General features: G+C 60.5%; 55 protein-coding genes and 1 tRNA gene (2 of these 56 only partly in view). 23 read left to right on the plus strand and 33 right to left on the minus strand.

Annotated features, from left to right (window positions below; genetic code table 11):
• On the minus strand, positions 1 to 156 hold the 5' portion of the coding sequence (locus J7U39_RS11630; RefSeq protein WP_210628333.1) for an extracellular solute-binding protein. Its footprint begins 1,182 nt before the window's first position; 156 of the gene's 1,338 nt are visible here — the first part of the coding sequence; its start codon is at positions 154 to 156; the stop codon falls past the left edge of the window.
• Between the two features lie 176 nt (positions 157 to 332).
• Here J7U39_RS11630 and J7U39_RS11635 point away from each other — a divergent pair, with 176 nt between their 5' ends.
• Positions 333 to 947 (plus strand): GNAT family N-acetyltransferase, encoded by a 615-nt coding sequence (locus J7U39_RS11635; protein ID WP_210631653.1) that lies wholly within the window; start codon positions 333 to 335, stop codon positions 945 to 947.
• Between the two features lie 20 nt (positions 948 to 967).
• Here the strand turns inward: J7U39_RS11635 and J7U39_RS11640 are convergent, their stop codons facing one another.
• Positions 968 to 2,725 (minus strand): glycogen debranching protein, encoded by a 1,758-nt coding sequence (locus J7U39_RS11640; RefSeq protein WP_210628334.1) that lies wholly within the window; start codon positions 2,723 to 2,725, stop codon positions 968 to 970.
• Positions 2,726 to 3,084: 359 nt separating this feature from the next.
• On the opposite strand from J7U39_RS11640, the gene J7U39_RS11645 reads away from it, so the two are divergent.
• Positions 3,085 to 4,266: an ROK family transcriptional regulator gene (locus J7U39_RS11645; RefSeq protein ID WP_210628335.1), complete on the plus strand. Its 1,182-nt coding sequence runs from the start codon at positions 3,085 to 3,087 to the stop codon at positions 4,264 to 4,266.
• A gap of 70 nt (positions 4,267 to 4,336) precedes the next feature.
• Complete coding sequence (locus J7U39_RS11650; protein ID WP_097598408.1) at positions 4,337 to 4,630, plus strand: helix-turn-helix domain-containing protein; 294 nt, start codon at positions 4,337 to 4,339, stop codon at positions 4,628 to 4,630.
• Between the two features lie 54 nt (positions 4,631 to 4,684).
• Here the strand turns inward: J7U39_RS11650 and J7U39_RS11655 are convergent, their stop codons facing one another.
• On the minus strand, positions 4,685 to 4,897 hold the full coding sequence (locus J7U39_RS11655) for a hypothetical protein (protein WP_210628336.1): 213 nt from the start codon (positions 4,895 to 4,897) through the stop codon (positions 4,685 to 4,687).
• A gap of 247 nt (positions 4,898 to 5,144) precedes the next feature.
• Entirely contained in the window at positions 5,145 to 5,366 is a 222-nt protein-coding gene (locus tag J7U39_RS11660; RefSeq protein WP_064806073.1) for a hypothetical protein, read from the minus strand.
• Between the two features lie 544 nt (positions 5,367 to 5,910).
• Here J7U39_RS11660 and J7U39_RS11665 point away from each other — a divergent pair.
• A complete protein-coding gene (locus J7U39_RS11665; protein ID WP_210628337.1) occupies positions 5,911 to 6,543 on the plus strand; it encodes a class I SAM-dependent methyltransferase in 633 nt (210 codons plus the stop codon).
• An 82-nt stretch (positions 6,544 to 6,625) separates the two neighbouring features.
• Here the strand turns inward: J7U39_RS11665 and J7U39_RS11670 are convergent.
• From J7U39_RS11670 to bcsN, 7 genes are all read right to left on the minus strand, one after another.
• Positions 6,626 to 6,702, minus strand: a tRNA-Pro gene (locus tag J7U39_RS11670).
• Positions 6,703 to 6,801: 99 nt separating this feature from the next.
• On the minus strand, positions 6,802 to 7,470 hold the full coding sequence (locus J7U39_RS11675; protein WP_210628338.1) for an HAD family hydrolase: 669 nt from the start codon (positions 7,468 to 7,470) through the stop codon (positions 6,802 to 6,804).
• A gap of 77 nt (positions 7,471 to 7,547) precedes the next feature.
• A complete protein-coding gene (locus tag J7U39_RS11680; protein WP_210628339.1) occupies positions 7,548 to 9,893 on the minus strand; it encodes a cellulose synthase in 2,346 nt (781 codons plus the stop codon).
• On the minus strand, positions 9,890 to 10,936 hold the full coding sequence (locus tag J7U39_RS11685) for a glycosyl hydrolase family 8 (RefSeq protein ID WP_210628340.1): 1,047 nt from the start codon (positions 10,934 to 10,936) through the stop codon (positions 9,890 to 9,892). The genes J7U39_RS11680 and J7U39_RS11685 overlap by 4 nt, the downstream gene beginning before the upstream one ends.
• On the minus strand, positions 10,933 to 13,365 hold the full coding sequence (locus tag J7U39_RS11690) for a cellulose biosynthesis cyclic di-GMP-binding regulatory protein BcsB (RefSeq protein WP_210628341.1): 2,433 nt from the start codon (positions 13,363 to 13,365) through the stop codon (positions 10,933 to 10,935). The genes J7U39_RS11685 and J7U39_RS11690 overlap by 4 nt, the downstream gene beginning before the upstream one ends.
• Positions 13,362 to 15,554, minus strand: a complete 2,193-nt coding sequence (gene bcsA, locus J7U39_RS11695) for a UDP-forming cellulose synthase catalytic subunit (protein ID WP_210628342.1) — start codon at positions 15,552 to 15,554, stop codon at positions 13,362 to 13,364. The genes J7U39_RS11690 and bcsA overlap by 4 nt, the downstream gene beginning before the upstream one ends.
• 54 nt (positions 15,555 to 15,608) lie before the next feature.
• A complete protein-coding gene (gene bcsN / locus J7U39_RS11700; protein ID WP_210631654.1) occupies positions 15,609 to 16,586 on the minus strand; it encodes a cellulose biosynthesis protein BcsN in 978 nt (325 codons plus the stop codon).
• 319 nt (positions 16,587 to 16,905) lie between these two features.
• Between bcsN and J7U39_RS11705 the strand changes: the two genes are divergently transcribed.
• On the plus strand, positions 16,906 to 17,220 hold the full coding sequence (locus J7U39_RS11705) for a DUF1236 domain-containing protein (protein ID WP_210628343.1): 315 nt from the start codon (positions 16,906 to 16,908) through the stop codon (positions 17,218 to 17,220).
• Between the two features lie 37 nt (positions 17,221 to 17,257).
• On the opposite strand, the gene J7U39_RS11710 is transcribed toward J7U39_RS11705, so the two are convergent.
• Positions 17,258 to 18,904 carry an ATP-binding protein gene (locus J7U39_RS11710; RefSeq protein WP_210628344.1) on the minus strand — a complete coding sequence of 549 codons (1,647 nt, stop codon included), beginning with the start codon at positions 18,902 to 18,904 and terminating at the stop codon, positions 17,258 to 17,260.
• A 271-nt stretch (positions 18,905 to 19,175) separates the two neighbouring features.
• Between J7U39_RS11710 and J7U39_RS11715 the strand changes: the two genes are divergently transcribed.
• Complete coding sequence (locus J7U39_RS11715; RefSeq protein WP_210628345.1) at positions 19,176 to 19,523, plus strand: response regulator; 348 nt, start codon at positions 19,176 to 19,178, stop codon at positions 19,521 to 19,523.
• 14 nt (positions 19,524 to 19,537) lie between these two features.
• On the opposite strand, the gene J7U39_RS11720 is transcribed toward J7U39_RS11715, so the two are convergent.
• From J7U39_RS11720 to J7U39_RS11750, 7 genes are all read right to left on the minus strand, one after another.
• Positions 19,538 to 20,476: an IS110 family transposase gene (locus tag J7U39_RS11720; RefSeq protein WP_210628346.1), complete on the minus strand. Its 939-nt coding sequence runs from the start codon at positions 20,474 to 20,476 to the stop codon at positions 19,538 to 19,540.
• Between the two features lie 488 nt (positions 20,477 to 20,964).
• Positions 20,965 to 21,507 (minus strand): MerR family transcriptional regulator, encoded by a 543-nt coding sequence (locus J7U39_RS11725; RefSeq protein WP_207608344.1) that lies wholly within the window; start codon positions 21,505 to 21,507, stop codon positions 20,965 to 20,967.
• A 150-nt stretch (positions 21,508 to 21,657) separates the two neighbouring features.
• A complete protein-coding gene (locus tag J7U39_RS11730) occupies positions 21,658 to 21,996 on the minus strand; it encodes an integration host factor subunit alpha (protein WP_047616420.1) in 339 nt (112 codons plus the stop codon).
• Between the two features lie 106 nt (positions 21,997 to 22,102).
• Positions 22,103 to 23,074, minus strand: a complete 972-nt coding sequence (locus tag J7U39_RS11735) for a beta-ketoacyl-ACP synthase III (RefSeq protein ID WP_210631655.1) — start codon at positions 23,072 to 23,074, stop codon at positions 22,103 to 22,105.
• Between the two features lie 20 nt (positions 23,075 to 23,094).
• A complete protein-coding gene (plsX, locus tag J7U39_RS11740; RefSeq protein WP_210628347.1) occupies positions 23,095 to 24,141 on the minus strand; it encodes a phosphate acyltransferase PlsX in 1,047 nt (348 codons plus the stop codon).
• A gap of 99 nt (positions 24,142 to 24,240) precedes the next feature.
• On the minus strand, positions 24,241 to 24,795 hold the full coding sequence (locus J7U39_RS11745) for a DUF177 domain-containing protein (protein ID WP_210628348.1): 555 nt from the start codon (positions 24,793 to 24,795) through the stop codon (positions 24,241 to 24,243).
• 11 nt (positions 24,796 to 24,806) lie between these two features.
• Entirely contained in the window at positions 24,807 to 25,397 is a 591-nt protein-coding gene (locus J7U39_RS11750; protein ID WP_210628349.1) for a ubiquinol-cytochrome C chaperone family protein, read from the minus strand.
• A gap of 187 nt (positions 25,398 to 25,584) precedes the next feature.
• On the opposite strand from J7U39_RS11750, the gene J7U39_RS11755 reads away from it, so the two are divergent.
• Positions 25,585 to 26,118 (plus strand): outer membrane protein assembly factor BamE, encoded by a 534-nt coding sequence (locus J7U39_RS11755; protein WP_210628350.1) that lies wholly within the window; start codon positions 25,585 to 25,587, stop codon positions 26,116 to 26,118.
• Between the two features lie 94 nt (positions 26,119 to 26,212).
• Here J7U39_RS11755 and J7U39_RS11760 read toward each other — a convergent pair whose 3' ends face one another.
• The 4 genes from J7U39_RS11760 to J7U39_RS11775 all read right to left on the minus strand — a co-directional run bounded on the left by J7U39_RS11760 (position 26,213) and on the right by J7U39_RS11775 (position 29,704).
• Positions 26,213 to 28,351: a sodium-translocating pyrophosphatase gene (locus J7U39_RS11760; protein ID WP_210628351.1), complete on the minus strand. Its 2,139-nt coding sequence runs from the start codon at positions 28,349 to 28,351 to the stop codon at positions 26,213 to 26,215.
• Positions 28,352 to 28,548: 197 nt separating this feature from the next.
• Complete coding sequence (nusB, locus tag J7U39_RS11765; RefSeq protein ID WP_064706868.1) at positions 28,549 to 29,031, minus strand: transcription antitermination factor NusB; 483 nt, start codon at positions 29,029 to 29,031, stop codon at positions 28,549 to 28,551.
• A gap of 3 nt (positions 29,032 to 29,034) precedes the next feature.
• Positions 29,035 to 29,490, minus strand: a complete 456-nt coding sequence (locus J7U39_RS11770; protein WP_011424856.1) for a 6,7-dimethyl-8-ribityllumazine synthase — start codon at positions 29,488 to 29,490, stop codon at positions 29,035 to 29,037.
• 46 nt (positions 29,491 to 29,536) lie between these two features.
• Entirely contained in the window at positions 29,537 to 29,704 is a 168-nt protein-coding gene (locus tag J7U39_RS11775; protein ID WP_210628352.1) for a hypothetical protein, read from the minus strand.
• Between the two features lie 131 nt (positions 29,705 to 29,835).
• Between J7U39_RS11775 and J7U39_RS11780 the strand changes: the two genes are divergently transcribed.
• The 7 genes from J7U39_RS11780 (at position 29,836) to J7U39_RS11810 (ending at position 37,655) form a co-directional block, all read left to right on the plus strand.
• Entirely contained in the window at positions 29,836 to 30,195 is a 360-nt protein-coding gene (locus J7U39_RS11780; RefSeq protein ID WP_210628353.1) for a hypothetical protein, read from the plus strand.
• A gap of 140 nt (positions 30,196 to 30,335) precedes the next feature.
• Positions 30,336 to 30,839, plus strand: a complete 504-nt coding sequence (locus J7U39_RS11785) for a cupin domain-containing protein (protein ID WP_210628354.1) — start codon at positions 30,336 to 30,338, stop codon at positions 30,837 to 30,839.
• A gap of 24 nt (positions 30,840 to 30,863) precedes the next feature.
• Positions 30,864 to 31,379 (plus strand): GNAT family N-acetyltransferase, encoded by a 516-nt coding sequence (locus J7U39_RS11790; protein ID WP_210628355.1) that lies wholly within the window; start codon positions 30,864 to 30,866, stop codon positions 31,377 to 31,379.
• Positions 31,380 to 31,671: 292 nt separating this feature from the next.
• Positions 31,672 to 32,568: a glycosyltransferase gene (locus J7U39_RS11795; protein ID WP_210628356.1), complete on the plus strand. Its 897-nt coding sequence runs from the start codon at positions 31,672 to 31,674 to the stop codon at positions 32,566 to 32,568.
• 137 nt (positions 32,569 to 32,705) lie between these two features.
• Positions 32,706 to 35,054, plus strand: coding sequence for a glycosyltransferase (locus J7U39_RS11800; RefSeq protein ID WP_247241664.1), 2,349 nt, complete (start codon positions 32,706 to 32,708; stop codon positions 35,052 to 35,054).
• A gap of 208 nt (positions 35,055 to 35,262) precedes the next feature.
• The gene (locus tag J7U39_RS11805) at positions 35,263 to 36,444 is read left to right on the plus strand and encodes an ATP-grasp domain-containing protein (protein ID WP_210628358.1); all 1,182 of its coding nucleotides are present in this window, start codon (positions 35,263 to 35,265) and stop codon (positions 36,442 to 36,444) included.
• Positions 36,441 to 37,655 carry a Gfo/Idh/MocA family oxidoreductase gene (locus J7U39_RS11810; RefSeq protein ID WP_210628359.1) on the plus strand — a complete coding sequence of 405 codons (1,215 nt, stop codon included), beginning with the start codon at positions 36,441 to 36,443 and terminating at the stop codon, positions 37,653 to 37,655. Before J7U39_RS11805 ends, J7U39_RS11810 begins: the two co-directional genes overlap by 4 nt.
• A gap of 216 nt (positions 37,656 to 37,871) precedes the next feature.
• On the opposite strand, the gene J7U39_RS11815 is transcribed toward J7U39_RS11810, so the two are convergent.
• Positions 37,872 to 38,981, minus strand: a complete 1,110-nt coding sequence (locus J7U39_RS11815; RefSeq protein WP_210628360.1) for a DegT/DnrJ/EryC1/StrS family aminotransferase — start codon at positions 38,979 to 38,981, stop codon at positions 37,872 to 37,874.
• A 191-nt stretch (positions 38,982 to 39,172) separates the two neighbouring features.
• Between J7U39_RS11815 and J7U39_RS11820 the strand changes: the two genes are divergently transcribed.
• From J7U39_RS11820 to rfbA, 5 genes are read left to right on the plus strand one after another with little or no spacing between them, the layout of a single operon-like run.
• Entirely contained in the window at positions 39,173 to 41,167 is a 1,995-nt protein-coding gene (locus J7U39_RS11820; RefSeq protein WP_210628361.1) for a glycosyltransferase family 1 protein, read from the plus strand.
• Positions 41,157 to 41,735, plus strand: coding sequence for a dTDP-4-dehydrorhamnose 3,5-epimerase (gene rfbC / locus J7U39_RS11825; RefSeq protein ID WP_210628362.1), 579 nt, complete (start codon positions 41,157 to 41,159; stop codon positions 41,733 to 41,735). The genes J7U39_RS11820 and rfbC overlap by 11 nt, the downstream gene beginning before the upstream one ends.
• Positions 41,736 to 41,741: 6 nt before the next feature.
• Positions 41,742 to 42,797 (plus strand): dTDP-glucose 4,6-dehydratase, encoded by a 1,056-nt coding sequence (rfbB, locus tag J7U39_RS11830; protein ID WP_210628363.1) that lies wholly within the window; start codon positions 41,742 to 41,744, stop codon positions 42,795 to 42,797.
• Positions 42,798 to 42,800: 3 nt separating this feature from the next.
• Positions 42,801 to 43,688, plus strand: a complete 888-nt coding sequence (gene rfbD / locus J7U39_RS11835) for a dTDP-4-dehydrorhamnose reductase (protein WP_210628364.1) — start codon at positions 42,801 to 42,803, stop codon at positions 43,686 to 43,688.
• A gap of 10 nt (positions 43,689 to 43,698) precedes the next feature.
• Positions 43,699 to 44,568, plus strand: a complete 870-nt coding sequence (gene rfbA, locus J7U39_RS11840; RefSeq protein ID WP_210628365.1) for a glucose-1-phosphate thymidylyltransferase RfbA — start codon at positions 43,699 to 43,701, stop codon at positions 44,566 to 44,568.
• Between the two features lie 92 nt (positions 44,569 to 44,660).
• Here rfbA and J7U39_RS11845 read toward each other — a convergent pair whose 3' ends face one another.
• The 7 genes from J7U39_RS11845 to J7U39_RS11875 form a co-directional block, all read right to left on the minus strand.
• Complete coding sequence (locus J7U39_RS11845; RefSeq protein ID WP_210628366.1) at positions 44,661 to 45,290, minus strand: riboflavin synthase; 630 nt, start codon at positions 45,288 to 45,290, stop codon at positions 44,661 to 44,663.
• The gene (ribD, locus tag J7U39_RS11850; RefSeq protein WP_210628367.1) at positions 45,290 to 46,420 is read right to left on the minus strand and encodes a bifunctional diaminohydroxyphosphoribosylaminopyrimidine deaminase/5-amino-6-(5-phosphoribosylamino)uracil reductase RibD; all 1,131 of its coding nucleotides are present in this window, start codon (positions 46,418 to 46,420) and stop codon (positions 45,290 to 45,292) included. Before ribD ends, J7U39_RS11845 begins: the two co-directional genes overlap by 1 nt.
• Before the next feature lie 3 nt (positions 46,421 to 46,423).
• Positions 46,424 to 46,900, minus strand: coding sequence for a transcriptional regulator NrdR (nrdR, locus tag J7U39_RS11855; RefSeq protein ID WP_003547190.1), 477 nt, complete (start codon positions 46,898 to 46,900; stop codon positions 46,424 to 46,426).
• 9 nt (positions 46,901 to 46,909) lie between these two features.
• The gene (glyA, locus tag J7U39_RS11860) at positions 46,910 to 48,208 is read right to left on the minus strand and encodes a serine hydroxymethyltransferase (protein WP_210628368.1); all 1,299 of its coding nucleotides are present in this window, start codon (positions 48,206 to 48,208) and stop codon (positions 46,910 to 46,912) included.
• A 218-nt stretch (positions 48,209 to 48,426) separates the two neighbouring features.
• A complete protein-coding gene (locus J7U39_RS11865) occupies positions 48,427 to 49,728 on the minus strand; it encodes a L,D-transpeptidase family protein (protein WP_210628369.1) in 1,302 nt (433 codons plus the stop codon).
• Between the two features lie 434 nt (positions 49,729 to 50,162).
• Positions 50,163 to 50,678 carry a MarR family winged helix-turn-helix transcriptional regulator gene (locus J7U39_RS11870; RefSeq protein WP_210628370.1) on the minus strand — a complete coding sequence of 172 codons (516 nt, stop codon included), beginning with the start codon at positions 50,676 to 50,678 and terminating at the stop codon, positions 50,163 to 50,165.
• A gap of 129 nt (positions 50,679 to 50,807) precedes the next feature.
• On the minus strand, positions 50,808 to 51,245 hold the full coding sequence (locus J7U39_RS11875; protein ID WP_210628371.1) for a DUF6163 family protein: 438 nt from the start codon (positions 51,243 to 51,245) through the stop codon (positions 50,808 to 50,810).
• Between the two features lie 131 nt (positions 51,246 to 51,376).
• Here J7U39_RS11875 and hemB point away from each other — a divergent pair, with 131 nt between their 5' ends.
• The 4 genes from hemB (at position 51,377) to J7U39_RS11895 (ending at position 55,130) form a co-directional block, all read left to right on the plus strand.
• The gene (gene hemB / locus J7U39_RS11880; protein WP_210628372.1) at positions 51,377 to 52,390 is read left to right on the plus strand and encodes a porphobilinogen synthase; all 1,014 of its coding nucleotides are present in this window, start codon (positions 51,377 to 51,379) and stop codon (positions 52,388 to 52,390) included.
• 74 nt (positions 52,391 to 52,464) lie between these two features.
• Positions 52,465 to 52,923, plus strand: a complete 459-nt coding sequence (locus tag J7U39_RS11885) for an RDD family protein (protein ID WP_210628373.1) — start codon at positions 52,465 to 52,467, stop codon at positions 52,921 to 52,923.
• Positions 52,924 to 53,118: 195 nt separating this feature from the next.
• Positions 53,119 to 53,895: an arginyltransferase gene (locus J7U39_RS11890; protein WP_011424835.1), complete on the plus strand. Its 777-nt coding sequence runs from the start codon at positions 53,119 to 53,121 to the stop codon at positions 53,893 to 53,895.
• A gap of 353 nt (positions 53,896 to 54,248) precedes the next feature.
• Positions 54,249 to 55,130, plus strand: coding sequence for a DMT family transporter (locus J7U39_RS11895; RefSeq protein ID WP_210628374.1), 882 nt, complete (start codon positions 54,249 to 54,251; stop codon positions 55,128 to 55,130).
• 81 nt (positions 55,131 to 55,211) lie between these two features.
• Here the strand turns inward: J7U39_RS11895 and J7U39_RS11900 are convergent, their stop codons facing one another.
• Together J7U39_RS11900 and parC are read right to left on the minus strand one after the other, a co-directional pair.
• Positions 55,212 to 55,670 carry an SRPBCC domain-containing protein gene (locus J7U39_RS11900; protein ID WP_184453111.1) on the minus strand — a complete coding sequence of 153 codons (459 nt, stop codon included), beginning with the start codon at positions 55,668 to 55,670 and terminating at the stop codon, positions 55,212 to 55,214.
• Between the two features lie 222 nt (positions 55,671 to 55,892).
• Positions 55,893 to 56,570, minus strand: the 3' end of a protein-coding gene (parC, locus tag J7U39_RS11905; RefSeq protein WP_210628375.1) for a DNA topoisomerase IV subunit A. 1,578 nt of this gene lie beyond the right edge of the window; only the last 678 of its 2,256 coding nucleotides appear in the window; its start codon lies beyond the right edge, outside the window; its stop codon occupies positions 55,893 to 55,895.

Consider the following 56,570-nt stretch of genomic DNA (forward strand, 5'->3'; position numbering starts at 1 on the left):
CTGACCTTCGTAGGTCTGGTCATCCCAAACAGCCAGATCGTCAGCCCTGACGGCTGCCGAAAGGCCAAGATTCATAAGCGCTGCACCAGCAAGCGCGACGGCCGTTTTCATTTGAAATGCCGGCAGCATGTTGATCGATTTCACGCTTCTTTTCATCTGCTCCACCTCACTTGGTTTATTCTCCACTCCCCGCTCGAGCCTTGCGCCAGGCGCCGCCGAACGTTTTCTTCCCCCAGAGCTTTGCCTGACCGGCGAATCTGAGGTAATCGTCAGTGCATCAGCTCCTCTCGCGACCCAAAACGACAAAGCGCCACGCAGGAGGTGGCAAAGTGATGGACACCGGTTGCTTCATCCGTCCCGCGACTGAAGCGGATATCGAAGCCTTTTTTGAAATCTGCCTGAAAACCGCGAATGGCGGTCACGATGCCAGCGCTCTCTATAGTGACCCGCGTCTGCCCGGTTACATCTGGTCGGTGCCATATCTCAAGTTCGCCAAAGACTTTGCCTTTGTTCTCGTCCAGCACGACCGACCGGCCGGCTATGTCGTGGCCGCACCCGACACCAGCCGGTTCGATCAGGACTTGGCGGCAAGCTGGTGGCCGCTGGTGCGCCGAGAGGTCGCCGGACTGGCGCCGACCCGTCCGCGCGACGCCGACGTCTTGGAACGAATCCAAAATCCGCGCAGTGGAACGGTCTGGCTTCAGCACCAGTACCCGGCGCATCTCCACATCAACGTCCTTCCCGGCCTTCAGGCAAGCGGCTGGGGACGAAAGATGATCGACACCGAGCTGCAGGCACTTCGAAATCATGGGGTCACGGCCGTGCATCTCGGGGTCGACCCTGCAAACGAACGCGCCAAAGGCTTCTACCGTCACCTTGGCTTTTCCGAATTCGAACGCGATGGCGCCGTCGCCTTTGCTATGCGGATCGATCAGGGATCCCGTTGAAACCGCCGGCGCCAAACCGCTCATGACATCGGCTCCGCATTTGCAGCGTGAAGCCCATATTTCAAAGCGACGGCCGCCGGCATGGCGCTCCAGCCCTGAAGCAGGGAGCCGCGTCCATAAGGCGGCGAGAAATATTCCACTGCGCCTATCCAGCCATTGTCGAGGCAGGTTTCCCACCAGCGTGTCAATGCGTAGCGGGCGCCTCCAAGCCCGTGGCGAAGGCGTTCTTCGGCATAAGCGCCATCCCAATAAGGCCAGTCCGAGCCGTTATGGTAGCGGTAGGGAAAAGCGGTCTTGGACCGCAAATCACTTTGCCGCTTGAATGGTGGATAGGCGCACATCACACCCCAGCTGCCATAGGGCTGTTCCTGATTGTTGCGCGTTTCAAGTCTGGTTTCGAACGCTCTCAGCAGGCCGACAGCCTTCTCCTCTGAAATAGCACTAAATCGCGATAAGGTCAGGCTGTCGAGAGCCAGATGATCCTCAACAAAAGAGCCAGGCGTTCCGTAGTCGAGATATCCTCCCGTTGCCGGGACGAAGAGCTTGGCTTCGATTTCCCGCCGAGCAAGAATTGCGGTCTTGCGCGCATGTTCGGCAAGGGTCGGATCATGCCCCTCGCCCAGTCTCGCCACCGCATCCATAGCGCCGACGAAGAGGCCGAGATCGTAGGAGACAAGGCCGTCACGGAAGACATTGTCGGCCCAATCTCGGTCGTTGCGCGGCTTCAGCGGCAGAACGCTGTCGGGACCGGCCAGACTGACATAGCGATCCATGATCGCCCTCACTGTCGGCCAATGAAGCTGCACCTCGGCCGCGTCTTTCGTCACGCCGAAATAGTCATCCAGAAAAAGAATGAAGAAAAGCGGACTGTCGAAGTGGTCGCTCCACCAATCCTGCGGACGGTTATGATACTCCGGAACGGCTCTTTTATGGCTTTTGGGATTAGCCTTGCAGTCGGCGACGAAGCGCTGCCAGGCATCCGATTGCGCCGGTCCCGTCAGGATAACTCCGCTCGGGGCCTCTCCGTCGGGCTGTATTCCCTTGGCGAGTAGTCGGATCTCGTCGCGCACCGCCTCCGGAGCAATCGTCAAAAGAGGCTGCGTCGTCCAATAGCCGTCGCGGTAATAGGTCCGCGCCGGAGCGCTATAGGCCTGTCCGGCGGCAAGGCCGGCGAAGGCGCCATTTTCGTCGCGCCTTATGCTGGAAAGGGCCGCATGGATCCCCTGGCTGACCATAGTGCGCATCAGCGGGTCGGCCTCAGGCATCATGTCGCAACGCGCCACATATTCCGCGGCTTGGGTCATAATGGCTTCACTGCTGAGATCGAGCGCTCTCTCGGCTTCGTCTCTCGAGGCGCCGCAGGCAATCCGCAGATCGGCATCTCGAGCTTCCACGATAAGGACGCCCCAGCCCATTTCGAAAATCTTCCGATGACCGCTGCGGAACACCTTCGCTTTCGCGTCTCGCCCATCCGGCTCGTGCCACCAGGCGCAACGGCGCGCTGGATAGACGCCCTGCAGGCTCACTCCATTGATCAGCATCACCGGCAGCGACTGCGCGACGAAAACGCCGCCCTGTTTCGAGACGAGTCGGTTCGGAGCGTAGCTATAGGGGCCGGCGATCGGAGAAAACCGCACACGCCCCAGGCTGCCGGCACCCCAAAGGGCAAGATCGGCATATCCGTCCGGATGAACATCCGCCTGGAGGCGTGGCGCCATTATAGGCAGCAAGACACCGGCGTCGGCTGAAAGCTGCCCGTTGGTCGAGGGCTTAATCATAGACAGGTCCCCGACAGCCGCATTGAGGAACCTGCAGAATGCGAAACGAAGAAACAGCTGAACCAGCCTGAGCCGGTTCCTCTTTGGGCGATCTTGGCGCGTACGCGCCGACCCAGACAATATGTACGGTGCATACTTGTCCTCGACCCTGTTTCAATCGCGCATTTGACAACGCGTTGATCCCAGCCTACAGGCGGCTCCTCTCTTGTCAAGGACGTAGACAAATTGTCGGCTTCCGTGTACTGAACTGGGCTACGGAGATGGGGATTGAGCACTAAACCCATCATTTCGCGATGGTTGAGAACCGGACCGACCTTACATTAGGGATACGCCTCGAACTAATTGGAACGCGCAGCCGGATGGCAACGACGTCGTCTATCGTACAGACTCCCATCGCACGAAAAATCTCGACCAATACGGTGATCCGGACCGTGTTAGCCAAGGGGAAGATCTCTCGCGCCGATATTGCCAAGCTGACAGGCTTGTCGAAACAGACGATTTCCGATGTCGTGCGCGATCTTGAGGATGATGGGTGGCTGAAAGCTGTCGGGCAGACCGATGGTCGTCCCGGCCGGAATGCGATCATCTATGAAATCAACGCAAGAGCGGGCCTGGCTGTCTCCATCGATCTCGGAGGCACCAAGATCGCTGCGGCTATCTGCGATCTGTTGGGTAACGTCGTTGCGGAAACCAAAGTGCCCACTGACCCACGCGGCGGACCGCATCTCGTCAACCAGTTCAGCGACCTGATCACTCAACTCGCGCTTGCGGCGGGGACGACTGCCGACAAGCTGCGTCTCGTCGTTCTCGGCAGTCCCGGCGTCCTCGATCCGGCTACCGGACATATCAACGTCGCGCCGAACATTCCCGGCGTGGACGCAATGGATCTGCGGCAAGCGTTCAGCGATAAGATGGGCATACCGGTGATCATTGAAAATGACGTCAACCTCGCCGCGCAAGGGGAGAGATGGCGGGGTCACGGCATCGAGGTCGGCAATTTCGCTTTCGTGGCGCTTGGGACGGGCGTTGGCATGGGCATTATCGCCAATGGCGCGCTGTTGCGCGGTGCCCGCGGCGCGGCCGGCGAAATCGCCTATCTTCCACTCGGCGGCGATGCTTTCGATCCAGGCGGTTTTACACTGGGAACCTTCGAGAGCGCGGTCGGCAGCGTCGCCATGCTGCGGCGCTATACCGGTTTCGGCGGGCGCAACGCCTCTACCGTGGCCGACCTCTTCGCTGCGTTCAATGCAGGCGAAACGAGCGCCATCGCCGCAATCGAAGAGACGGCGAGGCTGGTGGCGATCGCTATTGCCACCATCGGAGCAACTCTCGACCCGGAACTGGTGATCACCGGCGGCAGTATCGGTGCAAGGCCGGAGCTCGTAAACGCCATCCGCGCTTTTCTGCCGCGTTGCACCCCTTACCCGCCGCGCATCGAGATCAGCCGATTCGGCAACCGCGCCGCTCTCATGGGAGGCATGGGTATCGCCGTCGAGCGCATGCATGACGATCTGTTCGGTGTAAAATTGCAGGACGCTTGAAGATCGCAGCAGCTCGCAATCAGCCGCTGCGCCACTTGCGAAGCGCGGCAAATGCGCTAGATTTTGCGTCATGATCACAGCAACGCAGATACGCGGCGCGCGCGCCATGATCGGCATGAGCATCGAAGAGCTCGCCGCCGCAAGCGGCCTGCCGGTCGAGATCGTGACGGCTTTGGAAAAGGGCGAGTTTGAGGGTGAGCCGCATGCGTTGTTCGACGTGCGCAGCACTCTCGAAGCGCACGGCATCATATTCCTGTCGAGCGGCAACCAGGATGAAGGCGGCCCCGGCATCCGGTTGCGGGCACGCACATCAACCGATGACGGCATCCGGCCGGAAAATCTCAATGCCGCCAATGACGACTGACCAGATTGGTCCGTCGCGTCTCGCTGTCTGATCCTTTATCGCGGGAACCACGGGTCAGAGATAGGCCTTGGCAAGGTCAGCGAGTTTGCCGCCGTCTCTCACGCCCTGTCTGTAAAGCTGAATGATAACCGCACCGATCCTCTCGGCTTCCGGCGTCGTTCTGACCAGGCCGCGTTCGTCGCAGACCTTGTCGAGCACTTGCGAAAGCAGATCGAGATCTTCCGAAAAGAGCGGTAAATCATGCGGATGAATTGATGACCGTAACATCACGCCGCACTTCCCTCCGAGGGCAAACGCCTACACGCTTGCATCGCCGGCCGCCCTCCGCAACCGGCAATGAAGTTATTATGCGTGAGGGTCCGAACTTTAGCAACTGCGCAAACTCCTGCGGAATAAAATTTCTTCCGCGCGTCTGGCGCATTTTGCAGCAGGGATCCGAACCGGCTCAGGCGTGTTGCGATTTTTCAGATTCGCCGTTCGGCTTCATCCTGATCTGGCGTTACCGCAACATTCTTCAGCCGTTGCGGCGGCCTCCAGCGGCGATGAACGGCGGATCGATGAAGCCTTCCATGATCACCTTGGCGGTCAGCTCGATCACTCGTTCCTCGGCAAGTTCGGCAAGCGCGAGGGCAACGTCGCCCTCTGGCCAGCCGGCCTTGACCGCCTCGTCCGACAGAGCTTGGAAAGCATCGGCAAGGGCCTGCCTGCAAGTTAGGTTCTGGTTCATATCCGCCATGCGCTCGCACCAGGCCATCACTGAGAGGAACAATCCTAATCTACACATATTCGCAAAAATGCGAAGCACCAAAAGGTTCTCTGAAATTTAAAAGCAGACTATCCAGCGTAAAATTCTGTATATCCTTAACAAAATATACAAATATCAGTCCATATTATTGATGGACCCCCCAAAATGGACGAGAATAAATATTTTCCAAGCACTCCCGTTAAGAGAGTACTTCATTGTATAATTTACTTCAAATGGTCAAAATCGAATTCGATACACTGATCATTTTCTCTGCCCAATGGCATAGACCCGAAGTCCGGCCGTTTTCAGCATCTTCGCGCCACCCTGTCAATTAGCTTCGGGATATTCCCGGCGCGAGCATGACCCTCAATCGCGTCGTGGTGAAGAGGATATTAAAGCGGTTCGGCCGTTGGGCATCGGAGGATAGCGGCGAATGCCGACCGGCGTGATCACCTTATTGCCATAACGGCACCACACTGGCGTCAAAGTCCGCCGTACCATTGCCTCGGCGTGTTCAATTTTTTCAGGAGGTGAAATGTCTATTGAACTGGATGCTACTACCTATGTTCACGCTAAGCCGACGACCGCTCATTCCTATATCCTGCCGGCCGTTGTCGACGTTCTTGAAAATAGTTTCCACGAGGCAAACGAAACGGCGGTCTTTGATCTCGGCTGCGGCACCGGCGGCGCTGCCTCGGTGCTTGTGGAGAAAGGCTACGATGTCGTCGGCGTCGATCCGTCGGAGGACGGCATTGCGAAAGCGAAAGCGGTCCATCCCGGTCTTCCGCTGGAAATCGGTTCCGGCTACGACGATCTTTCCAGCCGCTACGGGACCTTCGATGCGGTGATCAGCATAGAGGTCGTGGAGCATGTTTACGACCCGAAGGCTTTCTCGGCGACCATGTTCGATCTGGTGAAACCGGGGGGCATCGCGGTCGTATCGACGCCTTTTCACGGTTACTGGAAAAACTTGGCTTTGGCGGTAAGCGGAAAGATGGATGATCATTTCATGCCGCTCAAGGAGCACGGCCACATCAAATTCTGGTCCCCGGGGACGCTCAGCACGCTGCTGCTCGACACAGGTTTCGAAGACGTCGACTTCGAATATGTCGGGAGAATTCCGCTTCTGGCAAAATCGATGATCGCAATCGCGCAAAAACCGCACTGACAACCCGTTCTCTACCGCAGCCAGGCACGCGCTGCACTCACCGTTAACGTGATGTTGTGACTAGGGTCTTCAAGGAGTTAAATGGTCGGGGCGACTGGACTCGAACCAGCGACCCCTTGACCCCCAGTCAAGTGCGCTACCGGGCTGCGCTACGCCCCGACCTGCCGAAACGGCTTGCATCGTTTAGTTTTTCGGCGCGTGCAATGCAAGCAGAAAAAACCTGCATCCGACAAAAAGCAAGCAGTTCGCTTGCAACGGTCAGATCGCGGCGACCTTCAGCCGACCTTCGGCGGTCTGGCGAGGCTGCCACGCCCGATAATTGGCAATCGAAAAATGCGGGGTTTCGAAAAGCGTGGCGTGGGTGTCGGTGATGACGGTGACGTCGGCGCCGGCGGCCTCCCCGGCAAGAATGCCGGCAACGGCATCTTCGAAGACCAGGCAGTTCGCGGGGTCGACCCCGAGGCGGCTTGCACCGAGCAGATAACCCTCGGGGCTCGGCTTGCCCGATTTGACCGTTTCGCCGCTGACTATCACCTTCGGCATCGGGATGCCGGCCGCTGCCATGCGGCGCTCGGCGAGTTCGATCGGCGCCGAGGTGACGATCGCCCATCTGCCGTCGGGGATGGCGTTGAGGAAGCGGACGGCATCGGGGATTTCGACGATGCCGGAGACGTCCTCCATCTCCTCGGCCAGCAGCAGATCCGCCTCGTGCACCGGATCGACATCGGGCAAGCCGAGGCCGCGGATCACGTCGGAGGCACGGATGCCGTGGATCGTTTTCAGGAAAACTTCCGGCTCAAAGCCGTGGCGTCTTGCCCATTCGCTCCAGACGCGCTCGACGACGGTAATGGAATTCAGCAGCGTTCCGTCCATATCGAAGAGGAAGGCGTCATAGGATCTGTCGAGGACGTCGTGGTGACCGGGCACGGGTGTTTCCTTGCGAGCACGAGGCAGTGGGGGCCTCTCCGGCAGGCGAGTAGCCGAGAGCAGCGACGGCGTCAACGTCAGTCGTTGACATCAGGATGCGTGACGTTGCGAACATCGGCCAGACCACGTGCGGCGTCGCGATTGCCGGTCGCAGCGGCGGCTTCGAAGATTCGCATCGCGTCATCGTACATTTTCAGATTGAGATAGCAGTAGCCGCGCAGAACCATCAGATCGATCCGCTCCTGCTGCAGTTGGGCGCGCTGATCGAGATAGATGAGGGTTTCACGGTAACGCCCCGCGTCGAAGGCCGACAAGGCGCGATCAGCGAGGATCGCCACCTGCAGTTCGGCAGCGCGCTGGCGGCTCTGCGGCGCCTTGGTTGCCGCAACGGCAGCATTGCCGGAAAGACCGGCGCGCAGATAGGCGAGGCTCTGACCATAGGCTGCGTCTTCGCGGATCTTGCGGACCGGGCTCTGCAACGCCGTCTCGAACGCCGAGACCGCCTCCATCGGCCGGTTAATATCCATCAGGCACCAGCCGCGCGACAGCGCCTCGCCGGGCCCGAGTCGTGATGCGTCGATGGTCGTCGAGCAGTCCCGCGCCTGGCGCGGACCGCGCTTGACAGTCACCGTCTGCATCGCCGGCCTTGCGGCGCGGATGGCGACTTCCGGTTCCGGCTGCTGCATAGCTTCCGGCTCGGCCGGAAGCGGCGCCATGGAAGCGGCCGAACGCTGCGGCGTCTCTACCGGCTGGTCCGGCTGCTGCGGCGCGAGCGGCGCCTTCGCGGACTGCGTATCGGCGCTCGATACCGACAAGGAAGTGTCCTGAAGATTGGCGATGCGCGCCGACCGGCCGGCCCAGCCGCGCTGGAGGTCGAGGACACCCTTGCGGTCGTTCAGCTGCTCACGCGTGACGGCAAGGCCATAGGCGGACGGTTCGTCATCCGGTTTCCAGGCAAGCGCGGTTTCAAACCAGCGCGCGGCAGTCTGGAACTGGTTGAGAGAACGGGCATACCAGCCGAACTGCTGCGCCGTCGGCACATATTTCCGGGCGATGACCTCGGCTGCGATCCGATGAAGCACGTCCTCGCTGAGATCGGCCGGCGGCTGCAGCGCCATCAGATTGGCGGTAGCGGCAAGATAGGTCGCGGTCGCATCATCGGAAACGGCGCGCCAGCGGAACATCACGTCCTCGGCTTCCTGAGGCGCCTTGCGGGCGATCAGCGCCAGCGCCAACCCCTGCGAGGCGGCCGCCGTATCCTCCCTGTCGCGGGCGGCACGAAACCACTTTTCGGCATCGGCAGGATTGTTGCGGCGAAGCTGGTGCCAGCCGAGCAGCAGCGCATCGGAGGCCAGCCCCTGGCTTTCGGCGAGCTTTTCGAGGTGAGCGATATAATTCGGCGCGATGGCGAGCTTCGGATCGTCATTGCTTTCAGCGACGAAGCGTCGGGCAAGATTATCACGAATTGCATCGAATTCCCTGCTGCCGTCGACAGCTGGCTCTTCCAGCGCCAGCAGCGCCTGCATCGGCTGGTAGTCAAGCAGCGTCGAGGCTTTTTCGACCGTCGCCTGCCGTTCGGCAGCGTCGGTGCAGTTCTTCAGGATATAGGCATAAGCATCCTGCCCGCGCTGCGGCCTCTCCGTCCGGATGAAGGCCTCGGCGACACGCCAGAGCACGTCGACCTCGCTGCAGGTGAGCAGGCTCGGCGTCGCGGCGGCGATATCGACCACGGTCGCATATTGCTTGAGGTCCGAAGCATTGATGAGGCGAGAGCGGGCTTCGGCGACACCAAGCCGCTCGAGCAGATCGGCCGGTGGCTCCCACCCGGCGTCGGCAGCCTGGCGGTCGGCGATCGCTTTGCGCAACTCCGCATAGCGGCCATCGGAATAAAGCTTCCACATAGCCTCGAGCTGCTTGTCGCCGTTTTGCGGCACGGCAAGCGGATCGGCCGGCGGAACCCAGTTTGGATAAAGCGCCTGAAGGCGGGAGATTTCAGCCTGCAGGCGCACTTTGTCGCCGCGGCTGGCAAAATAGCGAAGCGCGCTTTCATCGACGGCAGGCGGCGCGGACGCGGCGGCCCGTTGAGGCGCTGGCGGATTGGAGACGATCGGCGGTGCGACCGGAGTCGGCTCTGCAGCTGTCCGGGGGACGTCGGGTTGTGGTGCTGGCTCACCGCTGCCCGGTGCCGGTGGCGGCGACGAAGTGATCGCTTCGATCTTGTCGGCGACGGTCTCGGCATTGAATTCGGAATTGCCCGCGGGAGCGTCGTCCGGCTTGATGCGACCCATCAGCAGCAGCTCCGGCGCCGGCCTGGCTGCAGAGCCGAGGCCTAAATTTTGCTGCAGGGCGCCACGATCCTTCAGCCCGGTGATGAGGGTCGCCACCACGACTGCCGCTGAAATCGCCACGAGAGAAGATTTCACAGACACTCCGGATGCTTCTCCCCGATATAGGCCAGCCCTAGCAGTTGAAGCGTGGACGGAAAATAGAGTGTGGGTGCGAATTGCAGAGCCGAGACCGGCAGCCTGGTCCCGTCGACTACACAGGCCACAACATCGTTAACAATTCTATAACCCGGGTCCAGCAACACGGTCTTCGGCCGGCCTGTGGTCAGATCGATGGTGGCCGGAACGCCATTCTGCGACATCCCCATTCGCAGGCGGTTCAACAGCGCCTTATCCGTGATGCCGCCGCGCGCGAGATAGAGCGGGATGCGAAGGGCATTATAGGCAAATTCGGCATCGAAACCCTCTGCCGGTCGCGGTGGGCCACTGAGACTGACCCATTCGGCAGGAAGCTTGCGCGGACCGAACTGCATCGTCTTCAACAGCGCTACGCCATCGTCCGACAGCTCTTTCCAGGCATCGGAGGGAGCAAGCGCCGCCATGACAGGCATTGCCTCGTAAATCCAGTAGGAAGGATTGACGACAGGACCGTCGTCACGATCGGCGGCTCCAAAACCTGCGCTGCCCGGCATCAGCAGGGTCCGGCCCGCCGAGCGGACGACGGCTTCGGCAAGCAGCGCCTGCGCCATGCGAGAGGCGGCGAGGATATAGTCGTTGCGCTTCCATGCGGTGCCGGCAAGCGCCAGAGCATAGGCGATCAATATGTCGCCATCCGAGGCATTATTGGTATCGGTCACGTGCGGCTTGACGTTGGGATCCCATTTCCAGACGGCCAGGCCATCGTCGCGCAACAGCAACTCGGTGCGGGTAAAATACCAGATCTGCTCGAAATCCGCGGGGCTTGCCGAGAGATAAGCGAGCAGCATGCCGTAGCCCTGCCCTTCGCTGTGGCTGATATTGCTGTTGCCGTTATCGATGATCCGGCCGCTCGCATCGAGAAACTTCGCCTTGTAGGCGGACCACGCATCGGCATTGATCATCGCCTGCTGTGCGGCGGCGGACGGGCTTGCGGGGGCGAACGCAGCCGTCGCCGCAAGCAGAAGCACGCACCACCACCTCATTTGGACCGACCCAGCGTTTTTAGCATGCGCGAGGTAGCGACGCCGATCAGCAGCACGAAGACGACGAGCAGCGAAGCATAGGAGAGGATGTTCGTCGACAACCAGTTAGCGGCGATCAAGCGGTAATTGGCGATCGACCAAGGCGTGGACGCGACGAAATCGAAGCGGGTGACGGGCACGGTATCGATCTTGCCCGTCTTGCTCGAATAGGTGGTGATATGCCCGGACATCTGCGGCCAGTTCAGCTGACCGGTCAGCACCTCGAGCCCTTCGCGCAGATCCTTCGCCGAGGGTGCTGCCACCACGGTCCACGAACCCTCTCCCAGGGGGCTGGAGCCCTGCGCAATCATGAGGGTGTCGGCGTTGGACGGGGTGAAGACCTTCTCGGCGACGGGGATGAACTGCAGCGAACTGCGGGTGATATCGAAATTGCGCCCCAGCCATTCACGGAAGGCAGTGATGCGGCTGCGCAAGATACCGCCGCCCACCTTGGAATTCCACTCCTCGAAGGCCGTGCCGGTATCGACGACGCCTGGCTGCGGGTCGGCGACGGGACGCCATGAGGCTTGGCTCGCCGCCGAGATGTTGGCCTGCGTCAGCGCGGTTGCCGGCATCTGCGAAATCGAGCCGATAAAGATGGCGTCCCGATCGCCGATCGTATTCGGCGAAGCCACGGTTTCGACGGCGATCGGATGACCGGCCATTACCGCCATCTGACCAAGGAGCGTAGCGGCGGCCGAAAGCGTATCGGCATCGACGCGATCGATGAACAGCGGCGTCGGCTCCGTCGCCCAGCTGTAGGGATAAGCCGTGCCGGACATGGCGGCCAGGTTCGGACGCTGCCCGACGCGGGCAAAATCCGGAATGTGCACTTCGGAGGTGTCGAACAGGGCAAAACGGGGACTGGCGCCGGCGGTAGCACCGGGAGCGCAAGTTGTATCGTTTTTCGTCATCAGGATCGTCTCGATCCCAATCGTATTGAGGCCGGGTTTGAAGTGGCGCATCGTCACGCGGATCGGCAGATGACGAAGAATGCCGCCGGTGGTCGAGGTAAGCGGTACGGTGGAGGCGATGTTGTCGTTGACGTAGATATCGATATGGCTGCCGGGCAGCACATTGTCGGTATAGGCGGCATCGAGCAGCACCTTCGCCTCGCCATAGGCATTGGCATAGAAGTCGGCCGGCACGGCGACATTGAAACTGGCGCGCAACCGCCGGCCGGAAAATTCCGTGGTCTTCACGCCGAGTTGGGAGAGGGCGATGCTGGTGTCGGAAAAAACCAGCGGCGCATTCGGCGCGCTCCATCGCTCGGTGGTCAGTGCATCGCGGCGGACATCTGCGGACCTGTCCGTTGGCGACACAATGGTATCGATCGCCGAGGAAACCGCTTGCCAGGAGGGACCGCTGATCAGCAGCACGGGCGAACCGCTGCGCGGATCGATCACGAAAGCGGCCAGCGGCGCGCTTTCGGCGCCGGGCGGCAGGCTGGGAAAGAACGGCCGCAGCTCCGCGGCGGTCCCGACGAGGACCCCGAGCTTGCCAGGACCGGCGGCTGCAAGGGAGGCGGTGTTGAAGGCAAATATTTGGTTCGGCATGCTGCTCAGCACCGACAAACCCTGTGCCAGCCGCAACAATGGCTTGGTCGTCCCCGGCTGCTCCAGCGCCGGGACGACGATATCGAACTCTGTCCTGCCGGCGCCATCGACGCCGATGGCGCGGATCGCGTCGGCACTCGAAAGCTCCGCGGCATTCCCGCCGGCAAAGCTCAGAAAGGTTCCGGCCGGATCGATATTCGACCATAATTCATAGGTGGACTGGATGCTGCAATCGGTGCGATGGCGTTGCTCTGCCTGGAAGGTCACGAGATTGGCGCCCGGCTGCAGCAGGCCGGAGGGAACCTCGAAAGTGACGGCGGAAGAGCCGTCCGCCGAGCCGACCCGCTGCTGACCGATCGGACGATTGTTGAGATAGACGGTCAGCGCGGAAGCTTCAGGCGCGACGACGATCGAATTCTGGTAAGCGAAGGTGAAACTTGCCTTGGCGGCCGCCTGCTCGGGCGTCAGATAGACAGACCATGACCGGCGGTCAAATTCGCCGCTGAGGCTGAATTTCGAAAAGGGCACAAGATAACGCCTGCTATCGCGGTGGCGCGGCTGCGAAGCGGCATTCGCCGCCGCGCCAGGCTGAGGCGCCGGCGTCGCCGGCTGCGGCACGGCAGTGATCGGCGCGGGAACGGGCGCGGGCGTTACGGAAATGGGTGGCGTGACAGGTACCGGCGCCGCCGCTGCGGGCGGAGCGGGCGGCGTCAATCTCGGGGCGGTGGACCCACCGGGCGGCCGCTCGCCGGACATATCGAAGGGCGCCGTCTGCGCCTGGGTGACAGCGGGGGCATGCAACAGGAGAAGCGCGGCGGCGACGATCTTTCTCATCCGGCATTGACCTTTGCCGCCCGCTGCTGCGCCTCCCGCTCCGGCCGCATGCTGCGGAAGAGGTAAACCAGGCCGCGGCTGGTCTGATAGAGCGACAGGCCGAGAAACCAGATGGTACCGCGAATGAGGCCCGGATTGCGGCGGCGCGATTCCTGGAACTGGGTCCACTGATCGGAATTGGCAAACATCAGATCGGCGATGAGGCGATGATCAAGCGCGCTTTTCGGCACGTATTGACAGCCGACATTGCTGATATCGCCTGATGGCTCGATGTTGCGGACGATCAGCGGCAGGGTTTCCAGATCTGCGCCGCTATAGGGCCGGAAGCGCATCTCGCCGGGGGCGCCGACGAGCAGCTCATCGAGATGCTTGTTGAAGATATGCAGCCTTGCACCGTGGACGGAGACGTCCTCGATCGAGGCGGCATACCACTTGCCGTTGGCGTAAAACTCGCAGCGCCGGTTGACGCGGACGCGGCGGGACAAAGCGCGCTCGCCGCGTTCCGACACGACACCAAGCGCACAGCCGGCCATGATCAGATTGATGATGTTCCACGCGCCGACGACAAGCGTGACGTCGGCCTTATAGGGCTCGGCATAAATCCTGTAGAAGGTGATGATCAGCGCGATGATCTGCACCGCAAAGATCACGAAGAAGGGACGGCTGATCTCCGACAGGCGGCTGACGGCGATCGATTCGTCCTTGGCGGTAACCTTGAAGGTCGGCTTCCTCGGATTGAGCATCACCGAGACGACGGCCGGCAGCAGATGCACCGTCTGGACATATTCGTAAAGCTCGGAAATCCAGGGCCAGCGGAAGGATCCGTAGAGGTAGTTCTGCATCATCAGATTCACGAGCATATAGGCAAGCGTATAGGCAAGGAATTCACCGCCGGAGGCCGTGAAGATTTCCAGATCGAAGAACAGGTAGAAGAGCGGCGCAAACAGGAAGATCGTGCGCGGGAACGGAAAGAGCCAGAAAAGCGTGGATGACATATAGCACAGGCGCTGCGGGATCGACAGGCCGCGCTTGAAAAGCGGGAAGCGGAAGCGCAGGATCTGCATCATGCCCTGCGCCCAGCGGCTGCGCTGGCCGATGAAGCTTGCAAAGGTGGCCGGTTGCAGCCCGGCGATCAGCGGCTTGTCGACATAGATGCTGTTCCAGCCGCTGCCATGGAGAGCCAGCGCCGTCTCGCAATCCTCGGTAATGCTAATGCCCGAAAAGCCGTTCTGGGATTCGAGCGCCTTGCGGCTCAAAACCGCGGCCGAACCGCAGAAGAAGGCGGCATTCCATTTGTCGAGGCCGCGCTGGATGATGCCGTAGAACATCTCATTCTCGCTCGGCATCTTTTCGAAAGTGCGCAGATTGCGTTCGAGCGGATCGGGATTGATGAAGAAATGCGGGGTCTGGACGAGAAAGAGCTTCGGGTCGTCTTCGAAATAGCCGACGGTCTCGATCAGGAAGTCGCGGGCCGGCGCGTGGTCCGCGTCGAAGACGGCGATGAGTTCGCCGGTCGAATGTTTCATACCATTGTTGAGATTGCCGGCCTTGGCATGCTCGTTGCGGTCGCGCGTGAGATAGGTGACGTCAAGATCCTGGCAGAGCTGCTTCAGCTCGATATGGCGGGCCGCCGCCGCCTGCGCCTCGAGCAACTTGCCGGAATTGCGCTTCTGTAGGGTGCCGCCGTCGTCGAGCAGCCAGACATGCAGCTTGTCGGCCGGATAGTCCATCGCCTTGGCGGCAGCCAGCGTGTTTCCGAGAAGGCCGGCATCCTCGTTATAGGTGGGAACGAAGATATCGACATGCGGCAAGCGACCGGGATTGGCGGCACGCGACGGGCGCGGCGGGAGCGGCGTGGCAACGATGAAAAGGCTGAGCGCCAGCATCGCGACGCTGTACATTTCGGCAAGGTAGAGCAGCAAGCCGGGAATGAAATTCTCAGGCTGATTCAGCGGCGGCAGCGTATTCGTGGTGCGCCAATAGACGTAGCGCAGCACGATCGACGTGCCGAAGGCCAGCGCCACCAGGCGCCATGTCCCCTCGCCCTTCAGAATTTTAATCAGCGCCATCACCGTGACGACCGTGATGCTGGTGATGAGCTGGGTCTGCAGATTAACCGGCAGAGTGATCAGCACGATCATACAGAGCGAAACAACGGCCCATATGAAGACACTGCGGGCTTTGCGCATCGACGCTCCTTCGAAATTGCTCCACCGGGCACCGTTCGGCCGCTGGCATTCTCGTTATCTCCGGCAGACGGCCGTCATGGCCGCGTCGCCTATGCAGTCCGGCGAGGGCACGGTGACGCCGATTGCTCTTGCCGATTGTTCCAGCGGCGCGGCCGGATCCGGCGCTGCGTTCGTCTGTGGGGCCTCGCTCGGCAGCGGCACGTGCGGCCCGATGGGCGCGGGCAAGCGCGCAGCGCCCTGCGCCGGTTGCTGGCTTGGGGCGCTGCGAACCGGAGCTGTCCGCGGCAGGCGGACTACGGCAGGCGCCGGCTCATAGCCGATCGGCATCGGGCTGGCGCGATATCCGCCCTCATCGGGGTAGATCGGTTCACCGGTACGACCGAGCGCCGCGCTGGTGGGCGGCGGGTTACCGTACGGATTCCAGGTCGGACCGTCGAAGGTGCCGGTGATGGTATAGCCGTAGACGACGCCGAGCAGCTGGCGCTCGGTCGCGCGGGCGTCACAGAGGCGCACGCGCAGCTGGATCATGCCGAAATTGCGCGCCTGGGTATTGGCGGCCGCGCTCGAGCGGATCTGCTGCCAGGCATAAATGCAGGTATCGCCGGCGCGGCTGCGGCCGGAGGCATAGCCGAAGGGGCCATAAGTGTTCTGCAGGAAGGTCGCCGATGTCGCCATCGGTACGCCGGGAGCCGAACGGGCTACCTCGCGGGCAATGCCGCTCTCGTTGATCATGCTGAAGCTGGCATTGCCCATCCCGGGATTTCTCCCGGAAGCGCCAAAGAACTCAGCTTTGATAAAATTCTGGCCGGCTACTGAAGAGGAGGTGAACAGCGAGATCGCCTGCTCGACGCCATTGCCGCGCTTGCGCTCGACGACGCTGACAATCGACGGGCCGCCCGGCGGCGGCAGGACCAGCGCCTTTTCAGGCGCCACCGTCTCCGGTCCGGAAAGCTGTCGCACACCGCCTGTCGACGTGCAGCCGGCCATCAGACCCGCCACGGCCAACAGCGATATCGTCTTCCTCAAGCGCATGTCTCGAGCCGCCGTAATGGTCTTTCCAGATATCCGTTCGCAGACCGAAACGCGACGGACCGTCGAATCAACGGCCATCCGACCGCTCGCCTGACATAAATCGCCGACATGGTTAACGAAGAGTAAAGAGCCCGACCCTGATGCCACCAGACGACTCGCGTTGAACGTGATTCGGACGGTTCAACCGTATGGTGCACAAACCACTTTAGCAACAAACAATCGGCGCGCTGGCCCCTGCCAGGACATCAAGGCGGTTGCGGAACCATGCCGTATGGCCGGCGTTGCCCTGAGGTCTAGAGTTCAAAAAGGAGAACACCCCATGCGCAAGATCATGCTGGCTACGGCCGCCATGCTGACCATCTGCTCGGCCGCCTTCGCACAGAGCACCGTGGTTGTCACCGATCCGGCACCAACCGGCTCCGTCGTCCTGCCCGGGGAGGTGCGCACCTATGTCATGGAGCAAAACACACCATCCGTCGTCTATGACGGCGAAATCACCGTTGGCGCGACGCTGCCGGATACCGTTGAAGTCCATACCGTGCCCAATGCCGATGGCTATGCCTATACGGTCGTCAACGAGCGGCGCGTGATCGTCGAGCCGAAGACGCATCGCGTGATCCAGATTCTCGAGTAGGGGATTGGGGGCTGGAGACGCGCAGTCCTGCACGACTTCACGTCCCCTCATCTCCCGCGTTCACTGGCACGTTCAAGAGTTCACGGATCTTGTGGGCGAGTTGCTCCAGGCTGAATGGCTTGGCGAGCAGCGAAACGCCATGGTCGAGCACGCCATTGTGGACAATGGCATTGCGCGTGTAACCGGTGGTGTAAAGGACCCGGATCGCCGGCCATTTTTCTTGAACGGCATCAGCAAGCTGACGTCCGCTCATCTGCGGCATAACGATATCGGTGAAGATCAGGTCGACGCCGGGATTCTCCTCCAAAAGGAGAAGCGCCTCCACGCCACTTGCCGCCTGCAACACGCTGTAGCCGAGTTCGTGGAGGCTTTCGGCGGTCATGGTGCGGACATGCTCGTCGTCCTCCACTACCAGGATAGTATCGTTGACACTTCCCTGGGGAATCGGCTGGGCGCCGGCGGCGGCCAGGCGGGCATCCGCCTTGCCGACATGACGCGGCAAATAAATCTTCACCGTCGTTCCCCGGTCGATCTCCGAATAGATCTTGATGTGGCCGCCGCTCTGTTTGATGTAGCCGTAGACTTGGCTCAGCCCGAGACCGGTTCCCTTGCCGGGTCCTTTGGTGGTGTAAAACGGCTCGAAGGCGCGGTCGATTACATCGGGCGACATGCCGGTGCCAGTGTCGGTGATGCTGATCATCACATATTGGCCCGCCTCGACCTCCGAATGCATACGCGAATATCGCTCGTCAAGTTCGGTATTGGCGGTCTCGATCGTCAGATGACCGCCGCCGGGCATGGCGTCGCGCGCATTGACGGAAAGGTTCAGCATGGCGTTTTCGAGTTGGCTGAGATCGGCGAAGGTCGGCCAGAGGCCACCGGCAAGCACGGTCTCGATCCGGATATGTTCGCCGAGCGTGCGCCGCAGCAACTCCGACATGCCGCCGACCAGCTTGTTGACATCAATCACCTCGGGGGCCAGCGGCTGCTGGCGAGAGAAGGCCAGAAGCCGTGCGGTCAATACCGCGGCCCGCTGGGCTCCGTCTCTGGCATTCTGAAGGGAGTTCAGCAGGCGGGGATCCTCATGTCCGGTCATCCGCCGCTGGGCGAGATCGAGATTGCCGATGATGATCGCCAGCATATTGTTGAAATCATGGGCGACGCCGCCAGTGAGCTGACCGATCGTCTCCATCTTCTGCAATTGTCGCACCTGCGCCTGGGCGGCGGCATTCTCTTCCATCTCATGCCTGAGTTCGGCAGTGCGCTGCACCACCGTTTCTTCAAGGCGCGCGTTGAAGCTGTTGAGTTCGCTACGGAGGCGACTTTGCCTGCCATGGGCGACAATAATCGTCTCCATCAGGCCAATGATGATCACCGCATTGATGAGAAAGGTCGCAAGTCCGATCCATTGGCCGGCGCTCACCGGCCAGAAGGCATCGTCCGGTTCGACGAAAAACTGCTGGACGAGGAAACCGGCGAGCATGGCCGCCACGAGGCCCGGCCCGGCGCCGCCCATGAAACTTGCGAGCAAGACCGCCGGAAGGAAGCTCAGGAAGGGAAACCCGGAGAGATAATCACTGGCGGCAAGTCTCAGAAGAAAGGTCAGGCCGACGAAGGCAACGGCCAGCGGATAGGTATAGCCCGGCCTGTGACGCAGCCAATCCGTGGCACTCAACAAATCCATTCCACACCCCTTCCCGGCCGTCGCGAAAACGACATCCCAGCTTTTGCACATCGAATTTCGCCGGGCAATATGCTGTTTCCAAAGCGCGGCGCGATCCTCCAGATTCGCTTGCCGCGCCTTAGACTTTTATGTTTACACATATCGGCGTTTCAAAACCGCTGCAGTGTTTTGTGTGACAAGTTTTACCACCGCCGCGCGTGGCGTCTTGACGAGCTTCGCAAGCGGTCCACATAAATCTTCATGCCCGGCAGGGGAATGGGTGGACGGGATCATGAAAGACATATTCATCGTCGAGGACGATGCGCTGATCGCCATGTTGCTCGAGGACATGCTCAGCGATCTCGGCTATCGGGTTTGTGCGAGCGCACCGGATCTGGAACGGGCGCTCGCAACCGCCAGGGATGCAGAATTCGACGCTGCAATTCTCGACGTCTCCCTCGCCGGCCGGAGCTCGCTGCCGGTCGCAAAGCTTCTCGATGAACGTGGCAAGCCCTATCTCTATGCAACGGGGTATGGCAGCGCCCCGGAAGGCAGCAGCCCCAGCGCGCTCCCGGTGCTGCGAAAGCCGTTCCAGCTCAGCGAGCTCGAACAGGCGATGAGGCAGCTTTGCGAAAGCTAGAGTATCCGTTTTGATCAAGCGGCTTTTGGTGTCCATTTTTGGTTTTTCCGCAGGAGTGCGTTTGCCAGCAGGATGATCTTTCGCATGATGGCTGTGATGGCGACCTTCGGCGGCTTGCCGGCTTTGATGAGGAGGTCGTATTTGGCGCTGAGTTCCGGGTTGAAGCGGCATGCAACGAGGGCCGGCATGTAGAGTGCTTGCCGGACGATGGCCCTTCCGCCGGCAATGAAAGCGCGTCCGGTCCATCGTCCGGACTGACGGGAGATCGGCGCCAGTCCCGAGAGCGCGGCTGCGGCCTTCTCGTCAAGTTCCCCCAGTTCGGGCATCTCGATGAGCAGCGTAAAGGCCGTGACCCGCGACACGCCAGGGATCGAGATGAGAATCTCGAGCCTGGCCTTCAGGGTCGCGTCTTCGGCAATGAGCGCCATGATGGCCTCGTCCACGGCCTTGATCTGGCGCTCGATCTGCCTGAGCCGGTGGGTGTTATGTCTCTTCAACAGTGGATTGGACAGGTTCTTCGCCCTGTTCTTCGCGGCGGTCCTGTCCTTGATGAGGGCCAGCCGCGCCATATGCAACTCTTTCAGATCATTGTGGATTTGCGTGTTGGCTTGCAGGATGCGCGGTTCAAGAAGCGCGCCGAAGCGGGCCAACAGTGCGGCATCGATCCTGTCTGTCTTCGCAAGCCGGCCGGTGGCCTCTGCAAAGCGCCGGGCAACGCGGGGATTGACCTTGCAGAGCTGCAATCCCTGCATCGCCATGAAGCGCTCGAAGGCCTTGTGATAGGGGCCGGTTGGCTCATAGACAATGCGCCCCGCGCCCTTTGGGCCGATCCATTTGAGAATGGCAGCAAAGCCCTTGCGGTCATTGGTAACATTCAGCGTTTGGCCGTCCGGCAGGCGGTGCAAGTCGATATGGTCTTTCGAGATGTCCGCGCCGATGGTAATATCCGTCATCTTTTCCGCCTCCTATGCTTGTCATCCGAGCCCAAAGCTCAGCTATCCGTTCAGGACGATAGGAAAAGATGGGGGCGATCAAACTCTAGCTCGGCCCGGCATTCGCAAGAACGTCGACCTGCCATTTCACGATCCGTCCCCCATCGCCGGAGAAGGATGGCCGTCCTCTCCGGCGCTTCTTTATCTCAACAAGAAGCGTGGAAATCATAAGACAAGCTTTTCCGGGTCAGCTTGAAGCATCTGCCCGAGCAGGTTTTCGTCCGGCCCACCGGCCGCACCGCTTCGCCGTGGCGAAGCAACAAGTGCGTCCGGCGATTCCAAAGTCTTGATCCAGGCAAATCTGCGGGAGGGTTGGCTGAAACGGGCCGCCTGCTCGACCGGCCGGCTTGGCCGCAGAGACGGGCTACGACACGCGCCGGCCGGTCGACCATCCGACTCCGTTTGAGCCAACAGAATGCTTCAATCTAACCCGGAAAGGCTCTCCATAATCAGCGGACCTGATCGAGCAGACGTTTGCATTCCAGGAGGTCGTAGAGCGCCTCCTGAAGCAGCGCCCTGTCTTCCTTGCCGACGCTCGATTTGCCGATCGAGACCTCCGGCTGCTCGTCGTCGCCGGCGACGAAATTGAAGAACCGGCGGGTGATCGGCGGCTTGGCGCGGCCGACAATCTGATCCTCCTCCGCCATGCCGACACGCGGTTCCCCGGCGCCCATCTCCTGCGCACCCGAGGCAAGCGCCTCGACGCTGGCGAGATCACCGTGGCCGACCGAGATGACGAACTTGTTGCCGTTGGTCTTCAGAAGCTTCTGCACGCCCTTGATCGTATAGCCGTGATCATAGAGCAAATGCCGGATGCCCTTGAGGAGGTCGACGTCCTCCGGCCGGTAGTAGCGACGGCCGCCACCTCGTTTCATCGGCTTTATCTGGGGAAACCGTGTCTCCCAAAAGCGCAGCACATGCTGCGGCAGATCAAGATCGTCTGCGACTTCGCTGATGGTGCGAAAGGCATCGGGGCTCTTGTCCAACGTCATATGCTACGCAACCTCGCAGGCTCGATCCAACAGCGACTCACCATATTTCAAAGGTTTGGCGTCGACAATTCAAGTCATGTCTCGACGTTGCGCACAGGGGATCGACCAGTGCGAGAAAAAAACACCGCTCCAAGAGGAGGAAGGCTGATCTCAGGGAGCCGGATTCTGCGGCTTCAGCTTGATCTTGCGGGCGACATGCGCCTTGAGGATGCGCGTCTTCAGCACGTTCGAAGCCTTGAAAGTCATCACCCGGCGCGGAGAGATCGGAACCTCCTCGCCGGTCTTCGGATTGCGGCCGATCCGCTCGTTCTTATCGCGAACCTGGAAGGTGGCGAAGGAGGAAAGCTTGACGGTTTCGCCACGCACAATGGCATTGCAGATTTCGTCGATGACGGTTTCCACAAGTTCAGCGGATTCGGTCCGGGAAAGACCAACCTTGCGGAAAACGGATTCCGCCAGGTCTGCTCGCGTCACTGTTTTTCCGGTCATGGTTTCCCCGCCCATTACAAAATATTTTTTGAAAGCGAACGAAGAGTATTTGTCTTGCGCCTCACGGTCAAGCTCTTGTTCGCCGCCAGTTTTTTAGGATTCGTGCTTACCAGCGCAGCAGAACAGCGCCCCAGGTGAAGCCGCCGCCCATCGCTTCGAGCATCACGAGGTCGCCCTTTTTGATCCGGCCGTCGCCGGCGGCGGTCGCAAGCGCGAGCGGGATCGAGGCGGCCGAGGTATTGCCGTGCAGGTCGACGGTGACGACGACCTTGTCCGCATCGATGTTCAGTTTCTTCGCCGAACCGTCGATGATGCGTCGATTGGCCTGGTGCGGCACCAGCCAGTCGAGGTCTTCGGCCGTTGTCCCGGTCGAATCGAAAGCGGCCTGAATGACATCGGTGATCATGCCGACGGCATATTTGAAGACTTCGCGGCCTTCCATACGCAGCTTGCCGACGCTGCCCGTCGTCGACGGTCCACCATCGACATAAAGCTTGTCCTTGTGCGAACCGTCGGAGCGCAGATGCGCGGTCAGCACGCCGCGATCGGCAGACGTGCCCTCACCTTCTGCCGCCTCGAGCACGATCGCGCCGGCGCCATCGCCGAAAAGCACGCAGGTGGTGCGATCGTTCCAGTCGAGAATGCGCGAAAAAGTCTCGGCACCGATGACGAGAACGCGCTTTGCAAGGCCGCCGCGGATATAGGCGTCGGCGGTCGTGACCGCATAGACGAAGCCGGTGCAGACGGCCTGGACGTCGAAGGCAAAGCCGTGGCTCATGCCGAGACGGTTCTGGATGTTGACCGAGGTGGCCGGAAAGGTGTTGTCCGGCGTCGAGGTGGCGCAGATGATAAGATCGATATCGGCAGGCGTCAGGCCGCCATTGGCAAGCGCCGCACGCGCGGCGGCTTCGCCAAGCGAGGCCGTCGTCTCGTCGTCGCCGGCCACGTAACGCTGGCGGATGCCGGTGCGCTGGACGATCCATTCGTCCGACGTATCGACGATAGCCTCCATATCACTGTTGGTCATCACGCGTTTCGGAAGTGCGGCTCCGAACCCGCGAACCACTGAACGGATCATATTCGATTGAACCCCATAGCTCATGCCGCTTCCGGGCCAATGGGAGGCAGCCGCTTGGCATGATATTTCTTAAGATCGTTTTCTATTTTCTGATTGAGGCCGTTCTTAGCCATGTCGTAGCCGACCTCGATGGCAGCGGCGATGCCTTCGGCATTCGCCCCGCCGTGGCTCTTGATGACGATGCCGTTCAGGCCGAGAAACACGCCGCCATTGACCTTGCTTGGGTCGAGCTTCTCACGAAGCATATCGAAGGCGCTCTTGGCGAAGAGATAGCCGATACGGGCGAGCAGTGTGCGCGACATGGCGGCACGCAGATATTCGGCGATCTGCTTTGCGGTGCCTTCGGCCGTCTTCAGCGCGATATTGCCAGAGAAGCCTTCGGTGACCACGACGTCGACCGTGCCCTTGCCGAGGTCGTTACCCTCGACGAAGCCGGAATATTCGAGCGAATCGATATTCGCCTCCCGCAACAGCCGGCCGGCCTCCTTGACCTCTTCCTGGCCTTTCACCTCTTCGACACCAACGTTCAGAAGACCGATCGTCGGGCGTTCGATCTCGAAAAGCGCGCGCGCCATGGCGCCGCCCATCAGGGCAAAATCCATCAGTTGCTGTGCATCGGCGCCGATCGTCGCACCGACATCGAGCACGATGCTCTCGCCCTTCAGCGTCGGCCAGATCGCCGCGATCGCCGGGCGCTCGATATTGGCCATCGTGCGAAGACAGAATTTCGCCATCGCCATCAGTGCGCCGGTATTGCCGGCCGAAACGGCGACATCGGCATCGCCCGTCTTCACCGCCTCGATCGAGCGCCACATGGTCGAGACATAGCGGCCGCGGCGCAGCGCCTGGCTCGGCTTCTCTTCCATGCTGACAGCAAGCTCACAGTCGTGAAAGACTGATTTTTCCTTGAGTTTCGGGAACTTGGCGAGAACGGAATCGCACTGTTCCTTAAGACCGTAGAAAACGAAGGAAATATCCGGATGCCGGTCCAGCGCCTTGGCGGCGCCGGGGATGACAACCTGGGGACCAAAGTCGCCACCCATGAGGTCGAGAGATATTCTGATCACGCGTCCCTGATCCTTCTTTTCGCCGAGGGGCGAAATTTCGGCCAAAATACCGGTTTTGGCGTCGCATACAACTGAATTATGTCAAATGCCAGAGGTGCTTCAGTCCTTTTTCCAGTCCTTGAGGACCGCGAAAGCGGAGGGCTTTTTATCGTTCTCGCCGCTATCCTCGATATGGCCCTTGAACTCGACACCCTCCTTGCGGGGATAGGGATCAATGGCGAGCGCGGCGAATTCGGCAACCACCTCGCCGGCATCGATCGTGTCGCCGACAAAGGCCTCGGGCAGGTCGGGACCGTCGGGATCGAGCAGCATCTCGCCGGCGTCGTTGCCGGGCTGGCGGGCAAGCTTGGAACCCTCGGGCACGAAGATCTGCTCGAAACTTTCGTCGATCACGGCTTCGACCGGTTCCAGCGTCACGACGCAGGACTGGACGATCTTCGCCTGTACGCGGCCCTTGACACGCACGCCGTCGCGTTTCCAGCGGGCGATCTGCAGATCGGCGCTGAGATCGTCGACGGAGACAACGCTCCAGGCCTCGGCAAGCGCCTTCAACTCGCTGGCATCGGCCTCGATATGAACCTCGACGGGATTGGCCGAGATGTGGCCGACCTTGACGCGATAGGAGAAGGGAACATCGTCCCGATCGTTCTTCATCGTTTCCTCCTTCAGGCGACCGGCGGCAGCGTTGCCGAACCGCTGGCGATCAGCTCCTCCGGAACGGCGGACAGATGGGATTCTGCGGCCATCATCCAGCTGGCCAGGCCGGACATATCCGCCGGTGTCTCGGTTTCCGGGTGGATATTGCGCATCAATGCAAGCGCCAGCGCCTCGGCGTCGCCGGCGTCCATCGCCTTCGAATAGGTTTCGAGCCGGCCATAGAACATGCCCGCGAGCTTCTTCATGCGTTTCGGCACGCTGTTGTCGCCGATGCCGAGCTCGCGGATCGAATAGTCGATGTCCTGAAAGAAGGCATCGACGATCTCCTGAGCAATCTCCTGGCCGCTGACGGCCGAGGCGCGCGTGCGGCGAAAAAACAGAATCATCACGATCGACAGCATTTCGAAGCGGCCCATGACCGTATCCGGTACATCGAGCCGCTCGTAGAGATCGGGCATGCGCGCGGCTGCGGTCAGCGTCGCATATTGCCTGTCGACGATCGCCTGATTGTTGTTTTTCTTGCGGAAGAGCCCGAGGATCATTGTTTTTTCCGGAAATGCCTCATTCTTCACGCCGGCTAGCGTCCGGCCTTGTTGCATGATTTCGAAAGCTGGTTTACCGAAGCAGGCGCGAATTGCAATGCCGTTCGTGGCCTGCTTCGGGACGACGCCTTCGAGCCGCCAGCGAAGCGAATTCGGGAAACTCGACCCGGAATGGCCACAATGGTTTTGCAGGAGGAAAGCGTGCAAGGCACAAAATGGCTGCTATCGACACCCAAGGGAGTAGATGTCGTTGAAGAAACGGTATTTCAAGTCTGACATGAAATTCTTCAGCAGCGCGGCCATTGCCTTCATAATCGCCTCCACATCAGCTCTTTCAGGCTGCCAGACCGGCACCGTGCTCAACGGCGGCTATGTCGTCGATCAGCAGTCGCTCAATCTCGTTCCGGAAGGTTCCAGCCGCGAACAGGTCCTGCTCTCGCTCGGCACGCCATCGACGACGGCGACCTTCGACGGCGAGGTCTTCTATTATATTTCACAGCGGCGCACGCGCGCCGTCGCCTTCCAGAAGCTGAAGGTCGTCGACCAGACCGTTCTGGCCATCTATTTCGACAAGGACGGCGTCGTCACCCGCCGCGCCAACTACACACTGCAGGACGGCAAGGTCTTCGATACGGTCTCGCGCGTCACGCCGACCGGCGGCAAGGAACTCACCTTCCTGCAGCAGATGCTCTCCGGCGGCAGCGCAGCAAGTGCTGCCCGCAGCCTGTTCGGCGGCGGCGCCGGCGGCACGCCGCAAAATCCGAGCAGCCTGCGCTGATCGGACAGATTTCCAACAAAAACCCGCCGGATCGCTCCGGCGGGTTTTTATATGTTCGGGGTAGCATCCGCGGCGCACCGCGGTGCTTGGACCATCAACCGGCGAGAACGGCCAGCAACAGCAGCGCGACGATATTGGTGATCTTGATTGCCGGGTTGACGGCGGGGCCGGCTGTATCCTTGTAGGGATCGCCGACGGTATCGCCGGTGACGGAGGCCTTGTGTGCATCCGATCCCTTCATGTGACGCACGCCGTCCTTGTCGACGAATCCGTCCTCGAAGCTCTTCTTGGCATTGTCCCAGGCGCCGCCGCCCGAGGTCATCGAGATGGCGACGAAGAGACCGTTGATGATGACGCCGAGCAGCGATGCGCCGAGGGCGGCAAAGGCCGAGGCCTTCGAGCCGGAGATAAGAAGCACACCGAAATATACGACGACGGGGGCGAGCACCGGCAGCAGCGAAGGCACGATCATCTCGCGGATGGCGGCCTTGGTCAGCAAGTCGACGGCCTTGCCGTAATCCGGCTTTTCCGTGCCTTGCATGATGCCGGGCTTCATCTTGAACTGCCGGCGAACCTCCTCGACGATCGAGCCGGCGGCGCGGCCGACGGCTGTCATGGCGATGCCGCCGAACAGATAGGGAATCAGGCCGCCGAAAAGCAGGCCGGCGACGACGTAAGGGTTCGACAGCTCGAACGAGATTTCGCCTATATTGGCGAAATAGGGATATTGGTCGCCATGAGCCGCGAAATACCGCAGGTCGTTGGCGTAGGCGGCAAAAAGCACCAGTGCGCCGAGACCGGCCGAACCGATCGCGTAGCCCTTGGTGACCGCTTTGGTGGTGTTGCCGACGGCGTCGAGCGCGTCGGTCGACTTGCGCACTTCCGGCGGCAGATGGGACATTTCGGCGATGCCGCCGGCATTGTCGGTGACCGGACCGAAGGCATCGAGGGCGACGATCATACCGGCGAGGCCGAGCATGGCGGTGACGGCGATACCGGTGCCGAAAAGGCCGCCGAGCTGATAGGTGGCCAGAATACCGCCGACGATGACTATGGCCGGCAGAGCGGTCGATTCGAGCGAGACTGCCAGGCCCTGGATGACGTTGGTGCCGTGACCGGTCACCGAAGACTGGGCGATCGAAACGACGGGGCGTTTGCCGGTGCCGGTATAGTATTCGGTAATGACGACGATCAGCGCGGTGACGACGAGGCCGACGAGACCGCAGACGAAGAGGTTGGTACCGGTGACGTCGGCGCCGGCGACCGTGCCAAGCGAGCCCCAGCCGACGGTCAGCGAGGTGGCGGCGCCGAGACCGACAATCGACAGCAGGCCGGTGACGATGAGGCCCTTGTACAGCGCACCCATGATCGAGCCGTTCGAGCCGAGCTTGACGAAGAACGTGCCGATGATCGAGGTGATGATACAGGCAGCGCAGATCGCCAGCGGATAGACCATTGCTGATTGAAGGATCGGCGCGCCGGCAAAGAAGATCGCGGCGAGAACCATGGTGGCGACGACGGAGACGGCATAGGTCTCGAACAGGTCGGCCGCCATGCCGGCGCAGTCGCCGACATTGTCGCCGACGTTATCGGCAATCGTCGCCGGGTTGCGCGGATCATCTTCGGGGATACCGGCCTCCACCTTGCCGACGAGGTCGCCGCCGACATCGGCGCCCTTGGTGAAGATGCCGCCCCCGAGACGGGCGAAGATCGAGATCAGCGAGGCGCCGAAGCCGAGCGCCACCAGCGCGTCGATGACTTCGCGCGAGCCGCTCTCGTGTCCGAGCCCGACTGTCAATATAGTATAGTAGATGGAGACGCCGAGCAGCGCGAGGCCCGCCACCAGCATGCCGGTGATGGCGCCCGACTTGAAGGCGATGTCGAGACCGGCGGAAAGGCTGGCGGACGCCGCCTGGGCGGTGCGCACGTTGGCGCGGACGGAGACGTGCATGCCGATGAAACCGGCAGCACCTGACAGAACGGCGCCGATCAGGAAACCGACGGCGGCAGTGGCGGAGAGAAGCAGCCAGGCTGCGATGAAAACAACGACGCCGACAAGCGCAATGGTTCTATATTGACGCGTCAGGTAGGCTTGGGCGCCCTCGCGGATGTAGCCCGCGATCTCCTGCATCCGGCTGTTGCCCTGATCGGCGGCAAGCACCGACCGGGTTGCCCAGGCGGCATAGACCACCGAGAGCAGACCGGATGCGATTACGCATAAAAGAATGGTCATTTCGCTCTTTCCTCCCATAGGCCGGAGCTCACTCCTTCTCCGGCAGATACGCCGCCGACTCGCCTTCCTCTCCACAGAAATGCACAGCTAAGCGGTGCGGAGATTGCGTGGTCGATCACGTGGCGTCAAGCCCGCAAAGGCCGAAAACCATTGCGGTACGAAGAAAGACGTAGGGAGATTGTTCGGCGGCTAAAGAGTTACTTCTTCGCCTCGCCGCGGACCTGCTTGGCGATGCGGTCGAGCACGGCATTGACGAGCTTCGGCTCGTCGTCATCGAAAAAGGCTCGAGCGATCTCGACATATTCGGTGACGATGACCGCCACCGGGACGTCCTTGCGATCGAGGAGTTCGAAAACGCCGGCACGCAGGATGGCCCGCACCGTGCTATCGAGGCGCGACAGCGCCCAATCATCCTGCAATGCCGCGGCAATCAGGGGGTCGAGACGAACCTGATCACGCACGACGCCGGAGACGATGGAGCGGAACCAGGCGGCATCGGCCTTCAGATAGGTGGCGCCGTCGAGTTCCTGACCGAGGCGGTGCGCCTCGTATTCGGCGACGATTTCCAGAACGCCGGTGCCGCCGACATCCATCTGATAAAGCGCCTGAACGGCCGCCAGGCGGGCAGCGCCCCGCTGGTTCGCAGTCTTGACCGGCCGTTCCGTCTTGTCGTCGTTCATTCGTTATGCACCCAGTTTCTGCTTCAGCGCGATCATCGTCAGAGCCGCGCGGGCGGCAAACCCGCCCTTGTCCTTGTCCGAACGGCGGGCGCGCGCCCAAGCTTGTTCGTCATTTTCGACGGTCAGGATGCCGTTGCCGATGGCAAGGGATTCGCTGACCGCGAGATCCATCAGCGCGCGCGAGGATTCGTTCGATACGATATCGAAATGATAGGTCTCGCCGCGAATGACCATGCCGAGAGCGACATAGCCGTCATAATGCGTGCCGCCATTGTCGTCCCCATCGAGCGCCATGGCAATCGCTGCCGGAATTTCCAACGCGCCGGGAACGGTGACAACCTCATAGGTGGCGCCGGCTTGTTCGAGCGCAAAGGTCGCGCCTTCGAGCAGCGCGTCGGCCATGTCGTCATAGAAGCGGGCCTCGACGATCAAAATATGGGGAGCGGTCTCTCTCGACATTGTTTACCTTCGGTTGGCGGGAATTTTTCCACTCGACAGCCCGCGGTCAAAACATGCCTTCATCAGAATGGCAAGCACTTTCGGCCAGTGCTGCAAAAGCGAAAGAGGAAATATCGACAGCGGGATAGCCGCACCGTCCCTGCCGAGCCTGCCAAGCCTTCGAAATCCGCTTTTCCGGGGGCGTGGAAAACGGCAATTCGAAGGCGGTTTTCATGAAGAATTTTTAATTCTTTTTCAGGTACTTATCCCATTGAATCGCGAAAGTGACAACGCCAATTCCATCTCGTGACGCAGACGATCCCCTGCACGACAGCCGACCGTCAAAGCAGATGAAAGGATTAAATCATGAACCGCGTTGTCACAATAACCATCGCCGCAGCCCTCTCCTCACTCGCTTTTGCCGGCGTCAGTCGGGCCGAGAGCTTCAGAATGAACTCCGCCCAGGGCATCGAGCAGACGCTCAGGACCTTCCGGGGCAATGACTTCAATGTCGAGCAGGTCCGAAACTGGCACAATCTCGACGACGAGACGACAGGTCCGCGCTCGGCCCCGGAACGTTCCGGCCAGGCGATACACGGAATCCAGGCCTCGATCCATGCCAACAGATCGCTTGCACACCGTCTGAACAATGAGGGCGTCGATGTACGCAACATCGTCAACGCCGAACAGGCGGCGGACGGAAGCGTGACTTTCTACGTCCGCTGAGATCACAACCTGTTGCAAGCTCGAAGCATGGGCGGCGTTCTCCTCTCCGCCCATGCCGAGGATTTTCCCGGGTCAGCGCGCGATTGCCATTGAATTTTCCGGCAAGATGATAGCTTCTCTTCCTGCAACAGGAGGACATCATGGCGGCGGAATCGAAAGCGATCATCAATATCGCTGATCTCAAGCTCGACCACTGGAAACAGGGCGAGTTCTACGAAGGCGCCGACGTCTCGTTCGGCGCGCTGCTCGGCCTTGCGGGCCTCGGCATCAGCTACAATGAGGTGCCATCCGGCAAATCGAGCTGCCCTTTCCACAATCACCACGTCGAGGACGAGTTGTTCTACGTGATCGCAGGCGCCGGCGAATACCGCTTCGGCAGCGAGCGCCATCCGGTCCGGGCGGGCGACGTACTCGGCGCACCCGCGGGCGGGCCGGAAACGGCGCATCAGCTTATCAATACCGGCACAACCACGCTCGTCTATCTCGGCATTTCGACGATGGCGAAAACCGAAATCGTCGAATATCCCGATTCCGGAAAGTTCCTTGCCAAGACCAACAGGGAGGCGACAGAAACCGGGCGCTTCCGCCATATCGGAAAGACTGAAGGCGATCTCGACTATTGGGATGGCGAGCCCGGCGCCTGAACGCGATTTCCCCAAGGACCTATCGTGATCGACATCCCCACCCTAGAAACGGAGCGGCTGACGCTTCGCCCTCACCGCCTCGACGATTTCGAGGCGCATGCGGCGCTGTGGGCGGATGAAACCGTCGTTCGCTTCATTACCGGCGCGCCGTCGACGCGCGAGCAGAGCTGGAGCCGCATGCTGCGCATCGCCGGCATGTGGCACCATATGGGTTTCGGCTTTCTGGCCATCGTGGAAAAGGAAAGCGGCAGGTTCATCGGCGAAGCTGGTTTCCTCGAAGCCCGGCGCGATATGGAACCGTCGATCGAGGGAACGATGGAGATCGGCTGGGCGCTGTTGCCCGCAGCCCACGGCCGCGGTTATGCCACAGAGGCGCTGACGGCTCTGATCGGCTGGGCGGAGGCGCATTTTCCGGGACAGCCGATGAGCTGCATCATCAGTCCCGAGAACTACGCCTCGCTGCGGGTCGCGGCCAAGCTCGGTTTCCGCGAGACCACGCGCACGCAGTACAACGGCGAGATCATTCAGTTTTCGCGTTAGGGAATTCAGCCAAGCGGGGAACGCAACGCAGAGAGTCCACCGCGCAGGCCCAATGCTCGTGGAACGCGGAGTTGCGAATGCCCGAGGGCGTGCCACCTTTCTCCCAGCAATCATTTATCTATCTGGCGAGATCCGCGGCGTCTTTTGCCGATTTTGCCTGTCCTTCCGCGCAAGCCTCGCGTAACGCCCGAGTTCTATGGTGATGGCAAGCCGTCTGCTTCGGTCCTCCGGCGAGGCGATCACCGCTTTCGCCGGCTGAGGCTGGAGAAAAGCGTTTCAAGGGGAGAAACATTTGCCGCGCGTGTCGATCTGTATACCGGCCTACAAGCCTGATTTCTTTGAACTCACCCTGAAGAGTGCAATCGCGCAAAGCTATACGGATGTCGAGATCATCGTCTCGGACGATTGCCCGACGGACGCCATCGAGGCAATCTGTTCACGGTATTCCAGCCTCATTACTTATAGCCGCAATCCCCATCCCGGCGAATACACCAATATCATGAGGCTCGCCGGTCTCGCCGAGGGCGAATACATCAAATTTCTGTTCGATGACGACGTGCTTAGCCCTTTCTGCGTGCAGTTTCTTCTTGAAGCGCTGGAGGCAACGCGCGGCAGAGGGACGAAACTTGCCTTTTCACCGCGGCATGTGATCGACGAGAGGAACAATTTCATCAACCTGATCAACCATTTCCAGGTTGCCCAGGGTTTAAAGGTCATCGAAGGCCGGGATTTCATCCGCTTGACAGCCATGCATCACCTCAACCTTATCGGCGAATATTCGACCGTGATGATGCGCAAGGCGGACTGCTTCGATGAGAACGGCGAGTTCCGGCTTTTCAGACCGGAAAACGGTATCTTCCGCGGCCTTCTTGATCTCTCAGGCTGGATGGAGCTCGCCAAGGAAGGCGCATTCGTCGCCCATCCGCACCCGCTTTCCTATTTCCGGCAACATTCCAATTCCAAATCAAACCATACCACGAACCCGATCTTCATCTACGCCATCATCTTTTACGAAGACATTCTGAATTATGCGCACGCCAACGGCTTCCTCAGCCCGCAGGATTTGCCGGTCTCCTATCGCAATCTGATCAATGTCTACCAGTATTGGCGCGCCGCCTTTCCGGAACTTGAGGCGAGGATCGCTCGCCTGAGCACACTGCTTGATGATACCGGGCGATGGAGCGCGTAGCGGTTTGGGGCCGCTCGATTCCGGCGAGCTTCGCGGTACCCGCAGGTTTCGCACAATTCTCACGATTTAATTGATGGTCGACATGGAGCGATCATGCAGGCAGAGGATTTCAAATGATGCAGTTGATGGATGCTACAATGGCGGGTATCAGCGGACGCGAGCAGATCGTGCAGGCGTCTTTTTCCGTCGTCGTCCCCGCCTTCAACGCATCAAACGTCATTGGGCGATGCCTGCAGAGCCTATTAAGTCAGCAGGGGCAGACGGCATTTGAAATTATTGTCGTCGACGATTGCTCGGCGGACGACACGATCGCTAAAGCCGAAGAGATAGCTCGTGGGCATAATAACGTTAGTGTCCTGCGCCTCGACGGCAACGGCGGACCCGGTATCGCCAGGAATGCAGGGGTACTCAGAGCAAAAGGCGAATGGATTTGCTTTGTCGATGCCGACGACGTCGTCGAGAACAACTTTCTGGAGATGCTTCAAGCATCCGTCGAAGACCTCACGGATATCCTCGCGTTCAACTCCAGCCTTCATGACGCAGAAACCGGCAATAGCCTGAAAGCCAGCATCCGCGAGGATCTCGCCCGAGTCGAGGGCGCCGACAGGCTGGCGGATTATCTTCAGGATCGCGTTGATCGATCAGTCATCTTCCATCTGTTCCGCCGCCGTTTCCTCCTCGACAACAACATCATGTTCCGGGGCGGCCTTCACGAGGACGTCGATTACATGTTTCACGCGCTGATGCGCGCGCGTTCGGTCAAGAGTCTCGACCGGCAGATCTACCGCAAGCTCGATACACAGGGCTCAATCGTCAATTCTCTCAGCACCCGTCACGTCGACGGCTTCTTCGATGCGCTCGACGCCATGCATGCGCTCGTGGCGGACACGCCTATGTGGCCTGACCTGAAAAATCCTTTCCTGACGGGCATCATCAACGTGACCGCGTCTCGCCTGCTCAGGCTGCTGCCCGGCAAGGTGGTCAAGCTCGAGGATGCCGGCAAGATCCTCTCCACGCTTCACGACCGTGTCGTGCGCTCAATGAAGCTTGCCGAGATCGTCTATCCCCTGCCGGTTCCGCCATCCGGCTTCCGCACCAAATACCGGATCACCTTCGATGCCTTCATGAACGGCATGGAAAAAGGCGATACGACCGAAGATATGCTGAAAGTCTTCGCGGAAATCGCGCCGAAGCTCTGGAGCTGCTACGACCTTCATCATTCCATTCTGCTCGGACCCGGCGAGGTGCGCACCTGCTGCAAGCGCTTCACCTATGAAGGCGAGCTGAAAGGAGATGTGGTTCTTTTTGGCGGTAACGGCAAGGACTTCGAGTTCACCTACGGCGATATCAAGCAGGCAAAGGATGCCCTGTTCCTCGAGATCAACCGAGACAACTCAGATGAATGCCGCGGTTGTCCCTTCTTGAAATTCGAGGATTGGGGGCGGCCGCTCAATCAGGGCGTCAAGTATCTTTCCTTCGAGCATCACTCGCTTTGCAACATGCGCTGCACCTATTGCAGCGAGACGTATTTTGGCGGCAAGAAGCCTGCTTATGATGCGGGCGCATTTATTGACACGTTAAAGGATGCCAAGGCCCTCGAGAACATGGAATATATCGTCTGGGGCGGCGGCGAACCGACGGTCGAGCCGCGCTTCGACGAGCTGCTCAGCAAACTGGCTGAGGGCATTTCCAATGTTAAGCAGCGCGTCATCACCAACGCGACAATGTATTCGGAGCCCCTTGCAGACCTTCTCCGGAAGGATCAGGCTCATATCGTTACCAGCATCGACGCCGGAAATAGCAAGAATTTCAACGAGATTCGCAAGTACAAACATTTCGAGCGAGTATTCGAAAACCTCCGCCGCTATGCTGCCTGCTCTTCGCGCAACGTCGTCATAAAATATATTCTCTTGCCGGAAAACAGCTCCTCGGACGAACTCCGGCAATACGCCGACCTGATCGTCGAGAATGGCTTGACCGATTGCAACTTCCAAATCAGCTGCGATTTCAAAACGGATCGCGTGACCGATGAGCAGTTAGTGTCGATCGTAGAACTTCACCATCTGCTGAGAGTTCGCGGCGCGCGTCTCATTTTCCTTGACGATCTCGTCTGGCAGCGGATCTTGACGGTTACGCCGGATACTCTGGAATTGCTGAAATCCAAGTTGGAACCTTCGGTGCTGGAGACGGCATTCGAGCCGGTCCATCCTAAGGGCGTTGTGGTTTGGGGGATTGGCGGACAAGCTCAGATCATTCGCCGCAAGTCGCAGTTCTTCAAAACGAGCAAGATCGCCTATTTCATAGATCCGCGCCCCGAAATGATCGGCCAGAGGCTCGGCGGCATCGAAGTGCGCGCTCCTCATTCGGCCCTGTCGGATGACCTGCCGATCATGATCGGCGCCGTGCAAAGCGCGCCGGAAATCTATGATCAGATTGAGGCCCTCGGCATAAGCCCCCAGCGGATCCTGCAGAAAGTCATCCTGTAGCGCTGAAACACTGATCGAAGCGATTGGAAGTCAACCGCCTCGATCAGCAAGCCTCGGGAAACGCCCGCAGCTTATGATTTTGATCACCGCGTCCGTTTTCGAGTCTTTGAACACCGCAAGCGGATGGAAGAGAGCTGTTGATCTGCAGCTCCAGCGGTTTGATGCGCAACGCCCCTAACTCGTCAGGGGATGTGGGAGGGATTTGAGAATGACCAAGAGAGCATTGCTGGTCGGCAGCAACTTCAGCGCAGTTCCCCTTCTATTTGCCCTGAAGAGGCGCGGCCTGCATATTTCCGTGTGCGGAAACCGGCCGGATGAGCCCTGCCACGCGCATGCGGATCAGTCGCATTTCATCGACTACAGCGATCCGACCGTGTTGCTCTCCCTCGTCGAGAACGGCGATTTCGATTTCATCGTGCCGACCGGCAACGACGTTGCCTATATGTCGACCACCTTCGTCGCCGGAAAGCTCGGATTCCCGCGCTTCGATTCCATGGAAACCGCGACGATCATTCACACGAAGCAGGCGTTCCGCAGCTTCACCGAGCAGTACGATATCCCTGCCCCACGTTCGGTGCGCTTGCATGGAGACTCGCCGGTCGAGACCGGCGAACTGCGCTATCCGCTGCTTGTGAAGCCAAGCGACAGTTTCAGCGGTCGTGGCGTCACGAAGGTTTTCGACAGGACAGAACTTACCGACGCCGTCGCCGACGCCCGGCGCAACTCGCGCGCGGCGGAGATCGTGATAGAGGAATTCGTCGAAGGCAGCCTGCACAGCCATTCCGCCTTCATCAAGGATCAGGAAATCGTCTTCGACGTCTTCGTCGACGAATATTGCACAATCTACCCATACCAGGTCGATTCATCGAATCATCCGTCGCGGCTCTCCGAAACTGTTCGTTCGAAGACGCGTGCCATTATGGCGCGTGTCGTCAAGCTGCTCGGACTGCAGGACGGCCTCATCCATACGCAGTTCCTGTCAAATGGCGACGATGTCTGGATCGTCGAATGCATGCGACGCTGCCCGGGTGACCTTTACGGCTCACTTGTGGATCAGTCTCTCGGCATCGATTATGCCGACCTCGTCATAACGCTGCTGCTGGGCGAGGAATTTTCAGTCAATCCGCGCTTCAAACCGCCGCTGTTTTTTGGGCGCCACACCATCACCTCCGACACGCCCTCGACGCCGTTTTCCTTCTCACATTCCATTCCATCATCCGATGTCCGCATCGCGCAACTCAAGACCACCGGCAAGCCGATGAATTCGGCACCGTTCGACAAGCTGGCCATCCTCTACGCCCGCTTCGAGACGCGAGACGAGATGCTGAAGGTGGTGCCGGATTTCAAGACCTTCATTTCGCTCCAAACGATGCAAGGAGACTTCGCATGAGCCGATCAAGCCAAGGAGTACCGGAAAAGCTGCGCCTCGCGTTTCTGGGCGGCGCCGTCAATTCTGCTGTAGGCCGCGCTCATCGGGATGCAATCGAGCTTGATCAGAAATTCGATCTTGTCGCTGGCTGCTTCAGCCGCCATGAGGAGATCAATCGCGAGACGGCGGAACAGTACCGCATTTCACCGGAGCGCTGCCATGGCGACTTCGATACTTTGCTATCGAAAGAAGCCGGCAACATCGATGCTCTCGTCGTGCTTACGCCGACGCAGCAGCATACGAAGCAGGTTGTCGGCGCACTCGAGGCGGGTATTCCGGTGATCTCGGAAAAGGCCCTTGCCGGTTCGAGCGCCGAGACGCGCACGATCGACAATGCGCGCAGTAATGGGACCTTTTTGGCCGTAACCTACAATTACACGGGATACCCCATGCTCCGCGAAATCCGTGGCATGGTCGAGCATGGTGTTTTCGGCGAATTGCAGCAGATCCATATTGAGATGCCGCAGGAGAGCTTCCTCCGTTTCCGCCGCGACGGGACACCGATGACGCCACAAGATTGGCGCTTGCGCGACGGTCCCGTGCCGACGGTTTCGCTCGATCTCGGCGTTCATGTGCACTCGTTGCTTCATTTTCTTACCCAGCGAGAGCCGGAAGAAGTCTGCGCGACCAGCCAGAGTTTCGGCAACTTCCCGCAGGTGCTCGACAATGTGCAGGCGCTCGTGCGATGCGCCGGCGGCCTGCATTGCAGCATGTGGTACGGCAAGACAGCCCTCGGGCAACGCAACGGCCTGCGTGTGCGGCTCTATGGCTCCAAGGCATCAATCGAATGGCTTCAGGAAACCCCCGAAGTTGCCCATTTCTACGACCGCAACGGCCGCAAGCAGATCCTCGATCGCGCCAGCCCGGATATCATGATCGCCAACGCTAGCCGCTATGAGCGGTTCAAGGCGGGTCATCCTTCGGGCTTCATCGAAGCCTTCGCGAATTATTATGCCGATCTTGCGGACGCCCTCCTGCAGCGCAAGACCAATAGCGCACGCTTGCCCCATCCCTATGTGCTCGGGCTCGATGAGGCGGAAGAAGGACTGCGGCTGCTGGAAGCGATCGAACGCTCGCGGCTGGAAAAGCGCTGGATCGAAATTGAGCCGCGGGGCGTACGGCGCCCTGTGACAGAGCGGCTCGAAATCCAGGCTCCGCAACTGGCACTCTAATCTGTCGTCTACAGGATGAAGAAAACGGCGTGATCGATGGTCACGCCGTTTTCTTGTGAGTTGCCGGCTGCATGCGCGGTTTCGCAATTTCTTGTTTGGCAGGCCCCGCGTTCCAAATCCTGCTGACAAGGGAGGCCGCCTGGCCTATTGGCGAGGGATACCGCATAGCAGATCGTTTCTATCTGCGGTGCGACATGACATCCGGCAGATCGTGTTTTAAACCGACTGGATCAGCCCGCAGACCTTGTCGACGATCTCCATCTCCATGTCCGGATAGATAGGAAGGCAGAGCACCTGTAGTGCTGCTTCGCTTGCGACCGGCAGGTTCGACGGCTGGGCGGAAGGCAGGCTGCGATACATCGAGAAGCTTGAAATCAGCGGATAGAAATAGCGGCGCGGATGAATGCCGTTTTCCTTCAGTAACTCGTAGAGCCCGTCGCGTGAAATGGGATAGCCAGCGCGGACGAGGATCGGGAAATAAGAGAAGTTGGAGACGGTCTCGCCGGAACGGTTCAGGCATTCAATGCCCGCAACGCCGCGGAGCCGCTCGCGGTATGCACCGTCGATGAGCTCCCGCCTTTCGAGTGCAAACTTGATGTATTTCAGCTGCAACAGGCCGAGCGCAGCGTTGAACTCGCTCATCTTGCCGTTCGTGCCCGGCGCCACCACGGTCACTTCATCGACGTAACCGAAGTTCTTCAGCTGGTCGATGCGGGTCTTCGTCTTGATGTCCGGGCAGATGATGGCTCCGCCTTCGAATGTGTTGAAAACCTTCGTCGCATGGAAGCTCAGGATGGAGAGGTCGCCGTGATTGAGAACGCTTCCCCGTTCGTCTTCCACGCCGAAGGCATGGGCGGCATCATAGATGATCTTGAGATTGTAGAGATCGGCGATCTTCTGGATCGCATCGACGTCGCAAGGGTGGCCGTAGCAATGCACCGGCATGATCGCCGTCGTCTGCTGTGTGATCGCCGCCTCGATCTTCGCTGGATCGAGATTGAGGGTCACCGGGTCGATGTCGACGAAGACGGGCTTTAAGCCGTTCCAGAGAAGCGAATGCGAAGTGGCCACGAAGGAATAAGGCGTGGTGATGACTTCGCCCGTGACGCGGAGCGCCTGAAGCGCCGTCAGCAGCGCAACGGTAGCGTTTGAAAAGAGGCTGATGTGCTTCACGCCGAGATGATTGCAGAGCTCCTGCTCAAGTTGCTCATGGAACGGCCCGCCATTGGTCAGGATGCGATTGCTCCAGATCGCTTCAAGCGAAGGAATGAATTCTTCAAGCGGCGGCAGGCTGGGCTTCGTTACGTAGATCTTTTCGTTTTTCATGACGCCGTCCAGGGTTGGGCCCTATCTCGGAAATGGGCCTGGTACGAACATCAGGGCTTAACCTGTTGCGAAGCTGACCAGCGAAATTCCTGTCAACAGTGTGGCGCAAGCTTCACGTCCAATAGTCGACCCCCATACGAATGCCGTATCGTGAATCACGAAGACGGCAGCTATTCGCGAAGGACGATACCTTGACGATCAATCAGCCCATTTCTTCTTTGCCGGCCGGTCTTCCTGATCTGGCGCTTCTCACGGAGAAAGCTGCCGTGACGGGATCTGTCATTATCTATCAACCTTATCTCGACCCTTCGCAACGCAGCCAGATCGACGCAGCGGCCATGCCGCTCGATATCTCGTTCAATACGCAGGCCACGACCCGCGAATATGAACTCTTCCGCACCCTGTATCAGCATCACGAGGCGATCGGCCTCGGCGACGACGTATTCTGGGGGCTGCTCTCCAGCAAATTCGAGATGAAGTCGGTGACGAGCTTCCCGTCCTTTGTCACGGAGGCGGAAAAGGCCAGGGCAGAAGGTGCGGACGCCTATCTTTACAATCCGCTGATCGGCCACGCGGCGATCTACAGCAACGTTTGGGAACATTCGCTGCTTGGCGGTCATCCCGGCATGGACCCGATCTTCCTGCATATCCAGAACCTCGGCTATCCGATCGCGCCGCCTCAGGACAAGACTGCCTTCGCGTTCTGCAACTATTTCTGCGGCAACCGGAAATTCTGGTCCGGGTATTTCGCCTTTTGCGAACGCATTCTCGAATCGCTGGAACACCAAGCGCGTGCCGGCACGCCGGCGGGTACTGCCTATGCCGGCACGGCTCACTATTCGCGCGATGCCAATGCGAAGATGCGCCCCTTCGTGATCGAGCGCCTGCTCGGGCTTTATGTCCAGCAGGCTGCCGCCTCCGGATTGAAAATCGCCGCCTTCGTGCCGGCCCTTGCCGATTTCGAATGGAAATTTGGTATCCGCCTCGGCCGTCTGCTGCATGGGCTCTTCGCCGCCAAGGAAGCCTTTCTGAAGAGCCTTGACGAGGCGCTCCTGACCTCGTGGCAGGAAGGCCGCCAGCCGCTCATCAAGCAGCCGCATCTGATCTGGATGGCTGATGATCCGCCCGCCTGGATGCCGCGCGGCCAGTTCATCGGCGGCCGCGAATTGATGCGCGCCTATGCTCCGCAGGCATCAGGCGCCACCCCGACGCCGCAGCAGCCGATACGGATGGAAAGGCCCGCTATATCAGCCGCGCCGAAAATCGAGCAGCCGCTCCGCAACCCGCTGCAGCCCTTTGCCGGCGGATGGCAGGCGCACAAGGACCGTCACTGCATCTGGATCGTGACGCCCGAAAACTACAATCACAGCCACGCCTTCGACGAAGTCGCGCTCGGCCTGCAAGGCGCCTTCGAGGAACTCGGCGGCTCGGCACCGATCGTCCGCGACATGAACGCGTTCGCAGGCCGTGCGCCGATCATCTACGGCGGCAATCTTCTCCCCGCCGAAATCGCCGCCCATCTGCCGAAGGACAGCGTCATCATCAACCTCGAGCAGGTGTCCGAGGAAAGCAGCTGGATCAATTCGCGCTATATGTCGATCCTGAGGGCGATGCCGGTGCTCGACTACAGCCCGCGCAACCGCGAAAACCTTGCCGCCAAGGGCATCGATCACGCCGGTGTCCTCGAAATCGGTTACAGCGGTTGCCTGAGCCAAATCCAGCACAACCCCGTCAAGGATATCGACGTCCTCTTCTACGGCTCGATGAACGAACGCCGCCACCATATCCTGAAGACGTTGAACGACAGCGGGCTCAAGGTCGCGCATCTCTTTAACATCTATGGTGCGGAACGCGATGCGGCGATTGCCCGCGCCAAGATCGTCATAAACATCCATCATTATGCGAGTGGCGTTTTCGAGATCGTGCGTATTTCCTATCTGCTCGCCAATCGCGTTTGCGTGCTGACGGAAGGTGATAGCCGCGATCCAGACCTCCAGCCCTTTATCGGCGGCTTGGCAATTGAGCGCTATGACGACATGATCGACCGCTGCTACAGGCTGATCGCAGACGCAGACGAGCGCGATGCCACTGCCGCGACTGGCCTTGCGGCCATGCGGAGCCGCTCGCAGGCGGACATGCTGATGAGCGTCATGAAGGCCGCAGAAAAGGTAAGTCATGCGCATTGAGACCGCAGCCATCGAGGGCATTGTTGCAATCACGCCGCCACGCTTCGGCGATCACCGCGGCTACTTCTCCGAGGTATTCAAGGATGCCTGGTTCCGGGAAAATGTGGCCAACGTCACGTTCATCCAGGACAATGAGTCGCTTTCGGCGCAGGCTGGAACCGTCCGGGGGCTGCATTTCCAGATCCCGCCCTTTGCCCAGGGCAAACTGGTGCGCTGCCTTGCCGGTCGGATCATGGATGTCGTCGTCGATATCCGCGAGGGATCGCCGAGCTTCGGCAGATGGCTCTCTCAGGAACTCTCGCCGGAAACTGGCAAGCAGCTCTGGATACCGGCCGGTTTCGCGCACGGATTTGTAACGATCGAGCCGAACAGCGTTATCAGCTACAAGGTAACCGCACCCTACAGCCCGCAGCATGATCGGGGCATCGCGTGGAACGATCCGATGATCGGCATTCGCTGGCCGTTCGATGAGAGAGAGATAGTGTCGTCCGACAAAGACAAGACACTGCCGCGGCTCGCCGATCTGCCAAGCCATTTTTCTTATTCAACACAGCAACCCAAGGATTGATCGTCGATGCGCATACTGGTCACGGGCGGAGCGGGCTTCATCGGATCGGCATTGGTGCGCCATCTTGTCAGCGAGATCGGCGCCGAGGTGCTGAATGTCGACGCACTGACTTATGCCGGCAATATGGCATCGCTGAAATCCGTCGAATCGGCGCCGAACTATCAATTCCTGCGCGCCGATATCTGCGACCACGCCAGGATGCAGGAAGCATTCGCGTCCTTCCGCCCTGATATCGTCATGCATCTCGCCGCAGAGAGCCATGTCGACCGCTCGATCTCGGGCGCTGCCGATTTCATTCAGACCAATATCGTCGGCACATTCAGCCTGCTGGATGCCGCGCGGCACTATTGGGACGGGCTGGACGCGCGCAGCAAGAGCGCCTTCCGCTTTCTGCATGTCTCGACGGACGAGGTCTACGGCTCGCTCGGCGACGAGGGCCTCTTCGCGGAGACGACGCCTTACGATCCGTCCTCGCCCTACTCCGCCTCCAAGGCCGCGAGCGACCACCTGGCGGTCGCCTGGCACCGCACCTATGGCCTGCCCGTCGTCGTCTCCAATTGCTCCAACAACTACGGCCCGTTCCATTTCCCGGAAAAGCTCATTCCGCTGATGATCCTGAACGCATTAGAGAGCAAACCTCTTCCGGTTTACGGCAATGGCGCGAATGTTCGCGACTGGCTCTATGTCGAAGACCACGCCCGCGCGCTTTTCACGATCGCATCCAGAGGACGCCCCGGGGAAAAATACAATGTCGGCGGCCGCAATGAGCGCCGGAACATCGATGTCGTTCATCGCATTTGCGCGATCCTCGACAGCGTCTACGCTGACAAAGCACCTCATGCACATCTGATCGCCAACGTCACGGACAGGCCCGGACACGACGCACGCTATGCGATCGATGCCTCGAAGCTCGAAAGCGAACTCGGCTGGAAGGCGCAAGAGACTTTCGAAACCGGCATCGAGAAGACGGTGCACTGGTACTTGGAAAACGAATGGTGGTGGAGGCCGCTGCGCGAGAACGTCTACTCCGGCGAACGCCTCGGCGTTCTCAAAGGACAATAAGCGATGCGCATTGCCGTCACCGGCAAACAGGGCCAGCTCGTTCAGTCGCTGCTCAGACGTGGCGCCGAAACGGACGTCGACATCAGTGCGGTCGGGCGCCCGGAAATGGACCTCGCGAATCCCACAAGCATTGCGGCCGCCTTCTCGGCTCTGCGCCCAGATCTGATCGTCTCGGCCGCCGCCTATACGGCGGTCGACAAGGCCGAGAGCGAAGCCGAGCTTGCTTTCTCAGTCAACGCGACCGGCGCCGGGGCGGTTGCCGAGGCTGCCGCGCGGATCGAGGTCCCGGTGATCCACATTTCGACGGACTACGTCTTCAGCGGCGACAAGGCCACCGCATATTCCGAAGAGGATGCTACGGCGCCGATCTCCGTCTATGGGCGTTCGAAACTCGCGGGCGAGAAGGCCGTCGCGGCGGTGAACCCGAACCACGTCATCTTGCGCACTGCCTGGGTCTATTCGCCCTTTGGCACCAATTTCCTGAAAACGATGCTGCGGCTTTCCGAGACGCGCGATCATCTTCGCGTTGTCGCCGATCAGACAGGATGCCCGACCTCGGCACTCGACATCGCCGACGCGGTTCTTGCGATCGCAACCCGCATCGTAGCGGATCCTGCGCCATCGCTCCGCGGCACCTTTCACCTGACCGGCAGCGGCGAAGCTAGCTGGGCGGACTTCGCCGAAGAGATATTCGCGGAGCTTCATAAATCCGGCGGCAAAAAGGTCGAGGTCGAACGCATCCCGACGGCGGATTATCCGACGGCGGCGATGCGTCCCGCCAATTCGCGTCTCAGCGGCGACAAGCTCGCCAGAACATATGGAATCCGACTCCCGGAGTGGAAGCAGTCCATGATGGTGGTCATGCAAGACCTTTTGAATAAAGGTCTTTAAGGAGATTGGCATGAAGGGAATTATCCTCGCCGGCGGCACAGGCACACGTCTGCATCCGATCACAGAGGCCGTCTCGAAACAGTTGATGCCGGTCTACGACAAGCCGATGATCTACTATCCGCTGACGACGCTTATGCTCGCCGGCATCAGGGAGTTGCTGATCATCACCACGCCTCACGACGTCGAAGCCTTCAAGCGCCTTCTCGGCGACGGCTCGCAATGGGGAATTTCGCTGAACTATGCCGTACAGCCGAGCCCGGACGGCCTCGCCCAGGCGTTCATCATCGGCGCCGACTTCGTGCACGGCGACAGCTCGGCACTCGTTCTCGGCGACAACATCTTCTACGGGCACGGCTTGCCGGAAATCATGAAATCTGGCACGAGTCGTCGCGAAGGCGCGACAGTTTTCGCCTATCATGTCACCGATCCGGAACGCTATGGCGTCGTCGGCTTCGACGAAAAGATGAATGCGCTGTCGATCGAGGAGAAGCCGAAGGAGCCAAAATCGAACTGGGCGGTGACCGGCCTCTATTTCTACGATCAGCAGGTGGTCGATATCGCCGCCAACCTGAAGCCGTCACCGCGCGGTGAATTGGAAATCACCGACGTCAACCGCACCTATCTCGAGCGCGGCCAGCTATTCGTGGAGTTGATGGGCCGGGGCTATGCCTGGCTCGACACCGGCACGCCGGACAGCCTGCACGATGCCGCGGGTTTCGTCAGCACCCTGGAGAAACGCCAGGGCTTCAAGATCGCGTGTCCCGAGGAAGTCGCCTGGCGCATGGGTTACATCTCGCAGGCCGAACTCGCCAAGCTCGCGGAGAAGCTCGGCAAGAGTGCCTACGGCCAGTACCTGCGGAAGCTGTCCCCGGATTGGTGAACTGTCTGGCCGACCAGACGCGCTGTCCCTTTCAACCCGCATAACTGCAAAATCGACCGCGATTTTCGCAGTTATGCGTTCGTCCGTATGGATCAGACGTTTCCGGCTTCTCGCGCACTCGGAAATTCCGCCAGCCGGGCAGCGTAACGCGCCATGGTGTCGACTTCGAAATTGACAAAATCGCCGGCCTTGCGCTCACCCCAGGTGGTGACGTCGAGCGTGTGGCGGATGAGCAGGACATCGAAATCGGTGCCGTCGACAGCATTGACGGTCAGCGAAGTGCCGTCCAGTGCGATCGATCCCTTGGGGGCGACGAATTTCGCCAGATGTTCGGGCGCACGCAGGCGATAGCGGGTGGCGTCACCCTCCGATGTCACCGAGAGGATTTCCGCCTTGCCGTCGACATGGCCGGAAACGATGTGGCCGCCGAGCTCGTCGCCGATCTTCAACGACCGCTCGAGATTGATGCGGCTTCCTTCTTGCCAGGTGCCGATCGTCGTCAGCCGCAGCGCTTCTTCCCAAGCTTCCACCTCGAACCAGCGGCCATTGCTGCCTTCATCAGGCAGGCCGGTCACGGTCAGGCAGATGCCGGAATGGGAGATGGATGCACCCATATCGATGGTGGAGGGATCATAAGCGGTCGCGACGCGCAGCTTGATGCCCTCCTTCAGGGGGGAAACGGATTCTACTATACCGACATCGGTGACTATTCCGGTGAACATCAAAGCCCTCTTTCATATTCGTCCAGGCGATCGTCGCCAAAGATTCGCGTGCTCATATGCATGAAACCGGATGGTATGTCGGTTGCCTGCAACGGGGATTCAATACCGCCCCCACCGAGGGCGACAGGCGCCTGATAGAGCTGGATGTGGTCGACAAGACCGGCTTCGAGGAATAGCCGCGCCGTCTTTGCGCCGCCTTCGACCAGAAGCGAAGAAATGCCCCGCGTCGCAAGCGCCGGGAGCAGGACCTCGGGGTGATAAGGATTGCAGTAGACAATTTCGACGCCGGCGGCTTCGAGCGCGGTGCGGCGGGAGTCCATGTCGGCGGGGTCAGTGGTCGGCGCCCCAGCATCCGCCCCCAACGGCGAAACCTCTTCCCTCGCCACCACAATCACCGGCACGTCCCGCGCCGTCTGAACCAGCTTGCTCGTCAACGGCAATGCCAGCGCGGGATCAAGGACGATGCGGATCGGCGACTGTGCTTCGAGGCCTGGCGTGCGCACCGTCAAAAGCGGGTCATCTGCTATCGCGGTGCCGATGCCGACGAGGATCGCGTCGGTTTCGGCGCGCAGCGTCTGAACCTCAGCGCGGGCCTCCGGACCTGTGATCGCCACTTGGCCCTTCCCCTCACGGCCGATCATGCCATCGGCGGAAACGGCAAGCTTGAGAGTCACATAGGGGCGGTTCTTCGTTTGGCGGGTGAGATAGCCGGCCAGCGAGCGCCGGCCCTCTGTTTCCAGCACGCCTGGCGTCACCTCGATGCCGGCGTTGCGCAGCATCGCGATGCCGCGGCCCGAGACGCGCGGGTCAGGATCGGTGACGCTGACGACAACGCGGGCAATGCCATAGGCGATCAGCGCCTCTGCGCAAGGTGGCGTCTTACCGTGGTGCGAGCAGGGTTCGAGCGTCACATAAGCGGTGGCGCCACGGGCGAGTTCGCCGGCTTCGGCGAGCGCCTGCGGCTCGGCGTGCGGGCGGCCGCCGAGAGCCGTGACCGCACTGCCGACGACGACGCCGTCACGAACGATCAGGCAGCCGACGGAAGGGTTGGTGGCGGTACGGCCGAGATGCCGGCGCGATAGGCGGATCGCCGCCGCCATGAAACCTTCGTCCTCCGCCGAGACTCTCATGGCTCATCTGTCCAGCGGGTCGCGGGCGATCTTGGCGTTGATTTCGGAAATGACCTTCTCGAAATCCTCGGCAAGCGAGAAATCCCGGTAGACCGAGGCGTAACGCACGAAGCCGACATCGTCGAGGCTCTTCATGGCTTCCAGCACCTGCAAGCCGATTTGCTCGGAGGAGATTTCCGTCTCGCCGGAACTCTCAAGCCGGCGGACGATGCCGGAAACGGCGCGCTCGATGCGATCCCGCTCGACGGGGCGTTTGCGGAGCGCCACTTCGAAGGAGCGCACCAGTTTGTCACGATCGAAGGGCACCTTGCGGCCAGTCTTCTTGATGACCATCAGCTCGCGCAGCTGGACGCGCTCGAAGGTGGTGAAGCGGCCGCCGCAATCCGGACAGATACGCCGCCGGCGGATGGACGTGTTGTCCTCCGCCGGACGCGAATCCTTGACCTGGGTATCTTCCGAACCGCAATAGGGGCAGCGCATCGCTACTCCTTACCCCATGTAGCCATACATGGGGAAGCGGTCTGTGAGGTTGACCACCTTGCCGCGCACGGCGGCTTCAACGGCGGCGTTGCCGTCATCGGAATTGGCGACCTTCAGGCCGTCGAGAACCTCGACGATCAAATTGCCGATCTCGCGGAATTCGGCTTCCTTGAAGCCGCGCGTCGTGCCGGCCGGTGCGCCCAAACGCACGCCTGACGTGACGAAGGGCTTTTCCGGGTCGAAGGGAATGCCGTTCTTGTTGCAGGTGATATAGGCGCGGCCGAGAGCTGCCTCGGCGCGCTTGCCGGTGGCGTTCTTCTTGCGCAGGTCAACGAGCATCAGGTGGTTGTCGGTGCCGCCGGAGACGACGTCGAGGCCGCCTGCGATCAGCGTCTCGGCCAGCGCCCGGGCGTTCTTGACGATCTGAGCGGCGTAATCCTTGAATTCCGGCTGCAGCGCCTCGCCGAAGGCGACGGCCTTGGCAGCGATGATGTGCATCAACGGACCACCCTGCAGGCCCGGGAAGACAGCCGAATTGAACTTCTTGGCGAGATCCTCTTCATTGGTGAGGATGACGCCGCCGCGCGGGCCGCGCAGCGACTTATGCGTCGTCGTCGTCGCGACATGGCAATGCGGGAACGGCGACGGATGCTGGCCACCGGCGACGAGGCCGGCGATGTGAGCCATGTCGACCATCAGATAGGCGCCGACGCTGTCGGCGATCTCGCGGAAGCGCTTCCAGTCCCAGATGCGGGAATAGGCGGTGCCGCCGGCGATGATCAGCTTCGGCTTGTGCTCTTCGGCTTTGCGGGCGACTTCATCCATATCGAGCAGGTTGTCGCCTTCGCGCACGCCGTAGGAAACGACGTTGAACCACTTGCCCGACATGTTGACCGGCGAACCATGCGTCAGGTGGCCGCCCGAATTCAGGTCGAGACCCATGAAGGTGTCACCGGGCTGCAGCAGCGCCAGGAACACGGCTTGGTTCATCTGCGAGCCGGAATTCGGCTGGACGTTGGCGAAATTGACGCCGAACAGCTTCTTGGCGCGCTCGATCGCCAGTTCCTCGGCGATATCGACGAACTGGCAGCCGCCGTAATAACGCTTGCCCGGATAACCCTCGGCATATTTGTTGGTCATGATGGAGCCCTGGGCTTCCAGCACGGCGCGGGAGACGATGTTCTCGGAAGCGATCAGTTCGATCTCGTGCCGTTGGCGACCGAGTTCCTTTCCGATCGCGCCGAAAATTTCCGGATCAACGTCCGCAAGCGAGCGATTGAAGAAGGATTCGGTGGAAGCATTGGTCATGGGCGGGCTCCTCAACTGGAATGCGCTGAGGTATTAGCCTTCCGCCGTGGCAAGGGCAATACGAAGAACGACATTTGCTGAGCAAAGCGCGCGCTCCGGCCATTTTGCGACAGCGCGGCGCCGATGAATGGCGGCCGCATGACGCAGCGCCCTGCCCGGCATAAAAAAACCGCGCCCTCGAGGCGCGGTTCTCAAAATCACGATGCTGAGGTCGCCGCTTACTGAACCGGCTGTTCCATGCCGGCCGTGGTGTCGAGTGCGAGCTCGGCATTGCCGTCCATCTGATAGATGTCGTCGCGAAACTGGACGATGCCGTCGGGCATGCCCCAGGCGGAGATGTAGACGAAATAGACCGGAACTTCGGTGGCGAGCTTGATCGGCGTGTTGACGCCGCTTGCGATCACCTGTTCCATCTGCTGGCGGTTCCAGCCCGGCGTCTCGCGCAGCAACCAGGTCGACAGGTCGCGCACGTTCTGAACGCGGACGCAGCCCGACGATTCGAAACGCATGAGCTTGTTGAACAGGCCCTGCTGCGGCGTGTCGTGCATGTACTCGCCGTTCTTGTTGTAGAAGTTGATCTTCGTCGACGCCATGGCGTTGATCTTGCCCGGGTCCTGGCGAAACATCAGGTTCGGCGCCTCGCCGTTCCAATCGACAGTCTCCGGAGAAACCTCATTGCCCTTGCCGTCGATCAGGCGGATCGCGTTCTTTTCGAGATATGTCGGATCCTTGCGCATCAGCGGCATGATGTCCTTTTCGACGATCGAGCGCGGCGCGGTCCAGTAGGGGTTGAGGATGACTTCGTAGATCTTCGAGTTGACGAGATGCGTCGGTCGGCTCAGACGGCCGACGACCGCGGTGTGGCGCGTCGCAACGCTGCCGTCTTCGACGGCCTCGACATAGGCGGCCGGAATGTTGACCATTAGGTGGCGGCGGCCAAGATCTTCCGGGAAGGTCTGCAGGCGGACCAGATTGGTGTTCAACTGCTGCAGGCGGACATCGGCCGGAATGTTCATCGCCTTCAGCGTGAACTCGCCGAGAACGCCGTCGGACGGCAGGCCGTGACGCGCCTGGAAGCGCTTGACGGCGCCGTCGACATAGGAATCGAAGGCGTTCGACATGCCTGCCTCGCGCGGCAGGTCGCCGGTGATCGCAAGGCGCTGGCGCAGCGCCTGGACGGCGGGAGAGGAAACGCCGAGCTGCAGGCGCTGATCACCGGGATTGACTTCCGGCCAGCCGCCGGCTGCCGCAATCTGCTGATACTGCATGATCGCCTGCTGTGCGCTCGCGACCGATTGGGGACCGAGGATCGGCGTATTGGAAACGACGGCGGTCGCCGTGCGCGAAGCCGCCTTGGCATCGAACTGGTCGTCCCAGTTGCCGCGGCGCGGCGCGTTGATCAGCGTATCGAGCGCCGACTGCGCCAATGCCGGCGCGGCCATAGCGCTGGCGCCAATCGTTGCCGCGGACGCAAGGAAAGCGCGGCGCGAGAGAGCTTCATTTCCGTTTTTCTTCGACATAGTCCCAACCACTGAATGCCGCATGCAAGGAAGCGCGGCGCTTTGCGATATCACTGCGCCGTAACGCAGATCCCTATCCATTCGTTCTCCCGGCACATCGGAAAATCCTGCCCCGCATCACAAGACTGCGATGCGGAAGCCTGAACGTTCCTGGTCCATTGAAAGCGCCGGTTGCTAACCTTCCGCTGCCACACCAATATGGCCAATTCGTGTTGCCGGGACCGCAGATCGCTGCCGATGGCCGAGTCATCACGCAACGAACCATGTGACGAGGTAAATCGTGCCGGTTAATAACGGCTAAAAAACGGCTTGAATACCGGCCCTTACGCTTGCCTGCCATGCGTTGCAAAGATGCCACGCGGGCGCAAACGGCAAAACCGGACGCGCAGGGAACGCATCCGGTTTTCTTCAACCCTGAAAGGAGGTCGAGGGTCTTAGAGGCGATACATGATCGAGTCGTTCCAGAAGCGGTCGAGCCGCTGGAGCAGCTTGTTCATCTGGGTGAACTCGTCGGTGCCGATGCCGCCGACCTTGTCGATCGAGGCGATGTGGCGTTCGTAGAGCTTGGCGACCGTTTCGGCGATGTCCTGGCCGGTGTCGGTCAGGCTGATGCGGACCGAGCGGCGGTCGATGCGGGAGCGCTGGTGGTTGATGAAGCCGAGGTCGACCAGCTTCTTCACGTTGTAGGAAACATTGGAGCCGAGATAGTAGCCACGGGAGCGCAGCTCGCCGGCGGTCAGCTCGGAATTGCCGATGTTGAAAAGGAGCAGCGCCTGGATGGCGTTGACGTCGCTGCGACCCTGGCGGTCGAACTCGTCCTTGATGACGTCGAGAAGACGGCGATGAAGACGTTCGACCAGATGAAGGGATTCCATGTAAAGATCACGGATGCCCTGATCCTGCTGGTCACGGAAGTTGGATACCGCCTGCGGCTTGATTTTCGTGTTCATATTGACTGCCTCACTGTTTGTTTGGCGGTGTCGTTTTCTTCCCGCCTTGAGTGAGACCCTATCGAATACATATAAAATTCGACTTAAACCGCAGGCTTAATGGAGCCTTACCGGAAACTCCACGTTGTCTCAGGGTAAATCAACACTTACCTGGCGGCGGTGCCGGCGCTTTTCCAGCCAGAGCAACAGGCGGAATATGCAGTAGACCGCGGCGACCATGAGATGCAGCAGAATGATCAGCTTGTTGGGTCCGAAGATATCAGGCAGCAGGCCATACATCAGGATCTGCCCGCCTGCTGCCAGCACCCAGATAACCGGCCCCCAGGAGACGGTAAGCCAGAGGCCGAGGGAGGCGACGGGGAAAAGCACGGCAAGGCTGGTGCTCGCCACCTTCCACGGCAGGTTCAAAAGATCGAAGCGGCCGGCGCCGACCAAGGAATAGCCGACGAGCATCGCCCAATATTGGAGACCGAACCAGAAGCAGGATACGGCCACCAGCCTCAGGAGGAGGATGAAGAGAAGATCCGCCAGCGTGCGTTTCGGTAGTGTCGGGGATTCGGTTTCCATGGCGCAAACATCGGTTCGGGATCGGATCGTTACAAGCAGTTTTTCCGCCGCGGCCAATCGTCCGGTTTGGATTTTCCGGGCGCCATGATAATGAGCGCTCCGATAAATGGAATGGGCCAGGGACAGATATCATGCAAGATAAGACGCATCTCGTCGACGACATCACCGGCCATCGCCGCATGCGGCGCAACCGCAAGGCGGACTGGACGCGCCGGCTGGTGCAGGAGAACCGGCTGACGGTCGACGACCTGATCTGGCCGATCTTCATCGTGCCGGGTTCCGGCATCATCGATCCGATCCCGGCCATGCCCGGCGTCAACCGCATGAGCATCGACAAGGCCGTCGAGGCCGCCCGCGAAGCGGCCGATCTCGGCATTCCGGCGCTGGCGACCTTTCCCAATATCGAGATGGAGCTACGTGACGAGGCCGGTTCGAACAGCCTCGAGGCCAACAATCTGATCAATAAGGCCACGGCGGCGATCAAGAAGGCGGTGCCGGAGATCGGTGTCATCACCGACGTCGCGCTCGACCCCTTCACCAGCCATGGCCATGACGGCATTCTGAGAGACGGCGAGATCGTCAACGACGAGACGGTCGATCAGGTGGCGCGCGCTGCCGTGATGCAGGCCGATGCTGGCGCCGACATCATCGCGCCGTCGGAGATGATGGACGGGCGCATCGGCGCCATCCGCATGGCGCTCGATGCCGCCGGCCACCAGAGCGTCGGCATCATGAGCTATGCAACGAAATTCGCCTCTGCCTTCTACGGCCCCTATCGCGAGGCGATCTCGACAGGCGGCCTGCTGATAGGCGACAAGAAGACCTATTATATCGACCCGGCCAACGGCACCGAGGCGATCCGCGACGCCGCCCTCGACGTCGAGGAAGGCGCCGACATGCTGATGGTCAAGCCCGGCCTGCCTTATCTCGACATCTGCTGGCGGATGAAGGAGGCCTTCGGCCTGCCGACCTTCGCCTACCAGGTTTCCGGTGAGTATACGCAGATCAAGGCGGCAGCGATGAACGGCTGGATCGACGGCGAGCGGGCGATGCTCGAAACGCTGCTGTCGTTCAAGCGGGCGGGATGCGACGGCATCCTCACCTATTTCGCGGTCGAGGTGGCGAAAATTCTCGCAAAGAGGTGATTTCGGGGCGAATGATTGTATTTCGCCCCGCCGACACCATATCAGCGGCGTCGCTTTTGCGAGAGGAGATCGAGATGAGCTACAACCCCAATCCGCTTTATGCCGCACCGGAGGACTGGCGCGCCTATAGCGGCGTGTTGAGCCGCCGTGTGTTTGCCTTCATGCTCGATTACCTCATCGTGGCGCTGCTGTGCATTCCCGCGGCGATCGTTCTGTTCTTCCTTTCGATCGTCACGCTCGGCCTCGGCTTCTTCCTCTATCCTGCCCTCTTCGTCATCGTCGCCGGCCTTTACTTCGGCCTGACCGTCGGCGGACCGAGCCAGGCTTCGCTCGGCATGCGGGCAATGGGGATTGCGATCGTGCGCGTCGATGGACGGCCGATGGATTTCCTGACGGCGATCGTGCATCTGGTGCTGTTCTGGATCCTCAACTCGGTGCTGACGCCGCTCATCCTGCTTGCCGGCCTGTTTATCGAGCGCAGCCGTCTCATCCACGACCTACTGGTCGGCACGGTGACAGTGCGCACTGCCTGAGATCCTGCTGCCTGGGACCTGGTGGCGGAGACGAAAAAACTCTCCGCCTTCCCTGTACCGGGGATCACGATGCTCCATATCCAAAATTAGAAGACTGAAATGAAGGGCGGAGACCGCCGCGCTGTTGACGTTTTCTATTCTTAGGTCATGCTGTCAGAAAACGGCACTGTCTCGACAAGGAAACTTCCGCGACAAATGAATACGCAGACGACGCCATCCCCGCAGTTTTATCTGACGGCTCCGGCTGCGTGTCCGTATCTGCCGCATGAGATGGAGCGCAAGGTCTTCACCCATCTGGTCGGCCCGCGGGCCGCCGAGATGAACGACATCCTCACCCAGGGCGGGTTCCGCCGCTCGCAGAACATCGCTTACCGCCCGGCCTGCGAATCCTGTCGCGCCTGCGTTTCCGTGCGGATTCTCGCCCAGGAATTCGAACCGACGAAATCGATGAAACGGGTGCTTGCCGCCAATTCCGACGTCATCGCCACCGAATTCGCAGCCCAGCCTTCCAGCGAGCAATATTCACTCTTCCGGCGCTATCTCGATTTCCGCCACCAGCAGGGCGGCATGTCCGACATGACCGTGCTCGATTATGCGATCATGGTGGAAGACACGCATGTGAACACGCGAATCATCGAATACCGCCGGCGCGAGGAAGGCTCCGGGCTGGAGGAGCGGCCGAAGGGCGAACTGCTTGCCGCCGCACTCACCGACACGATGAGCGACGGGCTGTCGATGGTCTATTCCTATTTCAATCCGGCGCTCGAGCGGCGTTCGCTCGGCACATTCATGATTCTCGACCATGTCAGGCGCACGAAAGCGCTCGGCCTGCCGCATGTCTACCTCGGCTACTGGGTTCAGGGTTCACGAAAAATGGACTATAAGACCCGTTTCCAGCCGCAGGAGCATCTCACTCCGCGCGGCTGGGAGCGTTTCGACCCCTCCTCCATGCCCGAAAGCACCCACGATTAGAGCCTTTCCCGGTCAGCTTGGAGCATTCTGTTGGCTCAAACGGAGTCGGATGGTCGACCGGCCGGCGCGCGTCGTAGCCCAGATCTACGGCCAAGCCGGCCGGTCGAGCAGGCGGCCCGTTTCAGCCGACCCTCCCCCAGATTTGCCAGGCAAATCTGCAAGACTAAAAAATCGCCGGACGCACTTGTCGCTTCGCCATGGCGAAGCGGTGCGGCCGGTGGGCCGGGCATCTCTAGCCAGGGCAGAGGCGATCGGCTCGGACGTACTTGGGGGTATGCCCGTCGCCAATCGCTTCTGCCCTGACGAAAACCTGCTCCGGCAGAATGCTTCAAGCTGACCAGCAAAGGCTCTAAATGCTCCCCACCGCTCTTTCCGATCATCGGAAAGGCCTGCTGCTGACGGCGATCGGCGGGCTGGCGCTTTCCATGGATATCCCGCTCGTCCGCCTTGGCGACGGTGACATCTGGTCGATTCTCGGAATGCGGAGCGCAGCAACGGTCGTCGCCACGCTCGTCATATTAGGAGCAATGCGCCTGGTTTCGGGCAAGTGGCCGGTTCTCGTTCCGGGGCGACCCGGTTTGCTCGCCGGTCTGCTCTACGGTCTCTCTTCCCTCACCTTCGTGCTGGCCGTCTTCAATACGGCCACAGCCAATGTCGTCTTCATCGTCGCCTTCAACCCGATGTTCGGAGCTCTTCTTTCCTGGATTTTCCTCAAGGAGAAGCCTCCGGCCGCAACGCTGGTCGCGATGCTGTTCATGATATCAGGCGTCGGATTGATCGTGAGCGAAGGACTTTCCAGCGGCCATGTTTTTGGCGACGCCATGGCGCTTCTCAGCGCGCTCATTCTTGCCGCAGCCATTACGGTCGGGCGTGCCTCTCGCCGGCAAATGGGCTTCGTGCCGCTGCTTGCCGCCATCCTGCCGGCTGTACTCGGCCTCACGCAGGCTCTGCCCTCAGGGCTTGCCATCGTCCATCCCGGCTGGATCCTCTTCAACGGCGCCATCGTGATGCCGGTCGCCTTCTGGTGCCTGGCGACAGGACCACGTTATCTGTCCGCGCCTGAAGTCGGCATGTTCTATCTCTTGGAAACGGTGCTGGCGCCGATCTGGGTCTGGCTGATCTTTGCCGAAACGCCCGCGACCATGACACTCGTCGGCGGCGGCATCCTGACGGCGACAATCGCCGTGCATTCCCTCTGGATGGCGCGACGCAAGAGCGTCAGGCAAGTCTCATGATGTGACGTTGTCGCTTGCCTGGCCCCATGTCATACAACGATGAAGGAGCGACGCGCTTCCCTTGGGACTTCAGCGTGCCGCTCAACCGGTAGCCTTCAACTGCTGCTGTTCCAGTTCCCGGCCGAGGGCTTCGACGACATGCGCCCAGCCTTGCCGCGTTTTCTCCTCGTGTGCGGCCCATTCGGCGCACATTTCGTGGGTCAATGTAAGCCGGCTGCCGCCGCCGAGAGGCTCGATGTCGATTTCGACGCGATCGCAATTGTGGTCGTGCTCCTCGACGGAAAAGCTGAAGACCATGCGTTGCGGGCGCTTCAATTCCAGAAAGACGCCCTGATGAAAGGCGTCGCCGGTCGGGCGGCGGTCAACGACGAAGAAACGGCCGCCGACACGCGGGTCGATGTCGGCACGGATGACATGACCATCATCGGTCGCAAACAGGAAGCGGCGGGCAATTTCGGGGTTGAGCCAGGCGTCGTAGACCACAGCGGGCGGGGCCTTGTAGGTCTGGCTGACATGCAATTTGATGGTGCTGGCGGGCATCGATTTTCCTCCGGTAGGGGCACGGGCGCCTTCTCGAGGCGCAACGGACCACAGCCGTTCCGTCCGCCCACGCAACCGGCCTTCTCTTATTTTGATAACAGCAATGAGATAGAGAAGTTCCCACGCCCGCCAAGAGCCGAGCGCGGAATTTAATTCGACAGAAAATCAAGGCGTTACGACGGTCCTTTGCGCGCCTGGACAGGTGCGCGGCGCCGTAAAGCCTCAGCCGGCGAATTTGCCGCTGCGCGGGAAGCCCTTCGGCACGGTGCGGCCGGCGCTAGCGCGATCGCCCAGCCATTCGGCCAGCTCGTCCTTGTTCTTCGTGAAGGTGCGGCCGGCGCTGTCTTCCCAGACGAGGCCGTCTGATATTGCGAAGCAGCGGACATCGGAAATGCCGCCATCCTTGTAGCGCTGCAGGCGCACGCCCTTGCCGCGCGACATTTCCGGCACCTGCGCGAGCGGGAAGACCAGCAGCTTGCGGTTCTCGCCGACGACGGCAACATGATCGCCGCTAACCGGCACCAGCAGCTGCGTTTCCTCCGGCAGCGCGACATTCATGATCTGCTTGCCTTTGCGCGTATTGGCGACCAGCTCCGCCTCTGGAACGACGAAACCGTTGCCCGCCGTCGACACGATCAGTTGCTTGCGCGCGGAATCGTGGACGAAGGCGGTCAGCACCGCCTGGTCGTTATCCATGTCGACCATGATACGCAACGGCTCGCCGTGGCCGCGTCCGCCCGGCAGCTTGTCACCACCGAGCGTGAAGGCCTTGCCGCCTGTCGTGACGATCAGGATCTTGTCCGTCGTCTGCGCCGGGAAGGCCACCTTCAGGCCGTCCCCTTCCTTGAAGGTCAGCGTCGCGGTGTCGGCGATGTGGCCCTTCAAGGCGCGGATCCAGCC

Origin of the sequence: Rhizobium sp. NLR16a (assembly GCF_017948245.1) — a bacterium.
Taxonomy (GTDB): domain Bacteria; phylum Pseudomonadota; class Alphaproteobacteria; order Rhizobiales; family Rhizobiaceae; genus Rhizobium.

Bases quoted from the DNA above. Each gene is read 5' to 3' on its own strand.
- J7U39_RS11710 (WP_210628344.1), bottom strand. From the start codon at position 18,904: ATGGATTTGTTGAGTGCCACGGATTGGCTGCGTCACAGGCCGGGCTAT.
- J7U39_RS11650 (WP_097598408.1), top strand. From the start codon at position 4,337: ATGATCACAGCAACGCAGATACGCGGCGCGCGCGCCATGATCGGCATG.
- J7U39_RS11810 (WP_210628359.1), top strand. From the start codon at position 36,441: ATGAGCCGATCAAGCCAAGGAGTACCGGAAAAGCTGCGCCTCGCGTTT.
- J7U39_RS11730 (WP_047616420.1), bottom strand. From the start codon at position 21,996: ATGACCGGAAAAACAGTGACGCGAGCAGACCTGGCGGAATCCGTTTTC.
- rfbB (WP_210628363.1), top strand. From the start codon at position 41,742: ATGCGCATACTGGTCACGGGCGGAGCGGGCTTCATCGGATCGGCATTG.
- J7U39_RS11720 (WP_210628346.1), bottom strand. From the start codon at position 20,476: ATGACGGATATTACCATCGGCGCGGACATCTCGAAAGACCATATCGAC.
- J7U39_RS11805 (WP_210628358.1), top strand. From the start codon at position 35,263: ATGACCAAGAGAGCATTGCTGGTCGGCAGCAACTTCAGCGCAGTTCCC.
- J7U39_RS11735 (WP_210631655.1), bottom strand. From the start codon at position 23,074: ATGATCCGTTCAGTGGTTCGCGGGTTCGGAGCCGCACTTCCGAAACGC.
- J7U39_RS11900 (WP_184453111.1), bottom strand. From the start codon at position 55,670: ATGCCCGCCAGCACCATCAAATTGCATGTCAGCCAGACCTACAAGGCC.
- J7U39_RS11705 (WP_210628343.1), top strand. From the start codon at position 16,906: ATGCGCAAGATCATGCTGGCTACGGCCGCCATGCTGACCATCTGCTCG.
- J7U39_RS11845 (WP_210628366.1), bottom strand. From the start codon at position 45,290: ATGTTCACCGGAATAGTCACCGATGTCGGTATAGTAGAATCCGTTTCC.
- J7U39_RS11690 (WP_210628341.1), bottom strand. From the start codon at position 13,365: ATGAGAAAGATCGTCGCCGCCGCGCTTCTCCTGTTGCATGCCCCCGCT.
- J7U39_RS11800 (WP_247241664.1), top strand. From the start codon at position 32,706: ATGGCGGGTATCAGCGGACGCGAGCAGATCGTGCAGGCGTCTTTTTCC.
- rfbA (WP_210628365.1), top strand. From the start codon at position 43,699: ATGAAGGGAATTATCCTCGCCGGCGGCACAGGCACACGTCTGCATCCG.
- J7U39_RS11785 (WP_210628354.1), top strand. From the start codon at position 30,336: ATGGCGGCGGAATCGAAAGCGATCATCAATATCGCTGATCTCAAGCTC.
- J7U39_RS11755 (WP_210628350.1), top strand. From the start codon at position 25,585: ATGTCGTTGAAGAAACGGTATTTCAAGTCTGACATGAAATTCTTCAGC.
- J7U39_RS11875 (WP_210628371.1), bottom strand. From the start codon at position 51,245: ATGGAAACCGAATCCCCGACACTACCGAAACGCACGCTGGCGGATCTT.
- J7U39_RS11770 (WP_011424856.1), bottom strand. From the start codon at position 29,490: ATGTCGAGAGAGACCGCTCCCCATATTTTGATCGTCGAGGCCCGCTTC.
- J7U39_RS11895 (WP_210628374.1), top strand. From the start codon at position 54,249: ATGCTCCCCACCGCTCTTTCCGATCATCGGAAAGGCCTGCTGCTGACG.
- J7U39_RS11715 (WP_210628345.1), top strand. From the start codon at position 19,176: ATGAAAGACATATTCATCGTCGAGGACGATGCGCTGATCGCCATGTTG.
- hemB (WP_210628372.1), top strand. From the start codon at position 51,377: ATGCAAGATAAGACGCATCTCGTCGACGACATCACCGGCCATCGCCGC.
- J7U39_RS11635 (WP_210631653.1), top strand. From the start codon at position 333: ATGGACACCGGTTGCTTCATCCGTCCCGCGACTGAAGCGGATATCGAA.
- J7U39_RS11645 (WP_210628335.1), top strand. From the start codon at position 3,085: ATGGCAACGACGTCGTCTATCGTACAGACTCCCATCGCACGAAAAATC.
- rfbD (WP_210628364.1), top strand. From the start codon at position 42,801: ATGCGCATTGCCGTCACCGGCAAACAGGGCCAGCTCGTTCAGTCGCTG.
- glyA (WP_210628368.1), bottom strand. From the start codon at position 48,208: ATGACCAATGCTTCCACCGAATCCTTCTTCAATCGCTCGCTTGCGGAC.
- nusB (WP_064706868.1), bottom strand. From the start codon at position 29,031: ATGAACGACGACAAGACGGAACGGCCGGTCAAGACTGCGAACCAGCGG.
- J7U39_RS11780 (WP_210628353.1), top strand. From the start codon at position 29,836: ATGAACCGCGTTGTCACAATAACCATCGCCGCAGCCCTCTCCTCACTC.
- ribD (WP_210628367.1), bottom strand. From the start codon at position 46,420: ATGAGAGTCTCGGCGGAGGACGAAGGTTTCATGGCGGCGGCGATCCGC.
- J7U39_RS11750 (WP_210628349.1), bottom strand. From the start codon at position 25,397: ATGCAACAAGGCCGGACGCTAGCCGGCGTGAAGAATGAGGCATTTCCG.
- J7U39_RS11745 (WP_210628348.1), bottom strand. From the start codon at position 24,795: ATGAAGAACGATCGGGACGATGTTCCCTTCTCCTATCGCGTCAAGGTC.
- J7U39_RS11685 (WP_210628340.1), bottom strand. From the start codon at position 10,936: ATGAGGTGGTGGTGCGTGCTTCTGCTTGCGGCGACGGCTGCGTTCGCC.
- J7U39_RS11640 (WP_210628334.1), bottom strand. From the start codon at position 2,725: ATGATTAAGCCCTCGACCAACGGGCAGCTTTCAGCCGACGCCGGTGTC.
- J7U39_RS11870 (WP_210628370.1), bottom strand. From the start codon at position 50,678: ATGAACACGAAAATCAAGCCGCAGGCGGTATCCAACTTCCGTGACCAG.
- J7U39_RS11865 (WP_210628369.1), bottom strand. From the start codon at position 49,728: ATGTCGAAGAAAAACGGAAATGAAGCTCTCTCGCGCCGCGCTTTCCTT.
- J7U39_RS11725 (WP_207608344.1), bottom strand. From the start codon at position 21,507: ATGACGTTGGACAAGAGCCCCGATGCCTTTCGCACCATCAGCGAAGTC.
- J7U39_RS11885 (WP_210628373.1), top strand. From the start codon at position 52,465: ATGAGCTACAACCCCAATCCGCTTTATGCCGCACCGGAGGACTGGCGC.
- bcsA (WP_210628342.1), bottom strand. From the start codon at position 15,554: ATGCGCAAAGCCCGCAGTGTCTTCATATGGGCCGTTGTTTCGCTCTGT.
- J7U39_RS11775 (WP_210628352.1), bottom strand. From the start codon at position 29,704: ATGAAAACCGCCTTCGAATTGCCGTTTTCCACGCCCCCGGAAAAGCGG.
- J7U39_RS11760 (WP_210628351.1), bottom strand. From the start codon at position 28,351: ATGACCATTCTTTTATGCGTAATCGCATCCGGTCTGCTCTCGGTGGTC.
- rfbC (WP_210628362.1), top strand. From the start codon at position 41,157: ATGCGCATTGAGACCGCAGCCATCGAGGGCATTGTTGCAATCACGCCG.
- J7U39_RS11660 (WP_064806073.1), bottom strand. From the start codon at position 5,366: ATGGCGGATATGAACCAGAACCTAACTTGCAGGCAGGCCCTTGCCGAT.
- J7U39_RS11665 (WP_210628337.1), top strand. From the start codon at position 5,911: ATGTCTATTGAACTGGATGCTACTACCTATGTTCACGCTAAGCCGACG.
- nrdR (WP_003547190.1), bottom strand. From the start codon at position 46,900: ATGCGCTGCCCCTATTGCGGTTCGGAAGATACCCAGGTCAAGGATTCG.
- J7U39_RS11815 (WP_210628360.1), bottom strand. From the start codon at position 38,981: ATGAAAAACGAAAAGATCTACGTAACGAAGCCCAGCCTGCCGCCGCTT.
- J7U39_RS11890 (WP_011424835.1), top strand. From the start codon at position 53,119: ATGAATACGCAGACGACGCCATCCCCGCAGTTTTATCTGACGGCTCCG.
- bcsN (WP_210631654.1), bottom strand. From the start codon at position 16,586: ATGCGCTTGAGGAAGACGATATCGCTGTTGGCCGTGGCGGGTCTGATG.
- J7U39_RS11655 (WP_210628336.1), bottom strand. From the start codon at position 4,897: ATGTTACGGTCATCAATTCATCCGCATGATTTACCGCTCTTTTCGGAA.